At 36.4% G+C, this 57,671-nt stretch carries 46 protein-coding genes, 2 tRNA genes and 2 pseudogenes (1 of these 50 running past the window's edge); 24 read left to right on the top strand and 26 right to left on the bottom strand.

Annotation, left to right across the window (positions count from 1 at the left end):
• From F6K06_RS18845 to F6K06_RS18820, 6 genes are all read right to left on the bottom strand, one after another.
• Nucleotides 1-985, bottom strand: partial view of a GNAT family N-acetyltransferase gene (locus F6K06_RS18845; RefSeq protein WP_124147165.1) — the 5' portion only. It extends 197 nt beyond the left edge of the window; 985 of the gene's 1,182 nt are visible here — the first part of the coding sequence; its start codon is at nucleotides 983-985; its stop codon lies beyond the left edge, outside the window.
• 425 nt (nucleotides 986-1,410) lie between these two features.
• Entirely contained in the window at nucleotides 1,411-2,055 is a 645-nt protein-coding gene (locus F6K06_RS18840; RefSeq protein WP_124147164.1) for a Uma2 family endonuclease, read from the bottom strand.
• 372 nt (nucleotides 2,056-2,427) lie between these two features.
• Entirely contained in the window at nucleotides 2,428-2,760 is a 333-nt protein-coding gene (locus F6K06_RS18835; RefSeq protein ID WP_287308798.1) for a hypothetical protein, read from the bottom strand.
• A gap of 23 nt (nucleotides 2,761-2,783) precedes the next feature.
• Complete coding sequence (locus F6K06_RS18830; protein WP_287239686.1) at nucleotides 2,784-3,410, bottom strand: hypothetical protein; 627 nt, start codon at nucleotides 3,408-3,410, stop codon at nucleotides 2,784-2,786.
• Between the two features lie 55 nt (nucleotides 3,411-3,465).
• Nucleotides 3,466-3,762 (bottom strand): hypothetical protein, encoded by a 297-nt coding sequence (locus tag F6K06_RS18825; RefSeq protein ID WP_124147162.1) that lies wholly within the window; start codon nucleotides 3,760-3,762, stop codon nucleotides 3,466-3,468.
• Nucleotides 3,763-4,405: 643 nt separating this feature from the next.
• Nucleotides 4,406-6,391, bottom strand: a complete 1,986-nt coding sequence (locus F6K06_RS18820) for a serine/threonine-protein kinase (protein WP_124147161.1) — start codon at nucleotides 6,389-6,391, stop codon at nucleotides 4,406-4,408.
• A 240-nt stretch (nucleotides 6,392-6,631) separates the two neighbouring features.
• On the opposite strand from F6K06_RS18820, the gene F6K06_RS18815 reads away from it, so the two are divergent.
• From F6K06_RS18815 to F6K06_RS18800, 4 genes are all read left to right on the top strand, one after another.
• Entirely contained in the window at nucleotides 6,632-6,943 is a 312-nt protein-coding gene (locus tag F6K06_RS18815) for a hypothetical protein (protein WP_124147160.1), read from the top strand.
• A gap of 12 nt (nucleotides 6,944-6,955) precedes the next feature.
• Nucleotides 6,956-7,168, top strand: coding sequence for a hypothetical protein (locus tag F6K06_RS18810; RefSeq protein WP_124147159.1), 213 nt, complete (start codon nucleotides 6,956-6,958; stop codon nucleotides 7,166-7,168).
• Nucleotides 7,169-7,726: 558 nt separating this feature from the next.
• Nucleotides 7,727-7,924: a hypothetical protein gene (locus tag F6K06_RS18805; protein WP_124147158.1), complete on the top strand. Its 198-nt coding sequence runs from the start codon at nucleotides 7,727-7,729 to the stop codon at nucleotides 7,922-7,924.
• A 2-nt stretch (nucleotides 7,925-7,926) separates the two neighbouring features.
• Nucleotides 7,927-8,508: a hypothetical protein gene (locus F6K06_RS18800; protein WP_124155107.1), complete on the top strand. Its 582-nt coding sequence runs from the start codon at nucleotides 7,927-7,929 to the stop codon at nucleotides 8,506-8,508.
• A 103-nt stretch (nucleotides 8,509-8,611) separates the two neighbouring features.
• On the opposite strand, the gene F6K06_RS18795 is transcribed toward F6K06_RS18800, so the two are convergent.
• Nucleotides 8,612-8,684, bottom strand: a tRNA-His gene (locus F6K06_RS18795).
• A 96-nt stretch (nucleotides 8,685-8,780) separates the two neighbouring features.
• On the opposite strand from F6K06_RS18795, the gene F6K06_RS18790 reads away from it, so the two are divergent.
• Nucleotides 8,781-10,310: a serine/threonine-protein kinase gene (locus F6K06_RS18790; protein WP_287239681.1), complete on the top strand. Its 1,530-nt coding sequence runs from the start codon at nucleotides 8,781-8,783 to the stop codon at nucleotides 10,308-10,310.
• A 99-nt stretch (nucleotides 10,311-10,409) separates the two neighbouring features.
• Here F6K06_RS18790 and F6K06_RS18785 read toward each other — a convergent pair whose 3' ends face one another.
• Nucleotides 10,410-11,417 carry a WD40 repeat domain-containing protein gene (locus F6K06_RS18785; RefSeq protein ID WP_287239679.1) on the bottom strand — a complete coding sequence of 336 codons (1,008 nt, stop codon included), beginning with the start codon at nucleotides 11,415-11,417 and terminating at the stop codon, nucleotides 10,410-10,412.
• Nucleotides 11,405-12,325: an AAA-like domain-containing protein gene (locus tag F6K06_RS18780; RefSeq protein ID WP_287239677.1), complete on the bottom strand. Its 921-nt coding sequence runs from the start codon at nucleotides 12,323-12,325 to the stop codon at nucleotides 11,405-11,407. Before F6K06_RS18780 ends, F6K06_RS18785 begins: the two co-directional genes overlap by 13 nt.
• 514 nt (nucleotides 12,326-12,839) lie before the next feature.
• On the opposite strand from F6K06_RS18780, the gene F6K06_RS18775 reads away from it, so the two are divergent.
• The 5 genes from F6K06_RS18775 to F6K06_RS18755 all read left to right on the top strand — a co-directional run bounded on the left by F6K06_RS18775 (nucleotide 12,840) and on the right by F6K06_RS18755 (nucleotide 19,209).
• The gene (locus tag F6K06_RS18775; RefSeq protein ID WP_124147154.1) at nucleotides 12,840-13,655 is read left to right on the top strand and encodes a hypothetical protein; all 816 of its coding nucleotides are present in this window, start codon (nucleotides 12,840-12,842) and stop codon (nucleotides 13,653-13,655) included.
• A gap of 515 nt (nucleotides 13,656-14,170) precedes the next feature.
• Nucleotides 14,171-15,127: a calcium-binding protein gene (locus F6K06_RS18770; RefSeq protein WP_287239673.1), complete on the top strand. Its 957-nt coding sequence runs from the start codon at nucleotides 14,171-14,173 to the stop codon at nucleotides 15,125-15,127.
• 116 nt (nucleotides 15,128-15,243) lie between these two features.
• Complete coding sequence (locus tag F6K06_RS18765; protein ID WP_287239670.1) at nucleotides 15,244-15,852, top strand: calcium-binding protein; 609 nt, start codon at nucleotides 15,244-15,246, stop codon at nucleotides 15,850-15,852.
• 176 nt (nucleotides 15,853-16,028) lie between these two features.
• Nucleotides 16,029-16,247, top strand: a complete 219-nt coding sequence (locus tag F6K06_RS18760) for a hypothetical protein (protein WP_287239668.1) — start codon at nucleotides 16,029-16,031, stop codon at nucleotides 16,245-16,247.
• 1,288 nt (nucleotides 16,248-17,535) lie between these two features.
• The gene (locus F6K06_RS18755) at nucleotides 17,536-19,209 is read left to right on the top strand and encodes a mechanosensitive ion channel family protein (RefSeq protein ID WP_287239666.1); all 1,674 of its coding nucleotides are present in this window, start codon (nucleotides 17,536-17,538) and stop codon (nucleotides 19,207-19,209) included.
• Between the two features lie 392 nt (nucleotides 19,210-19,601).
• Here F6K06_RS18755 and F6K06_RS18750 read toward each other — a convergent pair whose 3' ends face one another.
• Nucleotides 19,602-20,519, bottom strand: a complete 918-nt coding sequence (locus F6K06_RS18750; protein ID WP_124143747.1) for an alpha/beta fold hydrolase — start codon at nucleotides 20,517-20,519, stop codon at nucleotides 19,602-19,604.
• 992 nt (nucleotides 20,520-21,511) lie between these two features.
• Between F6K06_RS18750 and F6K06_RS18745 the strand changes: the two genes are divergently transcribed.
• The 4 genes from F6K06_RS18745 to F6K06_RS18730 all read left to right on the top strand — a co-directional run bounded on the left by F6K06_RS18745 (nucleotide 21,512) and on the right by F6K06_RS18730 (nucleotide 26,883).
• A complete protein-coding gene (locus F6K06_RS18745; protein ID WP_287239664.1) occupies nucleotides 21,512-21,997 on the top strand; it encodes a hypothetical protein in 486 nt (161 codons plus the stop codon).
• Between the two features lie 1,066 nt (nucleotides 21,998-23,063).
• Nucleotides 23,064-24,275, top strand: a complete 1,212-nt coding sequence (locus F6K06_RS18740; RefSeq protein ID WP_124143715.1) for an NAD(P)/FAD-dependent oxidoreductase — start codon at nucleotides 23,064-23,066, stop codon at nucleotides 24,273-24,275.
• A 504-nt stretch (nucleotides 24,276-24,779) separates the two neighbouring features.
• Nucleotides 24,780-25,484, top strand: coding sequence for an HAD family hydrolase (locus F6K06_RS18735; protein ID WP_124143716.1), 705 nt, complete (start codon nucleotides 24,780-24,782; stop codon nucleotides 25,482-25,484).
• A 955-nt stretch (nucleotides 25,485-26,439) separates the two neighbouring features.
• The gene (locus F6K06_RS18730; protein ID WP_124143717.1) at nucleotides 26,440-26,883 is read left to right on the top strand and encodes a DUF4332 domain-containing protein; all 444 of its coding nucleotides are present in this window, start codon (nucleotides 26,440-26,442) and stop codon (nucleotides 26,881-26,883) included.
• Nucleotides 26,884-27,282: 399 nt separating this feature from the next.
• Here the strand turns inward: F6K06_RS18730 and F6K06_RS18725 are convergent, their stop codons facing one another.
• The 6 genes from F6K06_RS18725 to F6K06_RS18700 all read right to left on the bottom strand — a co-directional run bounded on the left by F6K06_RS18725 (nucleotide 27,283) and on the right by F6K06_RS18700 (nucleotide 35,853).
• Nucleotides 27,283-28,017: a tetratricopeptide repeat protein gene (locus F6K06_RS18725; RefSeq protein ID WP_124143718.1), complete on the bottom strand. Its 735-nt coding sequence runs from the start codon at nucleotides 28,015-28,017 to the stop codon at nucleotides 27,283-27,285.
• A gap of 476 nt (nucleotides 28,018-28,493) precedes the next feature.
• The gene (locus F6K06_RS18720) at nucleotides 28,494-29,858 is read right to left on the bottom strand and encodes a DUF1800 domain-containing protein (protein WP_124143719.1); all 1,365 of its coding nucleotides are present in this window, start codon (nucleotides 29,856-29,858) and stop codon (nucleotides 28,494-28,496) included.
• 161 nt (nucleotides 29,859-30,019) lie between these two features.
• Nucleotides 30,020-31,033 (bottom strand): ABC transporter substrate-binding protein, encoded by a 1,014-nt coding sequence (locus F6K06_RS18715; RefSeq protein ID WP_287239715.1) that lies wholly within the window; start codon nucleotides 31,031-31,033, stop codon nucleotides 30,020-30,022.
• A 69-nt stretch (nucleotides 31,034-31,102) separates the two neighbouring features.
• On the bottom strand, nucleotides 31,103-32,731 hold the full coding sequence (locus F6K06_RS18710; protein ID WP_287239660.1) for a CHAT domain-containing protein: 1,629 nt from the start codon (nucleotides 32,729-32,731) through the stop codon (nucleotides 31,103-31,105).
• 413 nt (nucleotides 32,732-33,144) lie between these two features.
• A complete protein-coding gene (locus tag F6K06_RS18705) occupies nucleotides 33,145-34,401 on the bottom strand; it encodes a DUF1822 family protein (RefSeq protein ID WP_124154281.1) in 1,257 nt (418 codons plus the stop codon).
• A 90-nt stretch (nucleotides 34,402-34,491) separates the two neighbouring features.
• Nucleotides 34,492-35,853 (bottom strand): hypothetical protein, encoded by a 1,362-nt coding sequence (locus tag F6K06_RS18700; RefSeq protein WP_124154282.1) that lies wholly within the window; start codon nucleotides 35,851-35,853, stop codon nucleotides 34,492-34,494.
• A 493-nt stretch (nucleotides 35,854-36,346) separates the two neighbouring features.
• Here F6K06_RS18700 and F6K06_RS18695 point away from each other — a divergent pair, with 493 nt between their 5' ends.
• Together F6K06_RS18695 and F6K06_RS18690 are read left to right on the top strand one after the other, a co-directional pair.
• Nucleotides 36,347-36,703 carry a hypothetical protein gene (locus tag F6K06_RS18695; RefSeq protein ID WP_124154283.1) on the top strand — a complete coding sequence of 119 codons (357 nt, stop codon included), beginning with the start codon at nucleotides 36,347-36,349 and terminating at the stop codon, nucleotides 36,701-36,703.
• 881 nt (nucleotides 36,704-37,584) lie between these two features.
• A complete protein-coding gene (locus F6K06_RS18690; protein ID WP_287239653.1) occupies nucleotides 37,585-38,634 on the top strand; it encodes a DUF2207 domain-containing protein in 1,050 nt (349 codons plus the stop codon).
• 382 nt (nucleotides 38,635-39,016) lie between these two features.
• Here F6K06_RS18690 and F6K06_RS18685 read toward each other — a convergent pair whose 3' ends face one another.
• Entirely contained in the window at nucleotides 39,017-39,637 is a 621-nt protein-coding gene (locus tag F6K06_RS18685; RefSeq protein WP_124154286.1) for a TetR/AcrR family transcriptional regulator, read from the bottom strand.
• Between the two features lie 855 nt (nucleotides 39,638-40,492).
• Between F6K06_RS18685 and F6K06_RS18680 the strand changes: the two genes are divergently transcribed.
• The 3 genes from F6K06_RS18680 (at nucleotide 40,493) to F6K06_RS18670 (ending at nucleotide 44,592) form a co-directional block, all read left to right on the top strand.
• A complete protein-coding gene (locus F6K06_RS18680; protein ID WP_124154289.1) occupies nucleotides 40,493-42,094 on the top strand; it encodes a pitrilysin family protein in 1,602 nt (533 codons plus the stop codon).
• 361 nt (nucleotides 42,095-42,455) lie between these two features.
• Nucleotides 42,456-43,874, top strand: a complete 1,419-nt coding sequence (locus F6K06_RS18675; RefSeq protein WP_287239712.1) for a pitrilysin family protein — start codon at nucleotides 42,456-42,458, stop codon at nucleotides 43,872-43,874.
• A gap of 460 nt (nucleotides 43,875-44,334) precedes the next feature.
• On the top strand, nucleotides 44,335-44,592 hold the full coding sequence (locus tag F6K06_RS18670) for a hypothetical protein (RefSeq protein ID WP_287239648.1): 258 nt from the start codon (nucleotides 44,335-44,337) through the stop codon (nucleotides 44,590-44,592).
• A 249-nt stretch (nucleotides 44,593-44,841) separates the two neighbouring features.
• Here F6K06_RS18670 and F6K06_RS18665 read toward each other — a convergent pair whose 3' ends face one another.
• Nucleotides 44,842-45,633 carry a TIGR01548 family HAD-type hydrolase gene (locus F6K06_RS18665; protein WP_287239646.1) on the bottom strand — a complete coding sequence of 264 codons (792 nt, stop codon included), beginning with the start codon at nucleotides 45,631-45,633 and terminating at the stop codon, nucleotides 44,842-44,844.
• 74 nt (nucleotides 45,634-45,707) lie between these two features.
• Here F6K06_RS18665 and F6K06_RS18660 point away from each other — a divergent pair, with 74 nt between their 5' ends.
• The 4 genes from F6K06_RS18660 (at nucleotide 45,708) to F6K06_RS18645 (ending at nucleotide 49,444) form a co-directional block, all read left to right on the top strand.
• On the top strand, nucleotides 45,708-46,007 hold the full coding sequence (locus tag F6K06_RS18660; protein ID WP_124143727.1) for a 30S ribosomal protein PSRP-3: 300 nt from the start codon (nucleotides 45,708-45,710) through the stop codon (nucleotides 46,005-46,007).
• A gap of 108 nt (nucleotides 46,008-46,115) precedes the next feature.
• Nucleotides 46,116-47,189, top strand: coding sequence for a bifunctional 2-polyprenyl-6-hydroxyphenol methylase/3-demethylubiquinol 3-O-methyltransferase UbiG (locus tag F6K06_RS18655; RefSeq protein ID WP_287239643.1), 1,074 nt, complete (start codon nucleotides 46,116-46,118; stop codon nucleotides 47,187-47,189).
• A gap of 691 nt (nucleotides 47,190-47,880) precedes the next feature.
• The gene (locus tag F6K06_RS18650) at nucleotides 47,881-48,528 is read left to right on the top strand and encodes a histidine phosphatase family protein (protein WP_124154290.1); all 648 of its coding nucleotides are present in this window, start codon (nucleotides 47,881-47,883) and stop codon (nucleotides 48,526-48,528) included.
• Nucleotides 48,529-48,682: 154 nt separating this feature from the next.
• A complete protein-coding gene (locus F6K06_RS18645; RefSeq protein ID WP_124143729.1) occupies nucleotides 48,683-49,444 on the top strand; it encodes a YebC/PmpR family DNA-binding transcriptional regulator in 762 nt (253 codons plus the stop codon).
• Nucleotides 49,445-50,172: 728 nt separating this feature from the next.
• On the opposite strand, the gene F6K06_RS18640 is transcribed toward F6K06_RS18645, so the two are convergent.
• The 5 genes and pseudogenes from F6K06_RS18640 to F6K06_RS34585 form a co-directional block, all read right to left on the bottom strand.
• Nucleotides 50,173-50,243 (bottom strand) — tRNA-Gly (locus F6K06_RS18640).
• Between the two features lie 89 nt (nucleotides 50,244-50,332).
• Nucleotides 50,333-50,629: an adenylate/guanylate cyclase domain-containing protein gene (locus tag F6K06_RS34600; protein WP_375339367.1), complete on the bottom strand. Its 297-nt coding sequence runs from the start codon at nucleotides 50,627-50,629 to the stop codon at nucleotides 50,333-50,335.
• Nucleotides 50,630-50,707: 78 nt separating this feature from the next.
• Nucleotides 50,708-50,869, bottom strand: coding sequence for a hypothetical protein (locus tag F6K06_RS34595; protein WP_375339368.1), 162 nt, complete (start codon nucleotides 50,867-50,869; stop codon nucleotides 50,708-50,710).
• 1,157 nt (nucleotides 50,870-52,026) lie between these two features.
• Nucleotides 52,027-52,601 (bottom strand): annotated as a pseudogene (locus F6K06_RS34590) (GAF domain-containing protein); the annotation flags it as partial.
• On the bottom strand, nucleotides 52,601-52,915 hold the full coding sequence (locus F6K06_RS34585) for a response regulator (protein WP_205127257.1): 315 nt from the start codon (nucleotides 52,913-52,915) through the stop codon (nucleotides 52,601-52,603). The gene F6K06_RS34585 and the pseudogene F6K06_RS34590, both read right to left, overlap by 1 nt.
• Nucleotides 52,916-53,803: 888 nt before the next feature.
• Here F6K06_RS34585 and F6K06_RS18625 point away from each other — a divergent pair.
• A complete protein-coding gene (locus tag F6K06_RS18625) occupies nucleotides 53,804-54,421 on the top strand; it encodes a GNAT family N-acetyltransferase (protein ID WP_240038813.1) in 618 nt (205 codons plus the stop codon).
• Between the two features lie 614 nt (nucleotides 54,422-55,035).
• On the opposite strand, the gene cofG is transcribed toward F6K06_RS18625, so the two are convergent.
• The 3 genes and pseudogenes from cofG to F6K06_RS18610 form a co-directional block, all read right to left on the bottom strand.
• Complete coding sequence (gene cofG, locus F6K06_RS18620; RefSeq protein WP_124143730.1) at nucleotides 55,036-56,025, bottom strand: 7,8-didemethyl-8-hydroxy-5-deazariboflavin synthase subunit CofG; 990 nt, start codon at nucleotides 56,023-56,025, stop codon at nucleotides 55,036-55,038.
• 352 nt (nucleotides 56,026-56,377) lie between these two features.
• Nucleotides 56,378-56,518, bottom strand: coding sequence for a hypothetical protein (locus tag F6K06_RS18615; protein WP_161564924.1), 141 nt, complete (start codon nucleotides 56,516-56,518; stop codon nucleotides 56,378-56,380).
• A 21-nt stretch (nucleotides 56,519-56,539) separates the two neighbouring features.
• Nucleotides 56,540-56,889: pseudogene (locus F6K06_RS18610) on the bottom strand (IS630 family transposase); the annotation flags it as partial.
• Nucleotides 56,890-57,671: the final 782 nt, after the last annotated feature.

Below are 57,671 nucleotides of genomic sequence, written 5' to 3'. Positions count from 1 at the left end.
TCTTAATACCATGGTTGATCGCCCATTCTATCGGAGCATAATAACAAGCATCAAAATGTAAACAATCTATTTCGTAAGTGCTGCCCCAATAACGACCGTAAAGGCGATCGCCCTTAGTAATACAAAACGACATTCCTACAGGGAAGCGGTCGTCCTCCTCACTGTAACCTGCCACAAATAATACTCGATGGCGAAAGTCGTGATGTAATTGTTCAAAAAATCGCTTCGTCAAATATTTACTACCCCACCAACCAAATTTATCGCAGGTACTCTCGTAAAAACTGTACATCTTAGAAAACAGAGCTTTCGGTATTTCATCCCCAGTGAAAGTCTGCATTTGTAAACCAGCTTTTCCTACTGCTTTACGTTCCCGCTTAATATTACGACGTTGATTAGCATTAAATACTTTGAGATAGTCATCAAAAGTTTGATAACCTTGATTCTGCCAAATGTAACTATGGTGTAGCCAACTGTTAAAACCATTACGTTGCAGTACAGGATGCCATTCTGGATCGACATAGAGAAAATGACATCCAGAAATATGATGGCGATCGCAAAAATGATCGATTTCCCTGACCATCAAAGCTGTCATTTCATCCTCATCCTCCCCAGGCGATATTAAAAATCTATATCCCTCAGCAGGAGTAAAAGGCGACATTCCCAATAACTTCGGGTAATATTCAATACCTAAGCGGTAAGCTATCTCGGCCCATTGATGGTCAAAAACAAATTCACCTTGACTGTGTCCCTTGATATAAAGTGGAGCTGCTGCTATTAGTTGTCTATCTCGCCATACTGTTAAATGTTGCGGTAGCCATCCACTTCTACCACCCACACTACCAGAAGTTTCCATATTATGCAGCCAGTCCCATTCTAGGAAGGGAGTTTTTAAAGGTTGGGCCAGAGCATCCCATTCTGGTTTAGGGACTTCAGCAATTTTGCCAATCCAGGCTAGAGAATATTGAGGTTTAGGCTGTTGAATCATGTTTAACTCTTTATTGGCGTATCCGATATCTAAGTTAATCTATTCTCAACTTATTGTGCATTTGTTGGCCGTGCTTGAAGAAGTAGTTAGATAGGGGAGCCGCCGATAGGGCGATTTACAGGAGAATGCGGTGATATCATGTCCGGTAGCATCGGTTTCAACAATTAATAATTAATAATTACCTCTCCTTTAAAAGAAGAGGATTGACTCAAAGGAAAATTTTTCTTTTTATCCCCTTAAAGGAGGAAGCTTTAAACCACAATTTTTCGGTAATTAGATAAAAAGAGTGGGGAGTGGGGGAGAAACTGAAAGACATCCTTACTACTCCTTTACAACCAAAATTTATTGTAAAACACCAAAAAACGTACTGCTATAAAGCTAATTTGAAATAGAAGAAATAGGAAAATAACTATTTACCTACTTTACTAACTAATAATTTGTTCTCTTACCCAATTCCGAAAAGTTTTCATGGTTTGATTTATACCCATATTTTGACAGCGAATACTATATTCTGGAATTACTTCAGTTAAGGGTAAATCTGGAAAATTAGGGCTAATTTCTGATTCTATATATTTGTTATTTTCTAAAACATAAATTTGTAATTTTCCTTTTTCAAATCGCCAAAGTTCCCCTACTCCTAAATTGGCATAAATATTCAGATGAGTACGAGAAGTTATATATATTTCTAAAGCTAAATCAGGCGGTGGATCGATAGTTAAATCTAGGCGTTCTTTCCCACGAACTTTAGCTTCATTTTCAATATAAAAACAATTGTCTGGTTCTATTCCTTTTGCCATTTGTTCATTTTTGAAAGTTGTGGAACCTAGAGTTAAAAATTTTCTGTCTAGTTCTTCTAGGAGTGCTTTTATTAAGTCACTAATAACTTCTTTGCTAAGTTCGTGTTCTGGTAATGGAGTAATAATTTCTAAAGTGTTATTTGCATAAGCTATTCGAGAAGCGCGACTTTCTCCTAAGTCTGTGATAATTTCTTCAAATTCTTGCCAGCTTACATCTTTTAACAACACTTTTTGCCCTGGTGGTATGGTTAATCTTTTGAGTTCTAGCAGCATTTTTTTCCTTTAATATATGATGACATATTGAAATGCAGTATTGTACTTTATTATATAAGCTGAATTATTGATTGATAACAACAAACAAGAAAAACTTACATAGATTTTTAGTCTAGTAATTTATTGTCAAAAATAAACACTTTGTAGGTAAGCATTTCCTGCGGACTGCTGCGCAAACAGCTATTAGCTGTCAGCTATCAGCAACAAGACTCTATCTTTAAGGACAGTGTTTCAATTAACAACTTACTTTAAGGGTAAAGGAGGCAACTTTTTTAGTAAGACAGTTAATACAGCTTTGACCCTAAGACCCTAAACTAAAAGCACAATAGCTGATAGCTGATGGCTGACGGCTGAATGCTTACCTTTATAGTTTTATTTATCTTCTTTACCATCACAACTGAGACATGATTTTATTTGTTTGTCGCGTAATTCACTTTCCCTATGAATATCATCTTCGTTTTCCCTAACAATTATTTCACGTTGTGCATCATAATTAATTAAATAGTCGTACATTAATGCTTTCCAATGTGGACAGTCTTTACTGTAATGATAAATTGTATACTTTACATCCCAAATATACTTATTTTCTGCTTTGTTTCTTATATCTGAAGCTAAAGATATCTCAATTAATTGTCTTGTGGCATACAAATTTTTCAATATAGACGGACAAATTTTTGTGTAATTACTTTCGATTTCTCGATCCACCTGTTTCAAAATATTTTCGTATTTTATACCTGGAGTATTTTTTTTTTACGATATATTTCACGAATAATTTTGTTGAATTCTACATAGTTATTTGGTATAACTTTAGTTTTGTAAAAGTTGAATTTTTTTTTGTATTTCCTGGGAAGCTTTTCTAAAGTTTCTACTGTTTTTTTTTCCAAGAGATCGATAGTTTCAAATATTCTTCTATATCCCTCAAAATCACCACCACCAAGTCTATCTATAATTTCTAGACAAAGCCAGTATACATAAACTTTATTGTTTAGGTTTTTGATATCTTCTTTGTTGCTACGATCATTATTCTTTCTTTTTTTACGTTGTAACTCCCCTTGTGCATAATGATTAATTTTATTTTCAAAACTTCCTCCCCAGCAACACTTAATTAAATTGCCAGTATCCGCAAATGGAAAGCTAAGAAAACCAATATTAATAAAAGGAATAAGATTAACTCCTCCCATGAATAGCGAGAACAAAAATACTGATATAAGAAAAATTAAAACGCCTATTCTGCGTAAAGTTGAATCATCTAAATCTCCTTGATGAAGAGTACAGCCGATGTAAATATCTCTTGCTTTATTAATGCTACCAATTTGATTAGAATTATCGCCAGCATTTTGATTAATTTCAGACATTATTTATGCTAACTATCTACATAGTAATATCGCCTGCTGAACCAATTTGACCAATTTATTTTGCATTATCTCCTGCTGTTTGATTAAAATTTCCTGTCTGTTCAACATTGACGTTTGTGGAAGTAGGATTATTTTCTTCCATTAATTTTTTTACTTGTTTTCCTAGGATTTCATCAGCGTCCAGTATTTTTTTCAATTGTCGCCTAAAAGCTGCTTCTGCATCTTTGTCATTACCTTCTTTAGCAAAGTCTTCTACTGCTTCCTTAGCTGCTTCTTTAGACTCTATTTTTGGCGATAATTTTTCCCAAATAGCCTTTGCTCTTTGCCATGTATCCTTACCTACTTCTTGCAAAAGCCCTTCACTTACTTTTTCACTTCCTTTAATTCAGTATGGCAATAAGGCAGGCAAAAGTGTTACTAATTCTGCTGTATCTACTATAGAAAGTCTTTAATTTATCAATAAATTTTTCATGTTTAAGTATAACACATAAAATTAAGTATTTTACCGAATAATCAAGGTTGAAAGCAACTTCAATTAAGGGAAAAAAATAATTTTTTATCCTTAAGGATCAATCTTAATTCATTTTAAGAAGAGGTAATTGTTAATTATTAATTGTTGAACTCTACTCCTCTTCTAGCTGCTACCTGAAAATAAGTATTCAACTGAACATGATATAGCAAGGAATGAGTTAGTTAGGACTTATGTTGATGATGAACCGTAATATCAAATCCGGTTAAACAGTTATAGATTCGTTAAGTAAGGAGGAGTCAGGAGCACCGAGTCAGGAGGAGAGAGAATCACAAAGATGTAGTAGTTATGACGATTGAAGAATTTTTTTATGTCCAATTAAACGGATTTGATATAAGACAGAAAAATACTTTTCCCACTCTTGCCTGTTGCCTGCTATATAGCACTACGCAAATAGGTTAGGACATTTATAAATGCTCAAAGTTAGTCGATTACTTCTGACTTCTGACTTGCGCGTAGCGCTACATTACCCAGGAACGCACCATATTTTAATCGTCTTATCATTACTCCCACTCGCTAAACTCTTACCATCCCGACTAAAAATCACCGAAAATACATCACTTGAATGACCCTTAAGAGTTTCCAACAATTCTCCGGTGACAACATCCCATAAATTAATAATCCCATTACGATACCCACCCACAACAATTTTTCCATCCGGACTAAACGCAACAGACAAAACATCGCTCATACCATATTTCAAATTTTGTATAGGTGTCGAAATAAGCTCCCCTCCATAAACCTGCCATAACTTAATCGTGCCATCCCTACTACCACTAGCTAATGTGCCACCATCTGGACTGAAAACAAGCGATCGCACCCAGTCAGAATGGCCCTTAATTGTAAACAGCTCCTTCGCCTTCTGAAAATCCCATATTTTAATTGTTTGGTCGCGACCTCCACTTGCCAATATCCGACCATCTTTATTGAAAGCAACACTATAAACCCGGTCTTCGTGACCAACCAGAGTAAACCACCGCCTTGCTTTCTGCAAATTCCACACTTCAATTGCCTTATCTCTCCCCCCACTTGCCAATACCTGACCATCTGGACTAAATGTCACTGCATCCACCCAGTCAGAGTGACCGATGAGAGTAAACCAGCGTTTGCCTTTCTTCATATCCCAAATTTCAATAGTCTTATCCCGACTCCCACTCGCTAACATTTCTCCATTTTCACTAAATGCCACAGTTTGTACTGAGTCGCCATGACCAGTCAGGGTATACCAACGTCTACCTTTGTTCACATCCCAAATTTCAATAGTCTTATCCCGACTCCCACTAGCTAAAATTTCTCCATTCGGACTAAATGCTACTGAATTTACCGAGTCAAAATGTCCGGTCAGGGTCGATACACATTTCCAAGTTGACCTTTGTGGTTGAGGAATAATTGTCGGTTGGATAACATGAGGCGGTGCAGTTATAGAATTTTTTGTTTGTCTAATGGGTGTATATGTAGATATTGGCGCTCTGGTGGGGGTAGGAGATGGTGTTGGTCTTCTGGTTGGGGATGGTGTGGGTGGAGAAATATTAGGGAGAGTAGGGAGTTTCTGTTCTGAGTTTAATTCTTTCATTACCTCAGCAGCAGACTGATAACGCATTTTGGGGTTAGTTGCCAGCATTTTATCAAGAATTCTGCCTAACATACTATTAATAGACTGATTCAAATAATCTCGCCACACCCATTTATCTTTCATTACATCAAATAGATCGAAAGGAGATACTTGAGTTAATAAATGAATACAAGTCACCCCCAAACTATAGATATCGCTAGCAAAAATAGCATGACCTCTTACTTGTTCTGGAGCGACATATTCCGGACTGCCAATTATTGTTCCAGGTTGCATTAAAGCAGTTCCAGTAATAACTTTAGCTGCACCAAAATCAACTAATACTAATCGATTTGTATTAGTCATCCATCCTGTAGTTTGTGGTAGAAAATTACGACGAATAATATTTTCTGGTTTGAGATCCCGATGAATTACTTTATGTTCGTGAATAAACTGTAAAACTGGTAATAATTCATTCAATATTTGTTTGATTTGACCGTCGTTAAAAGGACCTATTTTTGTTGACTCTTGAGCAAGATTAGAACCATCAATAAATTCCTGTACTAAATATTGATTATTATCCTGTTCAAAGTGAGCTAATAATTCTGGAATTTGTGGATGTTGACCAAGTTCATCTAATCTAATTGCTTCTTGTTGAAATAACTCGGCAGCTTTTTTTGGGTCGCCAGTATTTTGAGGTAAAAATTGTTTAATTACACAAGGAGGGTGAGAAGGTTTATCTTCATCTACAGCGAAAAAAGTCCTACCAAAGCCACCCCTACCTATAGGTTTCATAGGGCGATATCTTTCTCTCAGCAGCAATTTTGCTCCACAAGCTAGACAATATAATGTTTCTTCAGGATTTTGAGGATTTGGGCATTGAGGATTTAAACAGTAGCTCATTATAAGTATTAAAAAGATTCGGCAACTATAGAGCTACGCGCAAGTTAGAAGTCAGAAGTCAGAAGTCAGAAGTCAGAAGTTATCCTTGACTGAATTTGAGTGTTTATAATTGTCCTAAACTATTTGCGTAGTGCTATATCTCTATATTAATTCTTCCCTTGGACAGAGTGTAAATAGCCTAAATTGAACTATAAGTCTGGTATTACTGAACTTATTCCGAATTTATGTCTAATAATAATTATGTCAAATGTTAATTTAACTGATGATATTCAGGTTTCTCAGCCTTCTCAGCAAGTTCCATTATGGGCAAAAGCGATCGCTTTATTGGCTCTTTTGAATCTTACTCTAGGACTATTTAATATTAGTTATGTGTCGTTACGGGACATTTATTTTAGGTATTTGCCTGCTGTTGTTAGAGTTTATGACCCAATCAAAGGTATAGAACCTAATATTCAGACGGATAATTATCTTGTTACTGTGAATCAATTGGTGGCACAACTACCAGAAAAAGGACTCCTAGACCCAACTACAAAAGATTTATTAACTTCTTGACGCAGTAAGAGTGTGGCCTTAATAGAAGATGACCCATTTATAGCAGGTAATAAGTTTGCCACTTTTGCCAAAATTCAACGACGAATGCGTAAACGAGTGAGGATTGAATCTACAAGAAAAGCTTTTGTAACTTTCTGGAGTATCGATTATTTAATGTCAAAAAATGTTACTCAGGAAATAGATTTTTTTGAGAATAAAATTAGTCCTTTAAAGGGAACTTTTTGACAGTTTAGCTAAACAATTTCAAGATGCTTTACGTCAAGAACTTCAGGATGAAGCAACATTGCATGAACTGCAGTCTTTACTGTCTGATTTATTGGAATAAATGAAGTTAAATTATATTCAAAATTCTCAGAAACGAACACCAAAACAAATGATCGATGAAATGGCATAAATTGAACAGGTTGCTGAAAATATTCAAGATGAGAAAGAGTAAATTTTTTGTGGAAAAATAACATAATAATTTCCTGCGTAATGCTGCGTAAACAGCTATCAGTAACAAGAATCTCTCATATAGACAGTGTTTAAATTAAAAAATACTTTAAGGAAAAGGGATGCAACTTTTATAGTAAGAAAATTAATAATGTCTGTTGTTAAAACATAAGGTTTATTCTCAAAACCGGGTTCCTTTTGACCCGAACATTCATCCTTTTTGAGATGCTGCTACTCCAGTTCAATTGGGTTCATTTTTGAGCAATACCTCCACACTATGGAAAAATGGTTAATGGCTAAGGAGAAATTGAATCCTTAATCAATTAATTAATTAATTAACAGAAAAAACCTATGCTTACTTACAATTTCAACTCCAATAAAGTGCGTGTTATTTTTGGAGACGGTGACGAACCTTATTTTGTTGTGGAAGATATTTGTGATATTTTAAAAATACCTGATGGTAGGTTGAGCGATGAGGACAAAATTACGCAAAAATATACGACGAACAAGAAATTATTGTTACTTCCGAATTTGGGCTATATGAGTTAATAATGAATTCCTTAGGAGAGAAGGAATTTAAGCGCTGGATACTGAGGGAAATTTTACCGACTATCAGAGAAACTGCTATGGTTAAAAGCTACCCTTCTAGAGAGATGATTTATGCACTAGCAATACTGAAGGAAGTTACTTACAGCGAAAGAGATGACAAAGCTTATTTCACTTTTAACGCTACAGCGAAATTATGTGGTACTGGAAACTCGGGATTAAAAAAAGATTTACAAGATAAGATTTATCAACTTCTTGGTTGGTATACAAAAGCAGATTTAGCGAGCAGAGATAAGTGGATCAAAGGTCATACAAAGTTTTCAGACGTAATAATAGCCAAAATCATTGAATATTATGCTTTTGAAGCTCCTGAGTCCAACGACAGAGTAAAAGATACTTTCAAAGCATTTGCTCCCATAGGTATCCGCAACTGGGCAAAAGAAGCAGTGCAGTATGTTGAAAAAGAACCTACTGATAATAACCCCAAGGAAATTTTAGCTTCTATAGATGAGAAGTTGAGTGTGATTCAACAAACTGTTCAGGAGTTAAGTCAACAATTCCCTGTGTCCGACGATGGAGAACAATAAGAATAAATAAATTTTAGGGTTGTAGATGTCTACACCCTACCAAAGTTGTCAATTTTTATTTGAGTTTTTGTCAGAGCCTTTAAGACTTTATAATATTAAAAAGGGCGAACGATGGGACTCGAACCCACGAATGGTGGAACCACAAACCACTGCCTTAACCACTTGGCCACGCTCGCCATACATATTTTTCTTACAGTAAACTACTATAGCATTACTAAATTATATTTGTAAACCCCCTAGACAAAAATCTAAAATCTAAAACCAACCCCTCAATGAGTTATTGTGTTAACCCTCAATGTCCCAATCCTGAAAATCCAGATACAGCAAGCTCTTGCCAGAGTTGCCGATCGCCCCTACTCCTCCAAAGACGCTATCGTCTTCTGAAAAAAGTTGGTCAGGGAGGTTTTGGCAAAACATTTTTGGGCGTAGATGAAAAACATCCTCTGAAGCTCCCATGTATTCTCAAGCAACTTTCATGTCCTACCCAAGACCCCGAAAGTCATCACACAACAGCAAGATTATTTCGGCGAGAGGTGATGCGGTTAGTACAGTTGGGGCAACATCCACAAATTCCTTTATTGTTAGCTCACTTCCAACACAATCAAAATTTGTATTTGGTGCAGGAATATATTCAGGGTTTGACACTGAAGCAAGAATTACAACAACAGGGGGTATTTAACGAAGAACAAATATGGCAATTTTTGCGAAGTTTACTGCCAGTATTGCAGTTTATTCATCAACATCAAATTATTCATCGGGATATAAAACCAGAAAATATTATTCGTCGTATTTCTCCACCTATTAACTATCAAAAACCACCCCACCTACCTGGAGAAAATCAACTGGAAAAATTAGGAAAAGTGGGGGAAATTGTATTAATTGATTTTGGCGTAGCGAAGTTGCTGACGGGTACTGCTTTAATTCGCACTGGTACCATTATTGGTAGTCCAGAATATATGGCACCGGAGCAAACCAGAGGGAAAGCATTGCCAGCAAGTGACTTATTTAGTTTGGGCGTAACTTGCATTCATTTACTGACGGATGTTGCACCGTGGGATATGTTCGATGTCATCAATGACTGTTGGAGATGGCGAGATTTTTTGCCTAGTGGGGGTAGTGTGAGTCAAAGTCTGGGCAATATATTAGATAAATTATTGCAAAATTCTGTGAGTCAACGCTATCAGACAGCGGAACAAGTTTTGGAGGTGTTGGAGTCTAGGTCTAATATTGTTAGGCGACCTGTGAAAAATGTTGAGTCTTTGGCGTTAGTAAATCAAAAGTTGTCTGTGTTGCCATCGGTCCGGAGTTTGGTAGGAAGGTTTATTCCCCAAGTTATGGCACTCGATGAAAATCAGTTAATTTCAGCAGTGGGGGTAAAGTATAGGAAATTGCAGTATTTGTTGGCAGTGCAAAAGTGGCGGGAAGCAGATATGGAAACCTGGGGAGTTTTATGTGATGCTTTGGGGAAGAGGAGAAAAAGTTATTTGTTTAGGGATGATATTGATAATTTGCCTTGTGAAGATTTGCTGACTATTGATTGCCTCTGGGTGAAGTATAGTCAGGGGAAGTTTGGGTTTAGCGTGCAAAAACAGATTTATGAAAGTGTGGATAAAGATTATGGAGAGTTTTGTAGTCAGGTAGGTTGGTTGACTTATAATTTGCATTTTCGCGATCGCGGATTTAAGTTTAGAAGTTGGGCACCAGTTGGTCATTTACCTTCACGAATTTGGGCAGGAGGTCAAAAATGGTGGAGTCATGCTGAGGGGATGGCGAAAAAGTTGGATAAGTGTGCTGTTAGGTAGTAGGTATTAGGTTTTAGCTGAAAGTGTGGGATAGATAATTCAAGTCACGCCACTTCTAGGGTGCGATCGCCGTTGTCAATAATTATTAAAACAACCTGTTCAGTAGTCTCTACAAATATTTTGTATCTCCTCATCCTGATTTTGAGTAACAATATAATCCCTCAACCATTGACAACCCAACTCCATAAAATCTTCAATATCCAAAGTCAAATTCCATAGCTTAACTGTACCATCTTCACTAGCAGAAGCTAGTAACTTACCATCTGGACTAAAACTAATACTAAAAACCCGACCCAGATGACCCTCAAGAGTTTGCACCTCAGTACTATCCGCCACATTCCACAAAATCACTTTTCTATCAAAACCAGCAGAAGCAACTATTTTACCATCCGGACTAAAATCAATATCTCTCACCCAACTTCCATGACCTTCGAGAGTTCGCACCTCAGTACCATCCGCCACATTCCATAACTTCACAGCAGCATCACCACCACTGGAAGCAAGTAACTTGCCATCTGGGCTAAAACTAACAGCAACCAAGTTAAGATTACCCCGATCCAAAACTTTCAACATCCTGCCATCTTCGACACTCCACAAAATTACCCGATGGTCAAAACCAGCAGAAGCTAAAACTTCACCATCCGGACTGAAACTGACACTCCTAACTGAGCGGAGATGACCCTTAAGACTTTGCAAAAATACTTGATCAGTGAGTCGCCATAATTTTACAGTACGGTCATCGCCAGCAGAAGCTAAAATCTTTCCATCCGGACTGAAACTAACAGCATAAACAGACCTACTATGACCCTTAAAGGTCTGTACTAGAGTACCATTTTTCACATTCCACAGTCTAACTGTATTATCGAGACTAGCAGAAGCTAAAAATTTACCATCCGGACTGAAGCTAACATGAAAGACATCTCCACTGTGACCTTTGAGAACTATCAGTAAAGTACCATCTGCCACATTCCATAGTTTGATAGTATTGTCAGTATCAGCAGAAGCCAGAATTTTGCCATTAGGACTGAAACTGACAACTGATACATCACCTTGATTATTTGTAAAAGTTCTTGGTTCTGTACCTTCTAGACCTTCTACATTCCACAACCTAACAGTATGGTCGCTACCAATTGATTAATATCTAGAGGAATATAAACTTCTGTTGAATGTGCTATTACCAAACGTAGTCGTTTCCAAACATCAGATATTTTTCCTCTTTCATGCCAAAATCGTAACATCCCAAAAAAATCTTCAATGACTTCAGTATAAGGAAATAACCGGTCTACTGCATCCAAACACAACACTAATGGTGTATCAATTTCTGTTAATAAATATTCTTCAAAATATACTGTGCAATTATCATTGCTGCCAAGAATTTCTGTATCCCAATAGTTGTCTAGCTGATTTTCTAAATTTAATTGCCGACCTACTGTTAAACATAACCATTTGAGAAACTTATCTAAATTAGTAATAACTGTTCGATTCACACTACTTAAATCTAGATAGACAGTCCGATAATTCTGAGCTTTAGCCTGAGCTAAAATTCTCATTATTAAAGAAGTTTTACCCATCAGTTTAGGAGCTTTTATCCTAATTAGAGATCCTGGGTTTTCTATAGTTTGATAACATAAATTTTCTACATTTTCTCGCTCTATATATAAAGGAGAATCTAGAGCAACTGCTCCTTCTGGAAAAGGTAGTTTGACAATGGATGAAACAAATTGATTATTATTATCCTCTTTCCATCTTTGTAGTGCTTCCTTAAAATTTTTTTTAGTTATCTTTTCTCCTAATGCTGTTGAAAATTTACTCCACATTTTATTGCCGACATCTTTGTTGAGATATTCAGCACTATAACCATTTTCCTGAGCTATCTGAATATAAGTTTGTTTTTCCCATGCTCCTTGGAGAATTAGAATTTCCAGATCGCTCAAGTGTGTACCAGTGTTTTGGAAGATTATTTGATTTGCTCTCTCTTTAGCTTGGCTCCAAGTAAACTCTGATTCTGATTTCATGGTAGATTAGCATATAAATTACTATAATTATATTTTATTCATGTTGAGCATTGATAAACAGAACAATTATAAAAATCCTGATTTTTTATTTTAACTACCCTGACTTTTCCTGATTTTTTTTCTGTTATCTAGATTTTGGAATAGTTTAATTGTTGTTTTTATCCTGCAGATAATCACTTCTTTACTCATTTATAAAAATAATTTTCAGCCATGCCATACATAGCTCTGCAAACTAAATTTTATCTAAAAAGTAGAGAATTAACAGACTAAAAAAAAAGGAGTATTGTAGCGGATTATATATTGTAGGTATGGAGCTGTTAATAGATAATTTATTACTGATTGAGCAGCCAAATATATTGCCATACTCATACGGAAAAATTGACAATTATTAAACTTAGGAAAAAATCTTTTCTTTGAGTAAGTAAACACCTGATTTTTTATCCATTGTCGTTCTTAGTATGAAAAGTGAAAATTATTAATAACAACAAACATTCAAGCGTAAAAGAGAACAAAAATGAATTTACAAAGATTTCTGGCAGCACCAGTTGCCTTCGGATTGACGCTCGGTACTTTCTATGTACTAAATTTACCTGCATATGCAAAAACTGTAAATGTTACCGTTCCTAAAACAGCTGTTGCCATAGCTTTTAACACAGCTTTTAGTTCAACTAAAGTTCATCTTGACAACTATGGAAAAAAGCATGGTAGTAGCTGGCATCAAGATTCTAGCTATGTACTATTGCCCAATGGAGCCAAAGAATCATTCTTGATTCCCGAGTACAAACATAAAGTTACCAAATTTCGCCAGTTGAAATATTACATTGATAATATGAATACCTCATCTATCCAAGCCACTATTAATGGTAGTCGAATTCAAGCAACTGCAAGGTTTGAAAGCCAAGGAGAGGAAATTAAAGCAAAATGTGTCCGCAGAAGGTTTGGAAAATGGGGTGAGTGCAAATTAAAAATGGAACGCGATATCCATTTGAACAACTCAATCCTTTCAATGTCTTTGATACCTGTTGCTTATAATGGGTCTATTTCATACGCAAATCCCAAAGTAGACTTTAAGACTGATTTACGAATTCCTAATAAGCTATGCCAAGCTTTTAAGGGTATCTGTAGTCGTATCCAAAATAAGATTAAGGGTGAATTAACCAAAAATATTGAAACACAACTTGCCAATGGTCTGAATAATCCCAAAGTAAAAGACAAGGTAGCAAATTCTGTTAAAAAATCACTCGCTAGCCGTTTAGGTCAATACAAAAACTGGAAAATAACTAAAGTTTCTAGCAATGGCAACAACTTTATCTTAAATTTGAGAAATTAGATTTTTTGGTAGTGATTCTAATATCAACTCAAGAAAAATATGACACAAATAAATTTTTTGTAGGGGTTTAACACTGATAAATTTTTACCCACAGATTTGTATTTCTCAGGACTTACGCAAATGAATTATAGTCTTTGCGTAATTCCTATTTATATTAAAGTCAAATTTTATGATTAACAACTTCTAGGATGATATTTTTCTAGAATTTATCTGCCAAATATACTGCCATACTAATATCCGGAAAAATTTACAATTATTCAACTGAGAAATCAAGTTTTTATCAGGAAAGTAAACACCTGATTTTTCCTCCATTGTCGTTGTTGGTCTGAAAGAGGCATGATTAATTCATAAGTTTAGTTTGAGAGCTATAGCACTCCAATTTAAGTCGTGAAAACCTAAGAGGCTCAAGCTTTTGACAGCAAAGTTTCTAGCCTCAAAAATATTACAACTATCTAGGATTGCTATAGGCCCATCAAATTAACTAACAAAGTCGAATTGATGTGGGAGAAATTTCAATGGCTTATATTCGAGGCACTCCAGGTAACGATTTTCTACAGGGTACTTATTTCGGGGATATTATCGAGGGTTACGCTGGCAATGACACAATGCGGGGCGCAGATAATAGCGACACAATGCGTGGTGGAAATGACAATGATGATCTGTTTGGTGAATATGGTAACGACTTTCTATACGGTGACTCTGGCCGCGACTACCTCAATGGGGGTGTAGGTGACGATTATCTTTGGGGAGGATCTGGTCGTGATACTATTGATGGTGGTAGTGGTAATGACGTGATGCGGGGTGGCACTGGCTACGATACTTATGTAGTTAGTTCTCCGAACGATCAAGTCATTGAGTATAGTGGCGAAGGACTTGACATCGTTGTTAGTAATATCAATGGCTATACTTTGGGTGCAAATGTAGAAAGTCTTCTCCTCGGAAACACAATTTCTGATGGTACAGGTAATAGTCTCAATAATCGTCTTTACGGTAACGATGCCAACAACAACCTAAGTGGAGTTGGAGGAGCGGATGAATTAGTTGGTTATGGTGGTGCAGACGCTCTTAATGGTGGTTCAGGCAGTGATACACTCACTGGTGGTGCTGATTTTGATGTTTTAACTGGAGGTAGTGGTGCTGACTATTTTAAATATGTCAGTCTATCTGACGCTCCTACAAATTACATTTTCTTTCCAGAGACTATTAATGATTTTCAACGAGGAATTGACAATATAGATTTATCAGCAATTGATGCTAATCTCAGTAGTTCAGGAAATCAAGCATTTTCATTTATTGGTACAAGTGATTTTGGAAGTGTTCCTCGAGGAAGTCAAGGTCAAGTTCGATATGAAAATACTGGTGGATCTGTGCTGGTTCAAGTAGATGTTTATGGTGATGGTGACTATACTTCTGACCTAGATATTATGTTGCTCAGTACCACATCTGTTAGTGCCAGTGATTTCATCTTGTAAGTAATGTAATGATTAAACAGAGTAGCTTAGACTTTCATAATCACTACTTCTACAGTTTATTTGGCATCAGTATAAACCTAACAAAACAAAGATTAAATATTAGGAGGTAACACAAAATGACAGTCATTTATGGAACCCGTGGAGATGATAATTTACAAGGATTTAGTGGCCCTCATTGGTCTTTAGTAAATGGTCAGTTAGTTTATTATCCGAATGGCAACGACACCATTGATGGTCAGGGTGGTGATGATGTATTGCTAGGTAAAAAGGGGAATGACGACATCTTTGGAGGTAGTGGGAATGATTTTCTCGGAGGAGGAAATGGAAGGGATGAACTCTATGGAGAATTTGATGACGATAGCATCAAAGGAGGAAGTGGTCGTGACTCTATGTATGGTGGTGAAGGTAACGATCAATTGGATGGAGATGGTGGAGATGATCTAATCTTTGGAGATGATGATCAAGATACAGTCTTCGGCGATACTGGAGACGATACGCTTGATGGCGGTGATGATGCAGATTTGGTCGTAGGTTCTAGCGGTGATGACATGGTAGTCGGCGGTAGTGGTAATGATACGGTCGAAGGAGGTGCTGATAAGGATACATTAGTCGGAGGAACGGGTGATGATATTCTGATTGGGGGAGGAAGCAGTTTAGTCCGGACTATCCTACCCGATATGGATAGTAAGCAGGATATCTTTAAAGTTCAGGTGATGAGGGAGTAAGCGGTTTTGGCGACGATACATTAAGGGGATTTGAACGCAATCTAGATAAAATTGAATTTGGCTTCGATATTCTGCTGAATTTTACTCAAAATCCACCTCCTGGTGATTTAAGCCTGAAGAATTTTGACGTTCTTGATTACTGGCCTAATGGTAATGTCGCAGGTGCGGATGGTGAATTGACAGATCTCGATTTCCCCTTTGTTGAAGAAATTGGTAACGATCTACTCATTAACCTTCCTCCATCCGGTAACATTACTATAGGTGTTCAAGCTGGAACCATTGAATATCAAATGAATGGTCAAACTTTTAACTTTGGTGGAGGCACTTTGTTAGTCGAGAATGTCAATAGTTTAGGCAATAGTTTAACCGAGAATGATTTTATCTTTTCGTCCTAGAATACATCATCATCATCTAACTAGATAATTACATTAGACCTTTTCAAAATCGGTATTTTTGGAAAGGTCTAAAAACAGTATGACTATTTGTAGCAAACATTTATCACCCTTGGTATTACCCACATATTATTTCTCAGGACTTACGCAAAGACTATAATCCATTTGCGTAAGTCCTGTTTATATTAAAGTCAAATTTTATGATTAAGCACTTCTTGGTTTGTATTTTTATAGAATTTATCTGCCAAATATACTGCTATGCTAATTTCCGGAAAATTTTACAATTATTTAACTGAAAAATCAAGTTTTTATCAGGAAAGTAAACACCTGATTTTTCCTCCTAGGAAACCCAACAAAAATCCGTCGCAACCTACCATTTTAGCTGTGTCCGTCCACTACAGCTACTGGAAGAGAATATTTGAAAATATATAGTATAGATTTTCCTGTTAGATAGTAATTATTATGAATAATACTAATAATTCTGCTCGATCAGAAAGTAAATGTTTCAAAAAAGCGTAGTTTTGAATGATTGCTCTATCTTTTTACCGAAAAATTGTGGTTTAAAGCCGACCCTTTTAAGGGGATAATAAATCAAAATTTTCCTTTGAGTCAATCCTCTTCTTTTCAAGGAGAGGTAATTATTAATAATTAATTATTAATTGTTGAATGTATATAGAGATGTTAATTTAACCCATCATATCGATTGTTCATAATACTAATTAATTTGTGTGATCCTTCAATAGTTTTGTCGAAATCCCTCTGCCTTTTGAGGATATTTTCCCTAGATATATTAATTTTCATCTTCTGCAAATAAGAATCCAATCATCGGCAAATCTATGACAAGTTTCTGCTCAATGTAGAAAGATTTATTTAGATAAATTCACGAATACCAAATTCATTTCTAAGTTGCATAGAATAATATTTGGCGTTGGTAAAGCGCGTGTATGATATTCATCTTAATTATTTAGGAGTCAACCCACCCCTCGCCCCTCCCCCTCCCAGGAGGGGAAGGACCGAGTCATAAGTCAGGAGGGAAGAAAGAAGAAGAAACCCCGAGTAGAAGGAGAAAGTTTTTTGGTCGCGTAAAGGTCACGGAGTTCTATCGCGCTCTGATCCGGACATGATATCATACCTCTTTTCACCAACGCCTAATATTTTAATCAGAGTTGACTGTAGATCGAGATAGACAAGTTAATAAATTTCATAATTCTATGCCACCTCACATAAAATTGGTATAATACCCAATACCTAAAACCTAATACCTAACACCTATTATTAGTGAGATAGATTAATGAAAAAAAGAAAAAAATTGATCTTTAGCCATAAATGGCAAGCATTTTGTCTAATGATAGTTGCTTGTACTCTAACGCTATGGGTGTCTCCAGTTAGTTCCCAAGAATCACAAATAGAAACTTCAGCCACAATTGCAGCAATTACTACTGAAGAACCAGAAATTCCTGTCGATGAGCTGAAGCTTTTGCTCAAACCTTTGACTCAGGAGGAATTAGAAGTCGAAGCTAAAGCTTGGCAGAATTTGCTAAAAGCTAAAGTTCAGGAAATTAGCGATGCTGAGATTGCTATCAAACGCAAAAATCGGGAAACCAGAAAATCTGAAGAAGCGGTTGATGCTATAGAAAAAGCTCAGAAATCTCTTGAGGAAGCAGAAGCAAGAAAAAAGAGTGCATCTCCTGGTTCTCCAGAAGCAGAGGAAGCTGAAAAAAATCTAGAAGCGGCACAAAAAGAACTCGCCAAAGCTCAAGAAGCAGTTGAGGAAGCTGTTGAGGTTAAAAAGCAAAGTGAAGGAACTGGGGAAGCTACCCAAAATCTAGAAGTGGTAGCAGAAGCGATCGAAGATGAAGCTAGTAATACAGATAATATCAATAGTCAACAGGAATTAGTAGAGAAAGAAAAACAGTTAGAAGCATTATCACAAAAACTCGAAGATTCTAGTGAAGTCGCATCGGAAGTCAAGACTAAATTGGTCGTTGATGTCACTGAACTTCAACAGCAGCAAACTGCTCTTGCCGATCGCTTTGATACTGTTTTGGATGAATTTGAGAGTAAAGGAGGCAAAGCTGAATCTTTCCGTCAATATGTTGAATCTGTTAGTGGTGTCGAGATTGATGTGAGTGATACTGAAGGTTTGTGGTTAAGGATAGCTGGTTGGCTCAAATCAGAAGAAGGTGGTTTACGTTGGGGCAAAAATATTGGTATCTTTTCCGCAATTGTGGCTACTTCTGTAATTGTTGCTGCAATTTTAGGCTTTGTGACTAATAGAAGTCTGCGAATTGTAGGGGGAGTTTCTGACCCTTTGCGTCAATTATTGGTCAGAACTGTGTGGCAAGCAACTGTTGGTGTTGGGGTCTTATTAGCATTGACTGCTTTGGAAATAAATCTTGCTCCAATTCTCGCCTTAGTTGGTGGTACTAGCTTCATCTTGGCATTTGCTTTGCAAACCAATATTGGAAATTTGGCTAGTGGTTTAATGATTATGATCTATAGTCCGTTTAATGTAGGGGATGAAGTAGAACTATGTGGAACATCAGGCTACATTGATTCCATCAGTCTCCCTCATACAAAAATAAAAGGTTGGACTGGTCAGATTATTACAATTCCCAATAACTCTATTTTGAGTAGTGTGGTCGTTAATCATAGTGCTAGAGATACTCGTCGCGTTAGTTTGCAAATTCGGGTTGGTTATAATGAGAATTTGTCTAAAGTTGAGCAATTACTTTTGGATATTTTTAAATCTCATTCTCTAGTATTAGAGGAACCAAGACCAAGTACATTTGCATGGAAATTTGAAGAATACTTCGTCGATCTGTATGTAGGAGGATGGACTAAAACTTCAGATTACTGGCAGGTATATAATGAAACTCTTCATCAAATTAAGGAAAGATTTGCTCAAGAAGGAATCTCTATTCCTATTCCCCAGAAAGATATTCGTGTTCAAGAGTCTACCTAATTATCTTTGAAACCTCAAAAAAATAGTATAGCAGGGAACAGGGAACAGGGAACAGGGAACAGGGAACAGGGAACAGGGAACAGGGAACAGGGAACAGGGAACAGGGGGAAAAACATTTCCCTGTCTGAGGTTCATCATCAGTCTATGTCCTAATCAACTCTTTCTCTGCTATAGTTCTGTAGGGCAATTAAGTATCAATGGGGATAAAAGTGACACTAAAAGAGGATAACGACTGTATTAGGGGCAGGTTGAAAATTACAGCAGTTTTCCTGCACGGTAGACCACAGTAGGGGCGAATGGCCATTCGCCCCTACAAAGTTTTGGTTGTGACGATCTGCTTCAGAGATCGGCAAAAGCGCTGTAACTCAAAACCTACCCCTAAATTAACCAACCTACACTACACCAACTGGAACTTCATCTAACTGTTTCAAGAACTTTTTAATTAACCCAATAGTCACTGCCGGAACTTCCAATTGAGGAGTTAAACCCACATCATCTAATGTTTGAAAAATTCGCACAGCTTGAGGATTCAAATCTGCTAAACGTTGACCTATTTCTGGACCTGTAAACTCCGACTTTTTACCCCAAATAATTGCCGTCGGAATTGTTAATTGACTCATATATAAAGATAAATCAAAACACAAATCTCCTCGCACAAAAGATAAAGCAGCATATTCAGCATTAGGTTGAGTTGCTGACTCTAAATATGCCTCTACAATTTCTTCATAAACTAACTTGGAATTAGCAAATTGTCGGTTTTCTAAAAAAGTTCTAATCCCCCCAGGAGTAGCAACACCACCATTATAAATCAAACGATCTACTACAGGGGTACTCACAAGTTGAGCGAAAAAACTGCGGGTATAATTTTCCCCGAAGTCAGATAAACCTGCGGGAGTTGTCAATATTAGAGACTTGAATAATTCCGGACGGGCGATCGCTACTCTCACCATCATTGCTCCAGTCAGGGAAGAGGCGATAACTCTGGTGGGAGGTTGACAAGTTTGTTCTAAAAATTCGATAATTGTGGTGATATAGTCATCTACTTTGTAATCTAGCGCCTGATGTTCCGAACGCCCCCATCCGATTAAGTCTGGGGCAAGAATGCGGTATTCTGAGGCAAAGGCGGGATAAACTTTTGACCATTCGTAGGCAGATGACCCACCGCCGAAACCGTGAAAAAATACTAGGGTTGGCAAGTCGTCGATGTTGTCGGTGTCAGTTTTCCAAGGTGTTTTTTCGTTGGCGTAGTAGACCATTCTACCGTGAGAGGTGACGATTGATTTTTGTTCAAAACCTAGAGGAATAAACATAGTAATTTTAGATTTTAGAGTTGGCATTAATGTGGAAATATCTTCAGTATAGGATGATTTTTGGGTGATGGTGCATTGTAATATTATGTCCGGTTGAATACTGATAAATAAACGACTTAGGAGTCAGTCCTCAGGAGTCAGGAGGAAAGAAAGAAGCAAGAAGAAGAGGAGGAAAAGGAGAAAGTTTTTTTGATCACGCTCTTATCCGGATTTGATATTGCGGCGTTGGTGAATCAACATAATAATTAATATCATGTCCGGTTGAACAGTTATAAATAAACGACGAAGGAGTCAGGAGACAGGAGACAGAAGACAGGAGGGTAGAAAGAATGAAGAAGGAGAAAGTTTTTTTATCACTAATTATCCGGACATGATATAAGATATTTGGACTAAATGTAATCAACATAAGAATTATGAATACCCTTTTCATTACTTGCTCCCGAACAACCCGTAAACGAAATGATCTGTAGGGATGTTGCATGCAACCTCCCTACCTGTTCCCTCCCTACCTGTTCCCTCCATACCTATTCCCTATTCCCTAAGCACGAAAATCATAGCTAAATTCACTAATGCCGATATTGCTAATGGTTGTTCATCTGATACTAATATCATGTCCGGATGATTAAGTATAATAAAAATGTTTTCCTCTCAATGTTGAAGAAATATCCCAAATTTCCACTCCTATCAAGTCTTCCCTGTTAAATTTACACCTATCACCTAACACCTACCACTTAAAAACTGTATTATCACTAATTAAGCGGACATGATATAAATCCTGTTTAGAAAGAACCTTTATTATAAAGGTAAGGTAAAGGAAAGAAGGGTTAGAAAAGAATTTGAAAATGGTACTTTTGATAACCGGATTTGGTGTGAACTATATCTGTTGGGTTCTTGCGAAACCCAACCTACAGAAGTAAAAATGTTGTTAAGATTAGCAGATTTGAGATTTTTTCTTTTAAGGTAATTATTATTAATGTTATTAGGTCAAACAAATGCAAGTTCAAGAAAATAAGTTTTCCTGGTATGATGTGCCTGAAGATGTCAAAAGTTTATTGATGTTGGCGGTGGAAAATTGGGAAGATACTGAGACATCGGAAAATTATATTAATCAAGCTTTGGCTAAGACTGAAGGAAATCTGGATATTTTGATAGGTGCTTATCGTTATTTTTTCTATAAAAATAATATGAAAATGTCTCTACAATTGGCTGATATGGTAATTAATGAAGTGAAAAAAAGGGAAAATTTGCCGGATGATTGGCAGGAGATAAAAACTATATTAGCTAGTCGAAAAAATGAGCAACAAATTAATCTTTTGATTACAGCTTATGCTGCTTCGGGATTGATTATTGCGAAGATGGGTGATTTGGCAAAAGCTAAGGCAATAAGTGAGGAAGTTCAAGAAATTGATGATAAAAATGATTTAGCAAAAATCTTGTTTGATGTGATTACTAGACCGCCAGATGAAGATGAAGATTAAGGTAATTTGCTGGTTAATATTTTGAAGAAAGAAGAAGGTTTTTAGTTATCTAGGAGAAAAGGAATAAGTGGATAGGGATAGTTTTATACCAAATATCAAAAGTATTGCTAAATCTCCTTGACAGTAGGGAGTAGGGAGTAGGGAGTAGGGTTAAAAGATATAATATATCTTGGCTTAATACCAAAAAATGTGAAAAACATTACTGAAATATTATTATTATTTAATAACTGAAGTCTTAATGAAGTATAGCATTATTTTTGGGAATTGGTATGATATCGGCCGCTTCGTATCTACAAAGCCCAAGTAATTGTAGATACCCTGTAGGCATGGTCATTTCATTCTAGATTTTGACAATGAATTTATTGATTTTCAGAAAGCGAAAGATAAATTTCCTAAAGCTGTAAATAACGTGGTTTCGTCAATACATAAAATGGCACAGTTTAGAATGAAACAGCCCTGCCCTGTAGGCGATGAGGTATTAAAATCAAGAAATAATAGCATAAATTTTTTCTCAACCTAAAGTCAGTAATTAAGTCTGATTTTTTTCTGGTGTATATCCTTTCTAATCATCAGCTATGACCAAAAAAATTAGGTCTCAAACCTTCCCTTAAAAGGGGAGAAAAAAGAAAATTTAGCATCTTCAAAGCTTCCTATTACAAAAGGTAATGATAACTGATAACTTAATTAACATCATCAATACAAATTATATCTCCTTTAATTCTAATATCATCAGAGTTTAAAAATCAAAAATAATTCTCCAATTTCATTGCTCTATACCCTAAGTATTAGAAATATCCAAATCAAAAATTTTATGTTTTAATTATAGAATTATAGTTATTTCAGTTTAGATTGATACAAGCGCTTCTTACCTTGAAAGAGTTTCATTCTTATTTGAAATGACTATATATCATCCTTGGCTAAACTAAACTGTAGTAGGGGTTAGGCAACTAAGCTCCTAGAAGCTTTAATTATGATCTATGTTTTTTTCTCCTTCCTTCTTCCCTCTTCCTTCCGATATTGCTATCCTATAAAGAAGTAACCTAATATTAACTTCCCCTACTTAACTATGACCGAAAAATCTCAGCGCATTTGTATCCTTGGTGGTGGCTTTGGTGGACTTTATACCGCCCTTCGCCTAATCCAGTTTCCCTGGCAACCTTCAGAACAACCAGAAATAATTCTGATAGACCAGCGCGATCGCTTCCTCTTTGCCCCACTATTATATGAACTTGTGACCGGGGAATTACAAACCTGGGAAATAGCTCCACCATTTGAAGAGTTATTCACCAACACCAACATTCGTTTTTGTCAAGGCGTTATCTCTGAAATTGATATCAACCAACAACAAGTAAAACTAGAAAACGGTCAAGCATTCAGTTACGACCGCCTCGTTTTAGCTATGGGAGGTGAAACGCCAATGGAAATGGCAAAAGGTGCGGCCGAATATGCAATCCCATTCCGCACCATTGATGATGCTTACCGTCTCCAAGAAAAGTTACGAGTTTTAGAAGCATCAGACCGCGAAAAAATTCGAGTCGCCATTGCCGGGGGTGGTTATAGCGGGGTAGAATTAGCTTGTAAATTAGCAGATCGCTTGCAATACAAGGGGCGAATTAGATTAGTCGAACGCAGCGATATGATTCTGCGAACATCCCCAGAATTTAACCGGGAAGCAGCTTCTCAAGCATTGTCTGAAAGAAATATTTGGATTGACTTAGAAACAGAAATTGAGTCTATTGAAGCTAATCAAATTTCCTTAAAGTACAAAGGGCAAGTTGACACCATTCCTGTAGATATTGTTTTGTGGACAGTGGGTACAAAAGTCGCCCCAGTAGTAAAGTCATTACCATTGAAAAAAAATCAGCGTGACCAAATCATCACCAGTGCAACTCTACAAGTGCAAGACAATACACAAATCTTTGCTCTCGGAGATTTAGCAGACTGCCAAGATGCAGACGGACAAAAAGTACCCACCACTGCTCAAGTAGCGATACAACAATCTGATTATGTTGCCTGGAATATCTGGGCATCTGTAACTGGGCGACCTTTGTTACCATTCCGCTATCAGCCATTGGGTGAAATGATGGCATTGGGACTTGACAACGCGACTCTTACCAGTTTAGGAATTAAACTGGATGGTCAGGTAGCACATTTGGCAAGACGTTTAGTTTATTTGTATCGCTTGCCCACATTGGATCATCAAATGAAAGTTGCTTTCAACTGGATAGTTAATCCTATTCAAGAGGCACTATCAAGTTTTTCAACAACTAATAATTAATCATTAATCATTACCTTTGCTTAAAATCGATAGGATTGGCGAAAAAGATTTTTTGTCTTTATTTCTTCTTCAAAGAAGAGACTTTAAAGCTTAATTATTCCGTAAAGTTTCCTGATGATTAGTTCTTTTTTTCCTTCTAATCATCTTTACATTCATGTTGAACATCACTATCGTGTTTTGTTTATTTGACCCTAAATTTATGATTAAAGACTGGTAGGCAAGGAATATGGAAAAAAAGGTTAAAAAATACTCCCCACCTCCCCATCTCTTTTTAAATAGATCAGGACTTACGCAAAATATAAATATACACAATATGTATGGGTTAACGGCAGTGATGACTACTAAATATGGTTAAATGCGTAAGTCCTGTAGATATTAAATGGGTTCTATATAGCAACTGCCATGACTACTGTTGACTTATGGAATATCTAAAACAAGAGAATATCAACCTTCCTCTTTCTTCTTTCTTCTTTCTTCTTTCTTCTTTCTTCTTTCTTCTTAAATATGACTAAAGTTATTTTACTTGATGCTGTAGGCACTTTATTTGGTGTGCGCGATAGTGTAGGTGAGATTTATCAACAGTTTGCCAGTCAGTGGGGAGTTGATGTTTCGCCTTCTGCTGTAAATGCAGCTTTTTTTGAAAGTTTTAAAATAGCTCCACCGATGGCATTTCCTGGAGTTGAGTCTACTAAAATACCCGAACAGGAATTTGAGTGGTGGTGCGAAGTCGCTACTGCAACTTACAAAAAACTGGGAGTATTTGAGCAGTTTTCTGATTTCAGGAGTTTTTTTAGAGAACTTTACAATCATTTTGCTACTGCTGCACCTTGGTTTGTTTATCCTGATGTGAAACCTGCATTAACTAAGTGGCGCGATCGTGGAATCCAGTTAGCAGTTTTATCTAATTTTGATTCTCGACTTTATCCAGTTTTAGCAGTGTTGAAATTAGCAGATTTTTTTGATCATGTGACTATTTCTACAGAAGTAGGAGCAGCTAAACCTGATCGAAAAATATTTGTCGCTGCTTTACAAAAATGTGGTTGTGCTATTGAAGAAGTTGTGCATATTGGAGATAGTTTAACTGCTGATTATAAGGGTGCAATTAATATAGGAATAAAAGCATTTTTATTAAATAGAAACACGGTTTTACAACCAGAGGAAGATCACTTTGCTACTCTTCTTGATTGTTTTGATTATAGCTTTAGTTAGGTAAATTGAGGGGTCATACCCTCTAATTTAGAACTTTTTCAAGCAATTATTATTATAGTTTATTATAAATTAGATAACAATTATTAAACTGTTATGATCGAGATACAAAATATTGGTATGATTAAATGCAGGATGGTAGAAACCTCCAAAAAGTAGATGTTGACAATATAAATCTGCTCAGTTGGGCAGATTTTTTTTGAGTATTAATACAAGCAAGATAATCTGATATTAAACTTATTTTAAGTAAAAACTTCAAATTAAGCCCAACAAATAATGGCCTTGCTAAAATCTAATGGTAACTAGCTGAAAGTAAAATTGAAAAACTTATGTTTTTCGTTGATACTTAATCTAAAAATCATTACCACTTAGCAATGCCCAAATAATTAGTGAAAATTAGAAGTTTTGCAGCAACTTATTCGATATACTTACAGAGTTACTATAGCTGCCCTCGGCAAGGTTGTATAAAAATATCTGGCAAAAGGGAAACCGGATCTGGGAACAGTAACTGTTGCAACCCTGCGTTGGCAAAAGATACTCCTGGTACCTCACTCCTGTCAGGGGATAGGGATAAAAGTTTTAAGCTTTTATCTATTTTTTGACTTTTTACAAATGATTTACGATTGCTATATATATAGTGGGACTTACACAAAATAGAATAGGCATTTTTAGGGCATTGACGTAATTTCTTTATCTAGACTGACAAGAGCGCCATTTTTTGACCATAAAATGTTTAAGTCCCAATAGTCAAACCCCTCAAAGGCTGAAAAATATTAAGTCTGGTAAATTACCTATAAGCTAAGACTAAGAGACATTTTTGTTTTATATTCTCTGTTTCTTCTATTAGTTAATTGGATATAGCGAATTAATCAAAAGTATAGCATTATTTTTGGTAATTTGTATCAGGTATAGGAGCCATTTATAATTTGCTCAAAGCTGAAAAACAGAAAAAATAAACATGAAAATAACACAAAAAAAACAATCAACAAAATCTCAAAACTGGTGTATTGAAAAATTACCAGGCTTAAGTAAACAACACCAAGAATTACTAATAGAATATGGCATTACTACTACGAGAAAACTACTAGAAATAACCCACACCCCCCAGGAAAAATTCACCCTAGCAAATCAACTACAAATTCATCTTCAATATATCAAGAAATGGGTGGCATTAGCAGACTTAGCTAGAGTTCCTAGTATCGGCTGTCAATACTGTGGACTTCTGCTCCATGCTGGTATTGTTTCAGTTACTCAACTAGCTCAAATACCTATCCACAGGTTGCACCAACAAATCCTAAAATTACAGGTATCAACTATGCAAAGACGTGACCTTTGTCCCACTGTCGATCTGGTTCAAAAATGGATTCAACAAGCTCAATTTTTGGGTGCATATCAATTTTGAATAAAGCCAAAAATTTATCGCTTTTAGGGAATAGGGAACAGGGAATAGACATCTCCAGAAAAGAGGCAACAGGCAACAGGCAACAGGGAGAAATAATTGATAATTTATGGATAATAATTGATTTTATTTTTGATTTTTACCAGATGTCTAATAGGAAAAAAGTATTTTTGCAAATATGAGATGCACCCCAATTTTTATCGTCTGTTTGAAGGAGCGGTACCTGCTTTTGGCAAAGGAGTAATATCAAATCCTGTTGAATACTTATCATATATTTGGGGGTGGGGAGTACAGGAGTAGGGGAGTAGGGGAGATTGAAGGCTTGAAGTAACTGAAGTAATTATAGAATTATAAACATATATTATATAACCTGATTCTATATCAGAAATACCTGATCACGAGCTAGAGAAATAGAAGTAGGGGATTTGATAATTGTTTTTTCAAAGCATCTATTCTAGCTTTATGTTCTTCTATCGTAGTGGGGATAACAAACAAATTTTCTGTATTAGAGGTATCTATTTGAGAATCATTATTTGCTGTTGAATTTTGCAGTGTTTGAGCTTGGTTAAGATATTTGCTAGCTTTCTGATTATCTCCTAATTGAACATAAATCATAGCTAAAGTTTGAAGAGTTTCTGCTTCAGCTTTTGTATCATTTTCTGCTATTTGAATTTTAAGGGTTTCATCGAAGGAGTTTTTAGCCTTTTCTATTTCCCCTAAACTAAAGTAAACCATACCAATTTGACGAAGCATAAAAGCTTGTTGAGTGATATTTTTTAGTTCTCGAAATAGTTGTAATGATTGGTTGAAAGTATCTAGACTTTGTTGTTTTTCTCCAAGGTCAGAGTAAACTATGCCAATAGAAGCTAATACATAAGCTTTTCCTTCTTGATGGTTAAGTTTTTCCCTCAAAGAGAGAACTTGCTGATAATATTCTAGAGATTTTTGATAGTTACTTAAGGAATAGTAAACTAAGCCAATCATATTAAGAGAATTAGCAGCTTTTACCTCATCACCTGCTATTTGATATAGTTTTGCTGCCTCTTGAAATTTTTCTATTGCTTTTTGTTGAGATTCTGCTGTTTGTTGTTTAAAAAGTTGGAGACCTTCTCGATCAGCTTTTTGAGCAGCATCCAAATTTGAGTCTTTTGTTTCTGTCTTTTGAGTAATTAGGGGGCAGGAAGAAGGAAGAAGGAAGGATAAATTGACTTCCTGTCAAGATAGTTGTCGTAGATAAGGCTAAAGTATTGTGGTAAATTTGAGCAATTAATTTATGTATTGTTTTTCAATTATACATATTTACCTATTTTACCTATGAGCATAATTTTTCTACTATTGTATCTCAAGAAAATTTTTGCTTTCCTAGTTTCGTTTAAAGTAGAGAGCGTAAATATACAGAAAATTCCAACTTTCAAATCTTCTTCCTTCTTCCTTCTTCCCTCTTCCTTCTTCAATGTCTATGAAGTACAGATATTAACAATTAAATGTTTCCAGTGCGGGCATCTTGCCCGCTATGGGTGTACCTCCAAGGTGGAATTTGCCCTCTTCCTTATCAGAAAATATCTACTTTTTCCCTATTCCTTCTTCCCTCTTCCTTCTTCCCTATTCCTTCTTCAATACCTCATAAATTCAGGACTACCAAAAATTAATGCTGCCCTCAATTCGGGAGAACTATTTTCAATTACTGTGCGAGTTTGAGCAGAAAAGTTATTACCCAAAGTCGCCATTAATTTTTCCGCACTAATAGGTTTACCTCTACCCAATAAACCACCAGATAAAGGTACGGCTAAACTACTACGTCGAATCATTGTATCTGAACTTAACCATGCTTCTTTCGTATTTTTATAACCGTCAGGAGTAACACAACCATAAAGAGGCATTCCTAACTGGTCTAAAATCCCATTAATAGGTCGAAAATTATCAACTTCGTTACCAATAGCTCTCATGGCAGAAGCTACAAAATGATAAGGATTTTTAAACTTACTATTGTGTGTTTCTACTTGCCAAAATTCTGAACTATTGAAGAGAGTTTTTAATACCTCAGAAATATCTCCTTCACTCTCTAAAAAAATCTGAGCTAAAGTTTTAACTAAAGATTCTGGCGGTTGGTCTAACACAAAAGTTTGAGCTAATTTATAACTAATATGTTTAGCTGTGGCAGGATGGTTAGCCAAAATATCTAAAGCAATTTCACCTTCAGCAATACCATTTTCTTTAATTGTTTGTCCGAGAAAAAATTTATCCCCCGGTTCGTGACGTTTTTCATCAAAGAAAAATCCATCTACATCTTCAGCTCTTTTAGCATTAGGAGGTAAACCCCAACCAGTAAAAATCTTTGCTAAAGCAATAATATCATCTTGAGTATAGCCTCCATCCACACCTAAAGTATGTAATTCTAATAATTCTCTAGCATAATTTTCATTGATTTTTCCCTGATGACTCCGCCAATTATCCAAATAAATTAACATCGCTGGATGATGAGCAGTAGCACCTAATAATTCTCTAAATTTTCCCAAAACATGAGGTCTAATTGCCTGCTGTTCGTAAGAGCTAAAATATAAACGATTTAATCCTTGACGACCAAAAACATTAAAGTGATTGTACCAAAAATCTACCATAACTTCTTCTAAGTGACGCGGACTTTCTAGAGTGCGCAGAAAACGTCCTTTAGTAGCTTGTAAAAATATTTTTTGTTCAAAACGTCCTTTGATTCTATTTAATCCTCTCTGGTCTAATTTTAATTCTTTTCCCTGTTGCTGAAGTTGTTGTAATTCTGTGATTATTTCACCAGGTTTTAGAGGCAATGTATCGAGATATTCTAGCTTTTTAGTTAATAGTTTTGGGTAGGGAATAGAATCAGGTTGTAATTGAGATTGAATATAAGCTTCTACACCAATATTTTTAATCTTTTCAATTTGCCCAGGAGTTGGTCCGAAACTAAGTCGATTAATTAGGTGTAAAATTTTAATATCAGTCATTTCAGTTATCAGTTATCAGTGGGGTAATATAATTTCCTTGATTGTCATAAAATGCGTAGGGGTGAATAGTCATTCACCCCCACAATATAGACTCTTATCTTTAATACTAAATAATACTGATGCTACCGGATTAGATATAACACACTTATCGGAAAATAATATTATTTAGAAATCGAACAATTTAACCCTGCATCTTCAGGTTTTGAATACTTCTCAGGAATAAATACGAAGTTAAACACTTGATTATCACAACGAACAACCTTAACTAACTCCAGGGGGTGTTTTTTGCGATCGCCAGTCCTCGGTTGAAATGTAATTTCTCCTGTTACCCCATCAACGCGGAAATTTTCACCTGCCAATATCTTCTTAATTTCCCGACGATGTTTTTCCCCATTTTCCTCAATTCCTTTGATTAGCACCTGAGCAGCATCATAACTCAAAGCTGTACGATCGCTAACAGGACCTCCCCACAATTCTTTAGCAGTCTTAGCAAAATTATCTTTGGGATTGTTCAAATGATGCCAATTAACGGTGACCATAAGTTTTTCCAAGAGTTGGGGTTGACCAATCTCTAGGGTTTTGGGACTGTAAATTGAGGAATCACTAACTATCCAGTTTTGACCATCATTTTCTTCGATGATTTTCAGAGCATGAGCAAAGGAATCAGTCACTTGCCCATCTGGGACAAGAACAATAGCTGATTTACCATATTTTCTGACTTTTTGGATAGCATTTTTAGCATTAAAATTAGGCCGAGAAATATCAAATGAATCAATGAGATATCCTCCTTTTTCTGAGAGTTTTTGTTTAAAATGTTTTTTGTAATCACTAGAATAGGGACTAGCAGGGTTATAAAAAATTGTAGCTTTGTTTTGATTAATTTTATTCATCAAGACATCAACCATTGCTTCTGCTCGAAGATGATTAGTTGCGATAATTCGGAAGAAAAATTTTCGAGGTTGGTCTGTGAGTTCAGATGTGGCCGCACCAGGAGAAACTGATACTAATTGATTTTGGTTATATATATCTACAGTTGCCATCGTCATCTCACTAGTCCAAGAAGCAATAACACCTAAAATATCTGACCGTTTGACCAGGGTTTGGGCAACCTTCTTCGCCTGAGTCTCTAAGTTAGCATCATTAGCAATGATAATTTTCAAACCTTTTCCATTCAAGCTTTTCGAGTCTAGAAAATTTGCACCCGGTAAAGTCAAATTAGAGGATTTTTTCTGATTGAATAAACTCTAGTTAACTTCTGTTTGTGCTTGAGCTACTCCCCGCAAGAGTTCTTCAGCGATTTCTGCATTACTCACCTGACCCGTTTCATCTTGTAAAACTGGAACTACAACTGCAATAGTATGGTAATCAACACCTGTCGCTTCTAAAAGAGCATTATTGAGATATATTAAAGTTTCTGGCTCTCTTCTTTCTGTCTTCCAGCTTTCCTGGAAATTTTGAGCTGCCTCCCAATAACTTTTTTTGGTGACAAAACAATCACTCCATTGTTGTCGAATATGACTATACCAAATAGGTAGAAAATGATTCAATGGTTTTTGGCATTCGGCAACTGCATCCACACCCCTTTGTTTGTCTCGTGGTTGAAATAGTTTTACCAGAATTTCCTCACCTTTACTGATGTTATCTCCAAGGGTTTCAGGTTTAGGATAAAACCAACGACAAATTCCCAAAACACCAACGATCACCAAGAAAAACAGAATTATTTGCTTAGGTTTTATTGGAGGTTCAGGTTCAAGTTCAGGTTCAGGTTCAGGTTCAGGTTGAGGCCAATATAGTTCAGGTGTCGCAGGATTTTGGATTAGTACAGGCAATCTAGATGCTCTTGGATAAAACAATTCATTTGGAATAGCATATTCCAGTTGTTGTAAATGCTTCCGTGCTTCTCGAACAGAAGTGTGGAGAGGTTTACCTTGGGTAAATTCTTCCAGGAAATATTGTAAAAAACGCCGTGCTACTATATCGGGAACAGGTTCTCGCATCACAATCAAATGGGGAATATTAAAATCAGCTAAATATTCAGCAATACCCAGTCCATCACAGGAATTAAAAATTGCCAGCTTGACTCTAGGAGTATTTCTCCTCAAAGCTTCTCTCAAAAGATCGATTGATAAATTTAAGGCATGATCGACATGAATAGTCTGACCAGAACTGTGCCCAGCATAAAAAATAATATCCCAATTTCCGAGCCAAAGAGTATCAAATAGTTCTTGAGGAGTCAGAGAATTTCCTCTCGCTGGAATAGAGGTAATTCTTGCCCCATGTATATTTAAGTTTTCAATCAGTTCCCGATCCTGTTGCAGTTGTAATCCCCCCTCATCGCTACCAAAAATTGCCAGAATGTGAATCGGTTTTTGCAACGTTTCTGTTGGTCGATTATATTTAGACAAGAGGGCAAATTCTGCCTGGGGTAAAAAATATGATTTCTCAAATAAATCCCAACAATCCCAGGATAACTTACGTAGATAAGGATTTGATGTATCGACGATAACTCGTACTGATTCATTTATAGTTCTATATTGAAGTTCTCCTATAATTCGCGCTGTTATAGCTCCAAAGATAGGTCGCCCCAACCAATTTCTGACATTAGATTCTAGGGTGAGAGTAGCATTTTGACACTCTTCTAAAATGCAGACGTTGGTAGTTTGCCCATCTGGTATCTTTATCCCTCGGCCTCCCAACTTAGTATAAATGTTTCTCCATTCGTCATAAACTCTAGGAAAATCAGGGTTAGGGGGCAATTGAGGACACTTGCCTTCTCTGGCAATGATTCTACCATCTTGCCAAAACTCCAGGGAAACAGGAAAACCTAATTCAAAACTGCCTTCTTCTATTTTGATAACAACTTTTCTAGTCATTATTCTTAATTCATTGTTATAGTTTTAATATTATATTCGTTTCAATAGACTTCTCCAAAAATTGCTCTTTGTAGGTTGGGTTGAGGAGACGTTAGCGCCAGCTTATCCGTTAGGATAAACCCAACACCAAATCTCAATGTCACAAGGATTTTATATTGTCAAACTTCTAAGATTTGTAGGAGTTCTAGTGAGGTATAGTCCTGGAAATCCCCCCTAACTCCCCTTGAGAAGGGGGGAACTGGAAGTCCCCCTTTTTAAGGGGGATTTAGGGGGATCATCTATGTACCTCATCAGGCTGAAAACCTCTATAAGTCCTGATTTGCTACTACTATTCTTCTTGCAGACCAATATTTTTAGACATTGTTGTTGGGTTGCGCTACCGCTTAACCCAACCTACCATATCCTTTATGTAATCAAATTATGAAATCCTTTGTCACCGTGGCAGAATTAAGGCTAACTTGAAGACTAAAGCGATCGCCTGGATCGGCGGTAAATTTGAACTGAATATAATCATCTCTTTCTCTAGCACGAATTTCAAATAAAGATTCTCCCATTTCATCTAAACCAATGAGTTTTAAATTTGCTGGTAAAAAACGTTGGTCTTGGAGAGGATAAACTCTAGAAAGAACAGCAAATCTTTGGTTTGGTTTTGGTAAAATTGCTATCATCAATGCCACTGGAACTCCTGCTAGTTGCATTCCTAGATCGATAGCGCGACGTACACCTGCTGCTGGGTGACTAGGGTCAATTTCCCACAACAATTCGGCAATTTGCCAGCGAGTTTCTTCATCTTCTGTTGTTTGTAAAATATTTACTAGAGCTTGATTTACTTCTGTCTCTGAGAGTTCAGGTTGAGATAAATCTGCCTGTGTTTTGTCTCTTTGTTTTTGAGTCATTTGGAATTGTTTAAGAAATTTTTTAACTACTTTGGGAGATAATTTTTCTGTTGTTTTATCTAAACTGAAAGCCATTTGTATAATCGGTTTACGATTTCCTATAAGTTCTTCCACTGGTTGCCAACCTTCTCTCAAAATACCTTCTAACCAACTTGTTAATTTTTCCCAATATTTTGATTCAGTCAAGGTATTTTCTGGGATTTTAATAGCTACTGGACTCAAATATTTAAGATTTAAAATTAAGTGACTGGAGTCAGAATTTAGTTCAGGCAAAGAAAGTTGATAATTTCCTATTTTGTTTTTTTGTAAAGACTGATTTATTAATTTATCATATCGTATAAATCCAATTATAACAGCTTCTTCTTCCTCTACTAAAACCTGTATTACTATATAGAAATGAGCAGCAAAATCTGGGGAATTAATCATTTTTTCGGGAATTTCAATTCCTTCATTTACTATACTCTCATTTGTCAGTAAGCAAACTTTAAATCCGCCGACTTGCAGATTACTCATTGGTTCTGAACTGATAATTTGATTAGCTGGCAGAGATTCAATTTGATTATCTAATGTTAAATGCCGATCGCTCAACCTTCTTTTTAGTGCGAATAAACCCAAAATTTTCAAATAAGCTTGCCATTTTTGGGCTTCATTATTAAATTTACCACTCAAGAGAGTTGCTTGCTGAAAATCTTCAGGTTCTAAATCAATAGTTTCTGAGTGCAATTGTCGGTAATACTGTCTGTTTGTTTGCCCATAATTAGAACAAATATTCATATTTTTCTCCGGTTTGTTGTTGTAATTTAAAATTTGCTTTTTGTGGAAAATGCAATAATTAATGTAGTTATTTTAATATTTATTATTCTGTCAAATAGGCTGACGATATTCAAGATAATAGCGCATTTTTTGAGCGAATAAACTTGTCATTTTTTGGTATTTCTTTGCTGTAGAAATTTCCTTAGCTGCCTCTAGAAAAACGGTTTCATCTAAATAACGACTTAATAGTTCAATTAAAGAATCAAAAGCATTTGGATCTAAAACCCCTTGATTTGAATTTAACTCTGCTTGATTCAACAAAATCTGGAGCAATTGCTCCATTACTTGTTCTCGAATTTGCTTCAGCAATTGCTTGAGTTTTAAAATTCGACTAACTTGAGATTGATTATTCATATTTAATTGTTTAGCTACTTCACTTTGAGATTTCTTTTCACAATAAATTAGTCGTAAACTAGGTAAAAAATGAGGAGCAAATTCACTATACCAAGCACTTTTTTGTAGTTTCTGCAAACGTTGATAAAGCACTCCCTCAATAGCATCCATAATAGCTCGATCGCGATGTTCGTCTAGAAATTCAAGTTCCATTGCTGAAGCATTAGAGGGTGGTGAAATCTCAGTTGGATTTAATATTTGTTCCTGTATAAACTGAGCAATAGTTTTCAATTGTTCGAGTAGTTCATCTGAAGAATTATATATAATTCTCCTTTGACAAAGGCGATCGCGCATTTCCTGAAGTTGAGACTCAGAAGGTTCAGGACATTTGCCCCTTGCACCCTGTTCTCGTCTGTCACGGCGATATACCCCATGAAATGCTTCTACCACATCCCGTTCTTGAGGTGAAAGAGTTTCCATTTGGTAACGCTTAATCTCATTTAGTTTTCCCCAAGGAGTAGTTAAAGATAAACCAAATTCCACCCATAACGTTCGAGTTAGTTCTGGGTGGCGACGGGTAAGTAAATAAGTCCAATTCCAGAGTCCAGCTTTATCAGGATTGAATGTTCTCAAAATGTGCGCCCAAAAATAGGGGTAAGAAGACTGAGAGTTTTCGCTAACTTCCTGAAAGTTCTTGATTTTACCATCATCAGTGAGTACCAGGTACAACAAGTCTAAGTGGGAAAAACCATAGCGATCGCCAAATTGTTGAGCTAATTTTTGACAAGCATGAACAATAGCATGGGAAATGTAACAACGCAAACAAAGTCCTGCTCTTATACTCCAGGAGTTAGAAGAAGCAGAATTTTGAGATAGAAAGTGAGATAGCAAAGTAGCTTGAATTTTTCGGTCATCTTGGGAGGAGACTTCTTTGAGTTCAGCAATAGATGGAAACCAGGTTTGAAATTGTTGTTGAACAGGCAATAGTAAGTCCTCTCGATATCCCTTCTGATAACCAGACACATCATAGCTAGTTAAATCAATTTTGCATAATGTCCAGTAGTTCTTGCTGAGAACCATTTGTCTCCCCCCTATATTCCTCCACAGTATTATTCAAGATTATTGAATCAGTATTTACGCTGATTAGCATTCAAAATTCATTCTCCTAAAGGTTCTATTTTACTCTAGTCCCTGATGATTTGAACTTATGCACTTTTGAGAAATATTTTACAGAACTTGCATAAGTTCTCTCTGACAAGATCTAGTAGGTAATGAACAGACCACATAAATTAAGGTAGAACATAAATGATTATGAAAATAAACTTGCCAAAAACCAAACCTAGACTTTCAATTAGTAGATTTTTGCCAATACCTATTTTCCGCTTGGGAATAATTTCACTGATTTTTTTCCCTTTTTTATTACTGAGTAGTTGTGGAATGATAAGTACCCTGGAAGATGTAATAGACATCTCCAGAAAAGAGGGAACAGGGAACAGGGAACAGGGAACAGGGGGGAGTAATTGATAATTTATGGATAAGAATTGATTTGATTTTTCATTTTTGGAGAAGTCTAATGGAATTATCAGAAGTTCTCAGCAAAAATTATCCAGGAGGAGCTGGTGTATCTTTTAATATTAGAAGCAGTAATCACTTAGGTGTTGATTTGACAAATGACGTTAACTATATCAGAAGTTTAGAAATCACTTTTACTGATAAAAGTTGGGATAATTTGACAGAACAAAAACTTCAAAATATTGCTGAAAATACAGTTAAGTTAGTTAATCAAGAATATCCCAAACTAGCTGATGCAGATTATATATATGTAATCTTTATGTATCAAGACCAAAACTCTAATGTAAATCCTATTATTTATAGTAGTTTTACATTTCAAAAAGCAGAAAATTGTTTTCAAATAAAGAAGACCAAATAAAGCTAGATATAATAATTGAAATAAAAATATTCAAGTTTCCAAATGGGAGAGTGATGTTTAATTGTCACAGCTATAAACAAAATAGTTAGTTTTATTGTGAATCTACTTGCCAATGGTTAATTTTTTGGCAAACTTTTCGTTTAATAAATTATTGATTTGATAGTCTAACGATTGATAAATAGTTGTGTTCGATTGATTCATAAGATTTAAAATTTAAAGCTTCATCAACTAACTTCATTTTTATTATAGTCTCTGATGATTTGAACTTATGCACTTTTGAGAAATATTTTACAGAACTTGCATAAGTTCTCTCTGACAAGATCTAGTAGGTAATGAACAGACCACATCAATTAAGGTGAAACACGATAACTAACTTCATTTTTATTATAGTCTCTGATGATTTGAACTTATGTACTTTTGAGAAATATTTTACAGAACTTGCATAAGTTCTCTCTGACAAGAGCTAGTAGTTAATGAACAGACCACATCAATTAAGGTGAAACACGATTATGAAAATAGGTGAAATTTTAATCCGAAGACAATTAATTTCGCAAGTTCAACTAAACCAAGCAATAGACATTCAGACTTCATTGCATATGAAACTAGGAGAACTTTTAATGTTCCAAGGTTGGATCCAACCACAAAATTTAGAAGAAGCTTTAAATGAACAATATTGGAGGGAAAATGGTTATTGGATAATTGACTAAGCATCAATTTAAGATTAACAATTTCTCTACTTATCAAGGAATAATTATGATTTTTCAGACTTATTGATCTCTGAAATATTGTATTTATGCAAATATTGTGGAGATCAATACACTGAATTTTATTTTGTCTTGATTTGCAACCAAAGTTTTCACTTCGACTCAGGAAAAGAAAAAATGAATGAATTACCAGTTTTGATTGAACCATACTCTCAAAAAAAATCCCGATTTAAACTACGAAAAATATTAACTTTTTTGGTAGCAATATTGATTGGTTTATCTCCAGCATTACAAACCATTGCTCAGGGAACTTCTCCTTTTTACTGGGATTTTATCAATGTTGAAATAGATGTGCAAAAAAATGGAGATATGCTGGTCAGCGAAACCCAGAAATATGTATTCACCCAACCCCATACAAACCAACGATATCGATATATTCCACTCGATAAAGTAGATAAAATTACTGATGTTACAGTTTGGGAAAATCAGGAACAGATTCCTAGCAAAACTGGAATCAAAAATAACCAGATATGGATTAAATGGCAACATCAACTCAATGCTCCTGAAGCACATACTTTTGTATTGAAATATCGAGTAATTGGTGGTTTACATATTAATGATAGTGGAGATAAGGTTTACTGGAAAGCAATATTTGCTAACCGGAGTGCTGTGATTAAGAATGCCAAAATAATAGTCCGACTGCCAGAAGTTTTATCAGAAAAAATTCAAACATATAAAAGTTTTGGATTTCCTGCAAAAGCTCAAAAAATTAATTCAACTACTGTGGAATTTGTAGCTAAAAAAGCGATTCCACCGCAACAAGAAATAGAAGTTATGGTGCTATTTCCTCATAATATTCTTGATGTTTCAAAAGCAAATTGGCAGGGAACTCAACTACATTTGCAGAGCACTCAACTAATTAGTTTTCCTTTTTCAGTATTATTAGGAGGCGTAATATCTGTATTATTAGGCATAATATTTGAGCTGCCTCCACTATTGATAGTGATAATGTTTTTATTGCTCGTCGTGGGTCTTGTTAATAGTAGTAGTAGTAGTGGAAGAGGTAGCATCACTCGCGGTGGCGGTGGCGGCGCTAGTGGCCCTGGTGGCCCTGGTGGCCCTGGTGGCGGTGGCTGTGGTGGTGGCGGCGGTGGCGGCGGCGGTGGTGGCGGTGGCGGTGGCTGCGGTGGCGGTGGTGGTGGTTGTGGTGGCGGTGGTGGTGGATAGTATCAGTTGAACAATTAGGACTACTACCCATTAACCTCACTATATAACGAAATGTTGATGTACCTCATACCCTTGAGATTGCTTACTTCCACTCCGTTCCAGTCGCAATGACGTAGTTGTAAATTTTCCCACTACTGAACCATTCTCAATATGGCCATAACCACCACCCCCCACTAATACTAAATCCGCTTACCATAATTAAACTTTTGTAAATCTTCTCCTAAAAAGACTGTAGGGACGTTCCATGGAACGTCCCTACAATGGTTTGACAAAAAGCTGATAATTGCTGGAATTATCCAATACTTAAAATTTATAGTAGTCACCAGAGCGGTTAGGACTTTCTCGCACTTCTCAAATTTAGTTCGTGCTGCAAGTTTAACTTCTAACTTCTAACTTCTGCTAAAACACCATTCAGGAAAATATCAGCTAACCCCTCTGCCATTTCCTGCATTGCTTGAGGGGTAGCATCAGGATCTAATAACGTTTTTTGACTAAAACCAGCGATCGCAAACATTCCTAAAAATACCCGCGCTACAATTTTCGGATTCATTTGTCGATATACACCCCGCTCCATTGCTGTTGTAAAAAAAGCCTCCGTTACGTCAGTCATTTTCTCAATAACTTCCGATTGAATTTTATCTCTCAATTCTGGATGAAACTGCGCTTCTAAGAAACAGACTTTCATCATATCTGCATTGTGATTAATATTTAACATCCGGCGACGCATCACTTGTGCCACAGCTTTATAACTAGACATCTCACTTAATTCTGTCAATAAATCTGTGAGAATTTCAACCCAACCTTCCGTAGCTAACTCAATCAAAATCGCTTTTTTATTAGTAAAATGACGAAACAAAGTACCCTCTGCAACTCCTGCCTTCTTTGCCAAATCGCGAATTGTAGTACCATCATATCCAGATTTAGCAAACAACTTTTGAGCTGCTTGTAATATCTTAGTTCGTGTCTGTATTTCCGAAGTTGGTAACTTAGTTAAAACTTTCATAATAGTTAAAATTTTTATTTTACTTTAATCAGTTGTAGCGTTATGATTTAGCAATTTAAGCATTAATTAACAAAGATTTTAGGTAGTGGTGCATTAGACCTCTGGTGAAAAAGATATAGATTTTTTGCAGGAGTAGGCAACAGACAACAGGCAACAGGCAACAGGTAAGATATTTTTACGAAAAAGGATTTTTTATGGTAAATTTTTCTTTCCTTAGCTGATCTAATTAAAAGGTTTCTTTATTTTCCACCAGATGTCTATTGTAATGGTATAGCTAGTGGGAGCATCTTGCTCCCGTTCTAGGTGTTGCTTGTCTCCACTTACCATTACGACTGCTGGACTACCAGATTTTATACATATTTAGGAAAAAAAAGATTTACAGCAGATTTCATCAGGCGTGAGGTATAGCAATGAGCGCTGGTATATTTACAAATTGCAGGAGAGGCCAAATAGCTAAAAGTCTTATATTATCGGCAATTTCTTCCCCCTGTTGCCTGTTGCCTGTTGCCTGTTGCCTGCGCACAGCGCTATATACCCTTCGCGGGCAAGATCCCGCACTGGGAACATTCCGTCGTTAATATTTTTACCTCATATACGACCGAATCTGCTGTAATTTTAATTTCACGAGTATAATCGAAAAACTTGCATCCCACACCAATATTCCTAAAATCTCATACTTGAGAATATAATTCTAATTGTCACCTAATCATAAATTCAATTAGTTAATGGATTTTACCTATGCAGATATGTCCAAATAACATTGCTATGCGGAGGTCAAAATTTCAAATACTTAGAGGTAAGCTCATACCAACAATAGAACTATTTACAGAATTAAATTTTTATTTCCAAATATTTATGCAAACTTTCTTACCAGCTTGGTGTAAAAAAATAATTAGTGCTAGCTTTGAATTGGCCAAACTAAAAAAACGATCGCTCAACTTATGTGTTTGCTTAATTACCATAAGTTTGTTTTGGTTTGGTTTTCCCGCAAATACGGCCTTAGCACGGGAATCTACTCCCGACCAAAAAATATCAATTAAGCCTTACCTAGACCGAGTAATTAAAAAAGTAACAGAATTTCGCCTCGACAATGGCATGAAATTCATCGTATTGGAAAGACATAATGCCCCCGTTATATCTTTTTCTATTTATGCTGATGTTGGTGGGGCGAACGAACCAGACGGTCAAACAGGTGTGGCCCATTACCTAGAACATCTAGCTTTTAAAGGCACAAAAAAAATCGGTACAAAAGATTATCAAGCTGAAAAACAAACTTTAGAGAAACTAGATAAGATATTTGCAGAAATTCAAACAGCTAGTGCTAATCAAAAAACCGAACAAGTCACTCAACTTTTAGCAAAATTTGAGGCAACTCAAAAGCAGGCATCTGAATATGTAAATCAAAATGAATTCTCCAAAATAGTCAAACAAGCAGGAGGAGTAGGAATGAATGCTGCCACCTCAGCAGACTACACCCTATACTTCTACAGTTTACCTGCCAATAAACTAGAATTATGGATGTCTCTGGAGTCAGAAAGATTTCTGGAACCAGTATTTAGAGAATTTTATAAAGAAAAACAAGTAATTCTGGAAGAGAGGCGATCGCGCACAGAAAATTCACCCGTTGCCCAACTGTTGGAAAAATTTTTAAGTAAAGCTTTCCAAGTTCATCCTTACCGTCGCCCTGTCATTGGTTATCAAGAAGATATCGAAAATTTAAGCAGAGAAAACGTGCGCGACTTTTTTGATACACATTATGTTCCCAGTAACTTAACAGTAGGGATAGTTGGAGATGTCGATCCCAAAGAAGTCAAAAAATTAGCAAAAATTTATTTCGGTCGCTACGAAACTAAAGAAAAACCACCACAACTTAATATTGTCGAACCTCCCCAAACTGAACCAGGGGAAGTAACAATGAAATTGCAATCCCAACCTTGGTATATAGAAGGTTATCACCGACCTGCAACGAATCATCCCGACAATGTAATTTATCAAATGATAACTAGCATCTTGAGTGATGGTCGTACTTCTCGCCTCTATCAGTCATTAGTTGAGAAACAGCGAATAGCTCTCGTAGCAAGAGGAGCTGGTAGTTATCCAGGAGATAAATATCCACATCTGATGCTATTTTATGCTATGACTGCTCCCAATAGTAATGTAGATGAAGTCGGAGCAGCTTTGCAGACAGAAATTGAAAAATTGAAAACAGAACCAGTTTCTCAGCAAGAATTAGAAAGGGTGAAAACTCAAGCGCGGGCAGGTTTATTGCGCTCTCTTGACTCTAATACAGGAATGGTTTCTGCTCTCTTGAGCTACGAAGTTAAAACTGGTTCGTGGCAAAATCTATTTAAAGAATTAGATGCCATTAATGCAGTAACTACAGAAGATATTCTGCGTGTAGCTCAAAAAACTTTCGTTGCCGAAAACCGTACTATTGGTAGACTGCTTCCCAAGTGAAGTCAAAATTCAAAATTCAAAAGTCAAAAGTGAAGTCAAAAATTAAAAGTCAAAAGTCAAAAGTTAAAAGTTCAGGACTTACGCAAAGGCACTATATATAGAGTCTTGGTGTGTTACGCTAGCGCTAACACACCCTACTAGACTGACACGCCTAAAAATGTAGGTTGGGTTGAACGGCAGTGAAACCCAACAAAAGCTTGCTTACGTTGGGTTTCGGTTCCTCAACCCTACCTACGTCTGTTCCCTGTTCCCTGTTCCCTATTCCCTATTCCCTTTCATACCAAAACAAACAATGTTTTCTAACTACAAAAGGAAAATTACTAGATCCAAAATTTTCATCACAGCATTTTTAGCCGTAGTAATGCTGTTAGCTATTTTAGGGCAAATACCAGCCATAGCTCTAACTCCAGCCAAACATTATACCGAACTGGAATTTCCCCCACTACCAGAATTAGAAATACCAGAGTACACTCGCTTTCAACTTGATAATGGCATCGTTGTCTATCTCATGGAAGACCATGAATTACCCCTCATAGGTGGTAGAGCAATATTCCGGACAGGTTCAAGATTTGAACCAGAAAATAAAGCAGGGTTAGCAGACTTAACTGGTACTGTTATGCGTACAGGTGGTACAAGTAAACATTCCCCTGACAAAATAAATCAAATACTCGAACAAAAAGCAGCAGTAGTAGAAACAAGTATCGGCGGTACTGCTGGTAGTGCCAGATTTAGTTGTCTCACTGAAGACTTGACAGAAGTATTTGGATTATTTACCGAAGTAATTCGCGAACCCGTATTTGCTCCAGCAAAGCTAGAGTTTTACAAACAACAATGGCAAGGTGCAATTGCTCGTCGGAATGACGACCCTGAATCTATTGTTGGTCGTGAGTTCCAAAAATTGATTTATGGAGCACAAAGTCCTTATGCTCGAAACGTTGAATATGAAACCCTCAACAACATTTCCCAGGAAGATTTAATTGATTTCTATGCTAAATATTTCCATCCTGAGAATATGATTTTGGGAGTAGTAGGAGATTTTCAGACAAAACAGATGCGATCGCTCATTACAGAAAAATTTGGCAATTGGCAACCAAGCATTAAAGCAGTGAAACCTCCCCTACCAAATGTTAGTCAAGCTCAAGTCGGTGATATGTTTTTTATTGACCAACCTCAGCTAACTCAAAGTTATGTACAAATGGGTCACTTAGGCGGAAAATTAGATAATCCTGATTATACAGCTTTGAGTGTAATGAATGAGGTACTTAATGGTTTGGGGGGACGCTTGTTTAATAATATTCGATCGCGTCAAGGTTTAGCTTATTCAGTTTCTGCTTATTGGAGTCCTAACTATGATTATCCAGGAGTATTTATAGCTGGGGGTGAAACACGTTCGGATGCAACTGTACCATTTATCAAATCTGTTAATGAAGAAATTGAACGTATTCGCACTCAACCTATTACAAAAGAAGAACTGACCCATGCTAAAGATTCAACTCTCAACTCATTTATTTTCAACTTTCAAGATCCAGCTCAAACTTTATCCCGTTTGATGAGATATGAATATTATGATTATCCTAAAGATTTTATTTTCCGTTATCGTCAGGAAATAGAAAATATTACCGTTGAGGATGTGCAAAGAGTAGCTCAAAAATATTTGCAACCAGACAAAATTGTAACTTTAGTGGTTGGTAATAAAGAAGCAATTCAACCACCTCTGAGTAGTCTCGGAAACGATATTAAAATTACTTCAATAGATATTACAATTCCTGAACCTAGTTAATTTAAGTCGGGAGTAGGGGGTTGGAGGTTATGCCAAATTGACACTCGCCTGTTAAATCAAAGATTATAACGGGAGATTCTTGTTTCAGACTCTTAACTTGGTCAGGACTTACGCAAAAAAACGAAAATATACCCCATTTGTAGGGGGTTAACGGCCGTTAACCCCTATCATCAATGGTGGTTATGGGTAAGTCCTGTTTAATTACTATTAAAACTTACTTAATTTGCCATAGTCATCATAATTTTATCCCTTGACAAACTTATGTAATTATGATTTTATATCAACCCATATAGTAGTTATAGCAGGCTCCTTCCTGGTTTAGCCAACTAATGGAATTGTTTTAACTCGTAAAATTTATACTGACAAAATTAAAAAACAAATTGAATATATTGGCTGTAATGATACAACTATTACAGGTTCTCGTAGTGGGCTTGCTTGTTTATTTCTTTGGTATGCTATTATGACCAGAGGTCAACAGTATGCTTGTGAAGTTTCGAGTTGCTTAGAAAATGCTCGGTATTTGTATAAACGTCTAGAAGAGATTGGGTACAAACCTTTTTTAAATGATTTTTCAACTACGGTTGTATTTGACAAGCCATCAATCAAGATTTGTCAGAAGTGGCAGTTAGCTACTGAGGGGTCTTTAGCTCATATTGTTGTGATGCAACATCTTTCTCAAATGAAAATAGACTTATTTATTGATGACTTGTTAGCTTAATTTGTATCTAGTGGAGGAGTCAGGAGTCAGGAGGGAAGAAGAGCAGGGTCAATTTATTGTCACACTTAGAAAAATTGACAGGGAGATGGGGGGTGTGGGGAGTGTAGAAGGTTTTACATACTCTGCAAAGATTCATCCCTTAGTTCAGCAATGCCTAAAATTGTTTAGGTTAAGACACGAAGTGGCTGGTCGAAGACTATCCATAAGCAATTTTCCCTTCTACCCTCAACTCCCGCTGCCTTCTTCAAATTAACCAACGCTCAAAGCACGAGCGATCGCTTCTTCAGACAATTCTTCAATATTACTCAAAACCACCTTTGCCCCTGCCTCCAACAGTTTTGCACTATAAGTCTCTCGCCTTGTCTGACTTTCCTGCACATGGGGAGGCAACACACCCACCCCTATCCAATTTCTCGACGGCATCGCTAGACGAGCATTCTCCACCGTATACATATCTCCCACTGTATCGCCAGCATAAATCACAGGTAGATTTTCAGCTAAACCATGCTGTTTTTCCAATGTCTCCAATACTGCAAATAACCCCGTGGGGTCAGGTTTTCCTGGTCCATCCTCCATCGCCACTACTACAGGAGAACTCAACCCTAACTTACCTTCCAAAACATAAGCAGCTTCTGCGCGCATTGCCCCACTAAAAAATCCCCAAGAAAATCCTGCTGCTGTCAATCTCTGAAAATAATCAGAACTCACTAACAACGGTTCCGTACAAATATAACCAGTCCAATTATCTTCATGTGGACCTCGATAACGAGACTGAAAAAAAGCCACTAACTTTTGATAATCTAAACCAACATTCTCTCTTTTTTGACCTTGGCCTTCAAAATAGCGATAAATTAACTCTCGCGAAGCCTCCCAGTCATTATTCCAAACTCCCTCAGATTTGAGTTGGTCAATATCTGTCAAAGTGGGACAAAAAGCGCCGGATGTAAAATGCTCTACCGTATCCGCGATCGCCCGTCGATAAGACCCTCCAACATTCCGAATTACACCATCAATGTCAAAAACCAAAATTGCTTTGTCCATCACTCAATTTCCGTGCTACGATTAAATATTGTGCAAAGTTTTAAAATTAGCCTAATATTGGCTCTGGAGGTAAATTGTCCAAATTCATACTTAAAGTAGTTTGGTTAGAAGATAATGTAGCACTTGCAGTAGATCAAGTGGTAGGAAATGGTACTAGCCCCTTAACTTGTTACTTTTTCTGGCCTCGTAATGATGCTTGGGAAGAATTAAGAAAAGAAATAGAAGCCAAACATTGGATTAATGAATCAGACCGGGTCGATCTTCTCAATCAAGCTACTGAGATAATTAACTACTGGCAAGAAGAGGGAAGAAGACGGCCAATGACAGAAGTTCAATCAAAATTTCCAGAAATAGTTTTTACAGGGACTAATTAGAAGTTAAAAGTAAAAATTAACTTCAGACTTCCTTCTTCAACAATAGTTAGTTGATGTCAATAATATTATACTAAACTGTCAAAAAATTAATTAAAGCAGAATCTGCTGATGAACCAGGAACAGACATTATTCATAAGTGACCAACTGCCACTTGTAACTTCTCCAGCTATTCTCAAAAAAGCTGTTATATATAAGCTTGATAGCTATATTTCAGGAGGTGGTGAGTTGGCATTTCCATGTCTGCCTGGTATGCTTGAGCATTACATAAATATTGTAGAAAGCTTATTTTCTCACCTGGGTAGACCAATGCCCAAGGAAAGACAACTACAATTGCGTCAAATGATAGAAAGGAAGTTGGCAGAGGGGTTTAATATTTCTACAAGTTCAATATTAGTTATTCAGTATGAATTAGTGAAGCCTCCCAAAAAAGGTATGGCTTGCCAAGTAACTGTTCGTAGCCCAACTTTAGAGGAACAGTACAAGTCTTGGGTAGAGAAGAGAAAGCCTCCCTTGTTTGGTTCTCACCCTGATGCTAGAGTATTAGCAACTGTGGCAGAATTTCGTAAAAACACTTCATTAAAAATATTAGATGTCGGTGGGGGAACGGGTAGGAATGCTTTACCTTTGGCACGAAAAGGTCATTCTGTAGATGTTTTAGAGTTAACCCCTGCTTTTATTGAACAGTTGCAAACAGCGATCGCTACAGAAAATTTATCTATGAATGTGTTTAAGGGAGATATTCTCGACCCACTGACACGAATGCAGCCAGCTTTTTATCAGTTTGCGATCGCCACAGAAGTAGTATCTCATTTTCGCGATGTAGAGCAACTGCGGTTATTTCTAGCAAAAATGTCTGATTTTATTTGTCCTGGTGGTATGCTTCTGTTCAATATATTTTTAACCGTAGATGGGTATGTACCGGATGAGTTAGTCCGAGAGATGGCACAGTTATCTTGGTCGAGTTTGTTCACTGCTAAGGAGTTTGCCACAGCGATGCAGAGTTTACCTTTAGCGATCGTTTCTAATGAGTTAGTTATAGAATATGAACGTCAACATCTGCCTCAAACAGCTTGGCCTCCTACAAGTTGGTTTGAAAGTTGGGCGACTGGTAGAGATATATTTCCTCTAGCTAATGCTAGACCACCTGTAGAGTTGAGGTGGATATTATGTCGGCGAATGTAGTCATTTCAGTTATCAGTTATCAGTTATCAGCACCTTCTGTAATAAGGAGGCTTGAAAATATGGAATCTTCTTTTCTCTTGGTCTGATGGATATGGCTCCCAGACCTCGCCATCCCACCCTACGGGAAGCTCCGAAGATCGACCGCTTTTTATCCTCTGAAAAGGGGAAGCTTTAGACCACAATTTTTCGGTAAGCGAAACTGTACAAATACTTACTACCAAAATCAATAGGACTTGATCTAAATAAAGTATTTCAGGGTATCAAAAAAAATAGCTTCCTCAAGTAGAAGAAGCTGAAACTAATTACAACACACAAACCAATAAAATAATCATTAACGAACAAGTTAATACTTAATTTATCCATCTATAACATTAGCAGCTATTTCAGTTTTTTTATGTGAAGATCCGATGAAGATACTGAACAGTTTTATGAAGATTTTGTAAAGACACAGCAGATATATCACTTTTGTCCTGAAAAGAATGCCAAATGTAATAAAGTGATGTGACAATAGTCAAGATTTCAAAGAGGGTTTTCAAATAGATAGACTACAGTTGTCAAAGCATTCTCCTACTGCCTACTCTGTAAGGACATTTTGAAAGTCTGCTGTTCCCTGTTCCCTATTCCCTATTTCCTAGCGCGTAGCCCTGTAATTGCTATATATTTAAAATTGCAATCTGCAACAGATGAACCTATGTTTCAACAAACAGTCTGGATAGCAAGGCACGGAAACCGCATCGACTTCGTAAACCCCGAATGGTTTAACACTGCTGAAAGACCATACGATCCTCATCTGTCGGATGATGGTGTCATTCAAGCCAAACAACTGGCAAACCGTTTAGTTGGGGAAAATATCACTCAAATTTTTTCCTCTCCCTTTCTGCGAACCGTACAAACTGCCAATGAAGTAGCAGAAGTTCTTGATTTACCTATTAAACTAGATTGGGGCTTGTGTGAATGGTTAAATCCAGAATGGATGCCTGCTATGCCAGAAACTCTATCCCTAGAAATAATGGCCAAAGCTTACAAAAGAATAGATCTTTCTTACAATGCAGGCACTCCCCAATATCCTGAAACTTGGGAAGCTTGTATGAAGCGCACTGGAGAAACTTCTCAAGGTCTAGTGGCACAGTTTCCCACAGAAAATATTTTATTACTGGGGCACGGAGCTTCAGTTATTGGCACTGCTGCAGGATTAGTAGGTGAAATTGCTAAGATGGAAATCAAAGCCTCTGTTTGTTGTTTAGTTAAAATTGTTCGTGAAAAACAACAATGGGTCATGGAATTAAGTGGGGATACTTCTCATCTAGATAATATAGAAACCAATGTCAGGTTTGTTTAGCCTAACTCATAGTTGAGTTTTGAGGAAAGCCATAAAAAGCGTTAAAATATAATTTCGATAGAAGTTTGATAACTATTGTACCAGGATTTTTATGCCTGTGAATAGTTATCAACATTAGTGATGAAAATGTATTTTTTTTACGCTATTTGATTTTATGGCAGGACACAGTAAATGGGCGAATATTAAACGCCAAAAAGCTAGAGTTGATGCCGTTAAAGGCAAAGTGTTCGCTAAAATTTCTCGCCAGATCATTGTTGCTGCCCGTAGTGGGGCTGATCCGGCTGGTAATTTTCAGTTGCGTACAGCGATAGATAAGGCAAAGGTGGCAGGTATTCCCAATGATAATATCGAGCGGGCGATCGCTAAAGGTTCTGGTCAGTTCAATGATGGTAATGAACTTGAGGAAATTCGTTATGAAGGTTATGGGCCAGGTGGGATAGCGATTCTGATTGAGGGACTTACAGATAATCGTAACCGTACAGCAGCAGACCTCAGAAGTGCATTTACTAAAAATGGAGGTAATTTAGGTGAGACTGGTTGCGTAAGTTGGATGTTTAACCACAAGGGTGTGGTGACTATTACAGGGTCTGTTGATGAGGATGAATTATTGGAAGCATCTGTTGAAGGAGAAGCGGAATATTATGAAATGATTTCTGAAGAAGATTTTCAGGGTGCAGAGGTATTTACTGAAACTACTAATTTGGAAAATCTTAGTCAGATGCTACGAGGTAAAGGTTTTGATGTGAGTGAAGTTGAGTTTCGATGGATTGCTAGTAATACTGTTGAGGTGACAGAATCAGACCAGGCACGATCACTCCTCAAGTTAATGGATGCTCTTGACGATCTTGATGATGTGCAGAATGTGACAGCTAATTTTGATATAGCAAATGAACTTATTTCTGCTGCTTTAGTTTAGATTATTTTTTCCCAGATAATTCTGGGAACAATCTAACTATAATTAAAAGCATAAACTCTCATGGAAATAAAGATGGTTTTTCAACTGGAATCTCAAAAGCACTCAACTGTGTTGGATATCAACTATCCATCAGCACAGTCTTAAATGGTAATTTTTTATTATTTACCGCACATAAAATCATTGATTCCAGATGATCTATTTTTGTTTTTTTATCAGTATCTGGGTCATAAATTCGATAATCTATGAGCCAAAATTGTTCGATTTTTAGATTGAAATATATACAATTTACTATTCCTAAGATCTGCAGTGGAATTATTTATACAATGTGGGACTTACACAAAATAAAGCGGCGTTGCTGAATCAAGGTATGAAAATAAAAACTGAAGAATCTCAAATATTTGTCATTAATATAGTTTAGCAATCGCCAAAAAATACAAATCATACCCCAAGTCAGCAACGCTACTAAAGCCACAAAATTGGCTCAAATATAGATAGGCAGAGGCTTTTACCTCAAAAAGGCATAAATCCTGAATAAGCACGGGTTCTAGCCATTTTTAAGGCATCGACGTAATTCCCTTTATAGTTAAACAAGCCATTAAAAATTGGCCAATTTTAGTTAGGTTTAAGTAAGCTTCTTTGTACGGTTTTTGTACACATTTCCATATTTTTTCATCTGTCTAGTAAAGAAAGAAGGTTGAAAAGTTGTAAACTCGTTATTTTAAATTATAAGCGGGTAGGGGGAATCGAACCCCCATCATTAGCTTGGAAGGCTAAGGTTTTACCACTAAACTACACCCGCAGTTGTTTCTTTACTATAACACACTTTTCTAGAATTGCAACAAGTCCAGAAGAAAAAATTTTTAGATCATATTTACTGCCATCTGAGCTTTAAGTTATAGAGTCTCGACTAACTACAAAACCTAAAACCTCTTGATCTATACCTTTCAACTTCAGATACCCAGACTTTTTCACCTCTCGACTATCCACATAGTTAGCAACAGTCTGCGATACCAAAATTGTATTTGGCTCTGCAGCTTCCTGTAGCCGAGCTGCAATATTTACCGATGGGCCAATAGCTGTATAATCAGACCGCTCTGCACCACTAAACATTCCCACTACAGCATTACCCTGATGAATACCACAACGAAACCTTACTGGTGAAGCCCCATTCGGGCCAATTAACACCAGATTTTGTCACCTCTCATTTAATTTATCCAATAATTTATCCAAAGCTTTTAACATGGCCCTAGCTGAAGCCACTGCTCATTGCACCTGCTCATCTGCTGTCAACTCTTCAGGTGAACCATAAATTGCCATCACAGCATCTCCCACAAACTTATCCACAGTAACACCATTAGCAAAAATGGCTTTTGTCATCTCTGCTAAATATTCATTTAACAACTCACCTATTCTACGAGCTTGCAAAATATTCGACCAGTGTGATAATTTGACACCATGTTAGCGGAGCTTTGGGTTAGCAAAATTCCCGGTCTCCAATCATCACAAGTTGATCTTTTTTCAATCAACGTCAAACTGGCCAAATAACTGCCTTCTGTTGTCCTAAATTACTACTACCTTTTTTTTCTCAAACTTGCCAATAAATAGATGAGGCTCGTTTTTGGTAGATAACTCCTATGACAAATATATTCTGATCTGTCCATTGTGTTCTATCTATAGTTAGAATTAATCGACTACCATCAGAAAATTTTCTACTGATAATCATTGTAATCATAGGGAACCAAAACAAGGCAAGACTTCAGGAAAATAATCTTAAAAATCTTTGTATATGTTTTCGACGGCTTTCAGATTTAATGGGCCAAGGAAAACAAGCTGCCAGCCTTTCTATTTTGACAGTTTTTTGGACAGTAATTAACCTGGGCGAAAATTTTTCAAGTTGGAAGTTGAGTATTGGTCAAAGATTGTGGAAAATATGATTCATACAATGATAAAAATTGCATTTGGGTCGGTCTCTGTGTGTAAGTGGACCGACTTTTTGAGCATAAAATGTGGCTGATGGCTACTATAGCAATGTGCGCTGGCATATTGACAAATTACAATAACTGTCCAATAGCTAGAAGTCTTATATTATCGGTTTTTTATTCCCCCTTCCGGAGCTGTTGCCTTCCGGAACTGTTGCCTGCGCATAGCGCTAGATCAATAATTGACATAAAAATCAACTCAAATTAGGGAACAAGGGTGAGGTACGGGAAGTGTACCTCACCCTTCTCTACAAATGATGATCATGATCAAACAGGAAAAATCTTTTTGATACAGAGTTTTAATAGTTGAAACCCTTATATCACAATAGTTTTGAGGTGCTTTTCACCCCGTGAGCCACAATATTGTCACAGAAAGCTACGAGATTATACCAATTCCCATGCATTAATGCTATATTTCCGATGAACTTCAGTTATTAAGTAATAATAATCGTTTAGTAATGTTTATAACGATTATCGGCATTAAGCCAAGATATCTTATCTCTTTTCACCCTACTCCCTACTCCTTTTTCCCCTCCACGGTCGGGGTTAGGGGTGGGTCCCTACTCCCTACTCTCAAAAAGATGTAGCAATACTTTTGAGTTTGATATTACAGGGTTGAAAAGAAGGCTGCATTCTTCCAGCATCAAGTCTTTGCAAATCTAATAATTGATTAACTAATCTCAAGAGACGACGAGAATTACGCAGTGCAATCGCACCTCGATCTAGAGGTAAATCTCTGCTGGAATTAACTGCTTCTTCTCACAAACCGATCGTTAAAGTTAAAGGTGTACGAAATTCATGGGAGATATTTTGGAAAAATTCTTTTTGAGGCGGTATGCTTCTATTAGTCGTTCAACTTGTTGTCTGGTTGTTTGGTATAGACTGGATTGTTGCACGGCGATCGCTGCTTGGGAAGCTACTGCTTCCGCTAGTTCAATTTCAGAAGCTTGCCATTGGTGTCTGTCGTCATTGTGACGTAGAGAAATACTACCAATAATTTTACCATTGACAGTTAGGGGTACTACCATCAAAGCGCGAGTATTAGAGCGTAAGGGTAGTTAATATTCGTTAAATTCCGGATTGATCTTCAGATCGCAAATTGCTATTGTTTTTTTTGTTTTTAGCAATTCCATTAAAACAGGATTACTACGAATGGGAGCAAATGACTGAGGTAATTCTATTGCAGTTGATGATCGATCGTTATCAGGAATTTCTCTATATCAGTGAATCCAGTTAAAACAATTCGAATAGTATTAGGGTATTGGTTGGCAGTTAAACTCAAGAATTCTGTACCACTCATTTTGGGCATTCGCTGGTCTGAAATAATTACAGCTACTTCCTCAGATGTTTCTAGAATTTTTAGAGCTTCCAGTCCACTTTGGGATCCCAACACCTTGTATTCTCTGTGGAAAGTACGGTAAAGAAGGTCTAGATTGTCTAATTCGTCATCGACAACCAAAATTTTCGGTTTAAGTTTTTTTCTAGAACTCATGCACCGCTCTCCGTGCTTTCAAGTCAGTAATGATAAATTATGATTTAGCAAGTTACAGTTATAGATGGGACTCTATTGTGCTGGACAACCGAATGCTAGATGTCCATTTACATCTGTAATAATCAACCAAAAAGCAAATCACCAACTTTGGTACTTGCTTCACTGAAAAAAGGTGCTTCAATCACAGTGATTATTATCAATAATTTATTCATTATCAAGTTAATTAAATTTAATTAAGTGAATAATCTTGATCTTGTATAGCGCTTTCCTACGGAATGCTGGCGCAAATGCGCAGGCAACAGGCAACAGGCAACAGGTAATAAGGGAAATAAAAAGCTGATAATATCAGACTTGTAGCTATTGGGTAGTTCCTGTAATTTGTAAATATACCAGCACGCACTGCTATAGTTGATATTCAATAATATACAGTTGCTTAAAATGTTATAATTAGTGATTTTGATTCAGGATCAAAACAATTTTTACCTACAATAGAAAGTTTTCTGAATTTAAGAAAATTTTAATTATTTGGACTTTTGCTTCTTGTTATACATACTAAATTGTTAGTGGCCTTTCAACCTATCAACTAGTGCCCTGATTAGTATATATACTAAAAGCTGTAGTAGGCTGCTCAATATCATTTTTTAATCTAAAATCACTTTGCCTACAAAAATGACAAGATTTGTCAAAAATTCTAAAATATATTAGCTTTAAACTTTTAATCCTATTGCCTAATTAAGCAGTTGCCTTTTTTCAGATTTTTACACAACCTCAAGATGGCTACTACAGATATTCTAGCCTTTTATATAGAATTTAGATATAGTTAGTAAATTTATTGTGAACCCTCTATTTTGTTTATCAAAGTTTCTAGAACCTCAAGCAAAAAAAAAATTGTCTAATGAATTTAGTTTTTTCATCCGGATTGCTCAACCAAAAGATATCAACAGTATTACCGAAGTTTTGACTAATAGTTTTTACTCCTGTCAAGGAATTATGGGTTATGTTCGTCCTTTTTTACGACTAGGTATTTACGAAGATTTACGCAATCGCATTCGTTCAAAAACTGAGCATTATTTATGTCTTGTTGCTATGGTTGTCGAAAATACTGAGTCTACCAGGGATGTATCTAATACTAGAAAACAAGATTTGGTAGGAACTGTGGAAATTGATGTGCGTTCCCGAGGTGGGATGGATGTCCTCTTATTCAACTCTTGGCAATTAGATAATTTAGATAATTTTGAGTATGCTTATTTATCAAATTTAGCTGTTGATGCTAACTATAGAAAATTAGGAGTTGCTCAAAAATTGTTAAGTTATTGTGAGCATAAGGTATTAGGATGGGGTTTTTGTGAGTTATACCTTCATGTATTAGAAAATAATTATACTGCTCGAAGACTTTACGATAAAGCTGGTTATCAATTACAAGAAGTTGAGTGGACTTTCGGTTCCCTACTATTTGGGCAACCTCGAAAGTTACTTTTGCGTAAATCTTTTTCGAGTAACATTTAAGTCTCAAGAATAAGATTTAATATCAAGTCCGGTAGCATCAGTATTGTCAAGAAGAAGCAAGAGGGAAGAAGCAAGAGGGAAGAGGTAGAAAGACTTATAGCAGTTTTCATGTTTCATAGAATACAGAAATTTTTGCTTAAAGGCAGAAGCGGTGCGACCCCGCGTCGGCAGCAGACGCAAGTGGTCTGACCCCGCGACGAGGACAGCTCGCTTGCGGAATGCTGACTCCTGTGAGGGAATGCGCACTAAGAGAGGCACTTATGCTGAGGGCAGAAGTTTTGTAGTCAACATGAGTGAAAACCGCTATAAAAGTCTGAAAAAAACTTCAATTTCCTCTGTCACTCAATTTTTCTGCCCTTATCTGCTAAAAATCCTCACATTTTAGGACTTACGCATGAACACTATTGGTGGGGTGTGTTTTGCTGTCGCATAACTCCGTTAACGCTCCGCGACATGTTTGCGGAGCATGACCATAGGAAAAAGCGGTAGCGTAACTGAGCAAAACCCTATATCTATATTTCAGTGCGTAAGTCCTGATGTTTAACCGATCAATTATCGCGCAAAAATCATCAATTCTTTCCCCCTACTCTGTAGGGACGTTGCATGCAACGTCCCTACCTACTCCCTACTTCCTCTTTTCCGGAGAGGTCTATTAACAATCTCATACGCCATTTACTCACAACATTACCTAAATTTGTTGGCAACCAAGCATCATATTGAGAATAAACAGGTAATCTTTTGATTAGTTGCCATCTTCGCGATTGCAACACTTTTGCTAAACCTTGATAATGGGGATGAGGATAATCAGGGTTGACTTCATCGTGGAGTCCAATTCCTCCTAAGTCACTCGCACCAGTTTCTACACAAGCTAATAATATTTCCGGTTTTGTAACTAAATTAGGAGGAATTTGTAACGCAATGGTTGAGGGCAAAATTTTACGAGCGATCGCTACAATATCTGGCAACAAATTGATGTCGAAAGCTTCACTATTCCATATTTGTCGCTCACCAGGACTGTAGGGTTGTAAAATAACTTCTTGAATATGACCCCATTTTTTATGAACATTAGCGATCGCTATTAATGTTTCTTTCCAGTCAGTTACAGTCTCTCCAACTCCTAATAATAAACCAGTAGTAAATGGAATTCTTAGTTCGCCAGCTAATTCTAATTGTTGTAAGCGTAAATGTGGTATTTTACTAGGAGCATTTTTATGAACTGTTTGTAGTAATTTAGGTGTCATCTGCTCCAACATTAGTCCCATTGACACATTAACTTGTTTTAACTCCTTCATTTCTGCTCTACTAAGTGGCCCAACATTAGTATGAGGTAAAAATCCTAAAGATAGAGCTAGTTTGCATAAATCATAGATTAATTGGAACCAAGTTGGTCTATTTTGGCTGTTTGGATGTACTTCACCACTCAGAATTAAAATTTCAATTACACCTTGATTTTTTAGGGACAGTAATTTTGCTTCTGCTTCTGATAGACTAAGCCATGAACTTTTACTTGGTTCTGAGCGAAAATTACAATAGGTGCAATGATTAAAGCATTCATAGGTAGGAACTATTGTATAAGCAGGACTATATGTAACAATTCTAGACATGGGTGAAGTATTAAATTTAATTAGTCAAATCTATATTAGAGAGACGAAAAAATTAGTGCGGTTGGAATAATTATTTCATAGAGGAAATACCTTTGTGGCAAGTTGTCAAAGAGGCTAAAACTAGCAATATGAGTAGTTGCTTGGGAAATTACCCAGAAGCAGTATATCGTCATATTTTTCAAATAATTCTAGAGCTAATTTTTGAAATTGTTCTGGTTTTAATAGTTCTTTTTTTCCTCTTTTTCCTTTTTGAAGGTTGCGTTTACCATTTTTGACTCCAACTTCACCTAATTGATTGTATTTTTTGATTATTTCTCAGGCATAATCATCATTAATACCTATAGCGATCTCACTATTTTTCACTGTCCAACCTCATGATACTTTCCACAATAAATGCCACTTTCACAGACTCTACTGGTTCTACAGTTTTTTTATACCTTTGTTTGAGTTCAGATGAACTCAAATAATTTGCTAAATATACTTTTCTTGGCATTTCATTAATCCTATAGTAATCCTAAATAGGTTCTGGCAAAATTCCATACTGAAAAAGCTTTGGGAAATCGAATATTTGACCATCTGCAAAAAACTTAAATAGCCACTTAACTACTTTAAAAGAATTGCAAAGATGATCATATTTTCTGATGAAATTTTTGGCTGGTAACCAAATATCTTCAACAGGATTTTGCTCCGGAGCATTTGGAGCCAACTTTGTACCATGTATCAACCATTCTTATATGCGATAAATTTTGATTAATTAACATCAAATATTCTCGAAATTCTTGAGATTTATGGTAAGTTGCTCCCTCCCAAAATATTGCCAATCTTTTACCCGGTTTTCGCGCTTTGCAAATATTTGATAAATTGTAAGCATTCAGCAGTCAGCTATCAGCTTTATTACCTTTAAAGGAGAAAAAAGCAATTTTATCAAAGCTCTCAGAGTACGAATTTCTGGTTGAGAATTTAGTAGAACTTAAACGAATGCTTGCTTCATTCATTAAAAAGCTGAAGTCCGCAGTTCCGACTATAGGAGGATAGCTGACCGCTAATAGCTGAATGCTTACGAAGTAAAAGAGGTAGATATCCATGAAAATATAGATAGCACCTTAATGATTTTACAAACTCGTTTAAAAAGAAAACCTAATTATCCATAAAAATTCAATAGTTTAAGTTCCCAGCTATATTAATAGTGTTGTGGGTGTTAATGGGAGGTGTTATATCAAATCCGGTTATACAGTTATTGCACTTTCTACTTCCATTCAATGCAGACATAAAATGCTGGAATATCCCCAAATAATTCCCACTTTCTTCCTACTGACTCCTGACTCCTAACTCCGCACTCTTAACTCCGCCGATTATTACGATAACTAATGATCCGGATACTATATCAATGTCCAATTGTAAATCTTGAAAAGCTGATAATGCAGCTCCTCTGTAATAGGCTTGCTGATAGCTGAGTGCTACTTCAAATAAGTTATTTTTTATTGACTTTTAAACATAAATATGATACCTTATTAACATGATAAACAAAACTTATAACTTAGTTAAACAACACTATCCTTAACACCCCTTTACAAAACGAAATAAACTAGCTATATTATTAATAACGGAGCAGGAAACAAAAAAACACCTGCACCGCCGTACCTCGA

Origin of the sequence: Okeania sp. SIO1H4, from assembly GCF_010672695.1 — a bacterium.
GTDB classification, from domain to species: Bacteria; Cyanobacteriota; Cyanobacteriia; order Cyanobacteriales; family Microcoleaceae; genus Okeania; species Okeania hirsuta.
Note: the sequence above shows the minus strand (reverse complement) of the source record. Positions and strands in the feature narration are given on the sequence as shown.

Coding starts and splice junctions, on each gene's coding strand:
- F6K06_RS18840 (WP_124147164.1), bottom strand. CDS start 2,055: ATGCTGCTAGAACTCAAAAGATTAACCATACCACCAGGGCAAAAAGTG.
- F6K06_RS18830 (WP_287239686.1), bottom strand. CDS start 3,410: ATGTCTGAAATTAATCAAAATGCTGGCGATAATTCTAATCAAATTGGT.
- F6K06_RS18820 (WP_124147161.1), bottom strand. CDS start 6,391: ATGAGCTACTGTTTAAATCCTCAATGCCCAAATCCTCAAAATCCTGAA.
- F6K06_RS18815 (WP_124147160.1), top strand. CDS start 6,632: ATGTCAAATGTTAATTTAACTGATGATATTCAGGTTTCTCAGCCTTCT.
- F6K06_RS18805 (WP_124147158.1), top strand. CDS start 7,727: ATGCTTACTTACAATTTCAACTCCAATAAAGTGCGTGTTATTTTTGGA.
- F6K06_RS18800 (WP_124155107.1), top strand. CDS start 7,927: ATGAATTCCTTAGGAGAGAAGGAATTTAAGCGCTGGATACTGAGGGAA.
- F6K06_RS18790 (WP_287239681.1), top strand. CDS start 8,781: ATGAGTTATTGTGTTAACCCTCAATGTCCCAATCCTGAAAATCCAGAT.
- F6K06_RS18780 (WP_287239677.1), bottom strand. CDS start 12,325: ATGAAATCAGAATCAGAGTTTACTTGGAGCCAAGCTAAAGAGAGAGCA.
- F6K06_RS18775 (WP_124147154.1), top strand. CDS start 12,840: ATGAATTTACAAAGATTTCTGGCAGCACCAGTTGCCTTCGGATTGACG.
- F6K06_RS18770 (WP_287239673.1), top strand. CDS start 14,171: ATGGCTTATATTCGAGGCACTCCAGGTAACGATTTTCTACAGGGTACT.
- F6K06_RS18765 (WP_287239670.1), top strand. CDS start 15,244: ATGACAGTCATTTATGGAACCCGTGGAGATGATAATTTACAAGGATTT.
- F6K06_RS18755 (WP_287239666.1), top strand. CDS start 17,536: ATGAAAAAAAGAAAAAAATTGATCTTTAGCCATAAATGGCAAGCATTT.
- F6K06_RS18750 (WP_124143747.1), bottom strand. CDS start 20,519: ATGTTTATTCCTCTAGGTTTTGAACAAAAATCAATCGTCACCTCTCAC.
- F6K06_RS18745 (WP_287239664.1), top strand. CDS start 21,512: ATGCAAGTTCAAGAAAATAAGTTTTCCTGGTATGATGTGCCTGAAGAT.
- F6K06_RS18740 (WP_124143715.1), top strand. CDS start 23,064: ATGACCGAAAAATCTCAGCGCATTTGTATCCTTGGTGGTGGCTTTGGT.
- F6K06_RS18735 (WP_124143716.1), top strand. CDS start 24,780: ATGACTAAAGTTATTTTACTTGATGCTGTAGGCACTTTATTTGGTGTG.
- F6K06_RS18730 (WP_124143717.1), top strand. CDS start 26,440: ATGAAAATAACACAAAAAAAACAATCAACAAAATCTCAAAACTGGTGT.
- F6K06_RS18720 (WP_124143719.1), bottom strand. CDS start 29,858: ATGACTGATATTAAAATTTTACACCTAATTAATCGACTTAGTTTCGGA.
- F6K06_RS18710 (WP_287239660.1), bottom strand. CDS start 32,731: ATGACTAGAAAAGTTGTTATCAAAATAGAAGAAGGCAGTTTTGAATTA.
- F6K06_RS18705 (WP_124154281.1), bottom strand. CDS start 34,401: ATGAATATTTGTTCTAATTATGGGCAAACAAACAGACAGTATTACCGA.
- F6K06_RS18700 (WP_124154282.1), bottom strand. CDS start 35,853: ATGGTTCTCAGCAAGAACTACTGGACATTATGCAAAATTGATTTAACT.
- F6K06_RS18695 (WP_124154283.1), top strand. CDS start 36,347: ATGGAATTATCAGAAGTTCTCAGCAAAAATTATCCAGGAGGAGCTGGT.
- F6K06_RS18690 (WP_287239653.1), top strand. CDS start 37,585: ATGAATGAATTACCAGTTTTGATTGAACCATACTCTCAAAAAAAATCC.
- F6K06_RS18685 (WP_124154286.1), bottom strand. CDS start 39,637: ATGAAAGTTTTAACTAAGTTACCAACTTCGGAAATACAGACACGAACT.
- F6K06_RS18680 (WP_124154289.1), top strand. CDS start 40,493: ATGCAAACTTTCTTACCAGCTTGGTGTAAAAAAATAATTAGTGCTAGC.
- F6K06_RS18675 (WP_287239712.1), top strand. CDS start 42,456: ATGCTGTTAGCTATTTTAGGGCAAATACCAGCCATAGCTCTAACTCCA.
- F6K06_RS18670 (WP_287239648.1), top strand. CDS start 44,335: ATGACCAGAGGTCAACAGTATGCTTGTGAAGTTTCGAGTTGCTTAGAA.
- F6K06_RS18665 (WP_287239646.1), bottom strand. CDS start 45,633: ATGGACAAAGCAATTTTGGTTTTTGACATTGATGGTGTAATTCGGAAT.
- F6K06_RS18655 (WP_287239643.1), top strand. CDS start 46,116: ATGAACCAGGAACAGACATTATTCATAAGTGACCAACTGCCACTTGTA.
- F6K06_RS18650 (WP_124154290.1), top strand. CDS start 47,881: ATGTTTCAACAAACAGTCTGGATAGCAAGGCACGGAAACCGCATCGAC.
- F6K06_RS18645 (WP_124143729.1), top strand. CDS start 48,683: ATGGCAGGACACAGTAAATGGGCGAATATTAAACGCCAAAAAGCTAGA.
- F6K06_RS34585 (WP_205127257.1), bottom strand. CDS start 52,915: ATGAGTTCTAGAAAAAAACTTAAACCGAAAATTTTGGTTGTCGATGAC.
- cofG (WP_124143730.1), bottom strand. CDS start 56,025: ATGTCTAGAATTGTTACATATAGTCCTGCTTATACAATAGTTCCTACC.
- F6K06_RS18615 (WP_161564924.1), bottom strand. CDS start 56,518: ATGCCAAGAAAAGTATATTTAGCAAATTATTTGAGTTCATCTGAACTC.